Genomic DNA, 57,671 nt, shown 5'->3' with positions numbered 1-57,671 from the left:
ACAATTTCAAGGGAAATCCGTTTAAAAAAATCACTGGAAAACTTAAAAGAGCAATATGATTATATAATAATAGATTGTCCACCATCATTAGGTTTGCTGACAATCAATGCATTAACATCCTCAGATACAGTTTTAATACCTGTTCAGTGTGAGTATTATGCTCTAGAAGGTCTCAGTCAATTATTAAATACCATACGCCTGGTCCAAAAACATTTAAATAAACAATTAATGATTGAGGGCGTATTACTTACAATGCTTGATGCAAGAACGAATTTAGGTATACAAGTAATTGAAGAAGTAAAAAAATACTTTCAAGATAAAGTCTATAAGTCTATTATCCCCAGAAATGTCCGTTTAGGAGAAGCACCAAGTCATGGACAGCCAATAATTACGTATGATCCTAAATCAAGAGGGGCAGAAGTTTATCTTGAATTAGCTAAGGAAGTGATGGCCAATGGCGAAAGGGTTGGGTAAAGGGATAAATGCTTTCTTTCCTGAAATAGATGAGCAGCCTGATGATTCAATTCAGGATATTTCCATTAAGGAATGCAGGCCAAATCCGTATCAGCCAAGAAAAACGTTTCATGCGGATGCAATCGAGGAGTTAAAGGACTCTATTTTGGAATATGGCATAATCCAGCCATTAATTGTACGTAAGAGTATTAAAGGCTATGAAATTGTTGTTGGAGAAAGACGCTTCCGTGCAGCGAAAGAAGCAGGACTTGAAAAGATTCCTGCTGTAGTAAAAGAGCTGTCAGATGAAAAGATGATGGAGCTTGCACTGCTTGAAAACCTGCAGCGTGAGGATTTAACACCAATCGAAGAGGCACATGCCTACGCAAACCTGATGAATGAATTGAAAATAACACAGGAAGAATTATCAAAGCGCTTAGGAAAAAGCCGTTCCCATATCGCAAATCTGGTTCGCTTATTATCTCTTCCGGATCAGGTTATTGCATATATAAGTAATGGAGAGATTTCCATGGGACAGGGAAGAGCATTGTTAGGACTAAAGGATAAAAGTAAACTAATTCCATTTGTTAATAAAATTCGCAGAGAAAAATTAAATGTAAGGCAAGTGGAGCAATTAATTACTCAGTTAAATGAAAAGCCTAAATCTAAAAAAGAAAAACCGAAAAAAGATGTTTTTCTTCTTGAGAGGGAATCTATACTGCGTGACCGCCTTGGAACTGGTGTCAGCATCCAACGCGGAAAACGAAAAGGTAAAATTGAAATTGAATTTTACACAGATGATGACTTGGAGCGAATAATTGAAGTGCTGGAAAAAGAATAGATCACATATGGAAGACTGACGAACAAATATCGTCAGTCTTTTGCTATAATGAAACAAAAGCAACCGACTAATCTAGCACTATATGAGTTTATTATTGATTATAGATAAGGGGGGGTTTTATGATTTATTTTGACCAGGCAGCTTCTTCCTTTCCAAAACCTCCCGAGGTAGGGAAGGAATTAATTAAATTTATAGATGGAAATGGCGCAAATCCCGGAAGAAGCGGACATGCACTAGCAAGAGAGGCTGCTGCAGTTATCAATCAAACGAGAGAAAAAGCTGCTGAATTATTTGGCTGCAGTGATCCGAAACAGGCTCTATTTTACTCCAATGCCACCATTGCATTGAATCAGGCAATCAAAGGATTACCATGGAATCAGGGAGATCATATAATAGCAACATCGTTTGAACATAATTCAATAAGAAGACCCCTGGAATTTTTGAAGAAGAATCATGGAGTAGAAGTTTCCTATATTCCATGGAATGACGACAGTGATCAGTTCGTTCAAATGGTGAAAAATGAAGTCAGGAATGAAACAAAATTATTTGCTGTGACACATGCCTCAAATGTTACTGGTGCAATGATGCCCATCGATAAAATTAGTAAAATAGCGAAAGAAAATAAGATAATCACATTAGTAGACGCTTCACAGACGGCAGGACACCAGTCCATACATATGAAAAAACAAGGGATTGATATGCTGGCTTTCCCAGGACATAAAGGGCTGATGGGCCCACAGGGGACTGGCATGCTGCTTATAGAAGGAGAAATTGAATTAATGCCAATACTCCATGGCGGGACGGGTGGATTTTCAGAGAACCCGGATCAGCCAGACAAGCTTCCTGAAAGACTCGAAAGTGGTACATTAAATACGCCAGGAATTGCAGGTCTTTATGCAGCTTTTAAGGCTTATGAAGATCGGAAAACCGAAATTGTTCCACGTGAAACAATTCTGATTAAAAAGCTGTTAAAAGGACTAAAAGCCATGCCAGACGTAACATGCTATGGTCCGAAAGAGGATCAGCAACGAATGGCAATCGCAGCATTTAATATAAAAAATATAGACTCACAAGAGATAGCAATGGTGCTAGATTCATATTATAATATTGCCGTTCGGGCAGGCTTGCACTGCAGTCCATTGACACATGATACATTACAAACAGCCGAACAGGGCATTGTTAGGGTGAGCTTAGGTATTTATAATACTGAGGAGGAAGTTGAAACATTTTTACATGCAATTGAAGAAATTACAGCAGCTTATAAAGAAATAGAATAATGGAGATGTAGCAATGGTTTTATATGGGACACTCATAAATGGAGCATTAATTGTTATAGGAAGTCTGTTAGGACTATTTTTCACTAAAATACCAGAAAGATATAAAAAAACAGTAATGCACGGAATAAGTCTTGCTGTCATATTAATAGGTTTACAGATGGCGTTCTCTACCGAAACGATTATTGTTGTGCTATTAAGCTTGCTAACTGGTGCAATAATCGGTGAATTTATTCATTTGGAAGAGGGGCTGAATCGATTTGGCGCCTGGGTTGGCAGTAAATTTACAACTTCAAATGAAAACTTCAGTGTAGCCCAGGGGTTTATGACAGCTTCATTGATGTTTGTTATCGGGGCAATGTCCATATTAGGTGCATTAGATAGCGGGATTCGGGGAGATCACGAAATATTAATTACAAAAGCAGTTATTGATGGATTTGTTGCGTTAGTATTAACAACAACATTTGGATTTGGTGTCGTATTGTCTGTTGTTCCGGTTGTGCTCTATCAGGGAACTATTGCTTTACTTGCTACACAAATAGAAAATTGGGTGCCAGAAGCTTTCCTGAATGGGCTTATTGTTGAATTAACAGCAGTAGGGGGGTTGTTAATTCTAGCAATCGGACTTAATATGTTAAAAATAGTGCAGATTCGTATCGGAAATCTGCTGCCATCAATCGTCACAGTAGTTTTGGTTTATTATATCTATCAACTTTTCTAAGAATATAACAGAGGGGAATCATTATGCAACAAATTATGAAAATAGTATATGAGGGAATAATGATTCTTCTTGTTATGCTTACAATTGTTACAATTTGGACGGAAAACACTTATAATTCAGCAATTAATTGGATTGTATGGGCAATATTTTTCATAGATTTTCTGTTTCGTTTTTTTGCTTCAGAGGAAAAGTGGAGTTTTATTAAAAAGAATCCATTTCTTATTATTGCAATTATTCCCCTTGATCAATTCTTCCAGATGGCAAGAATAGTTAGGATCATTTACTTTTTCCGGATTAAAACAATTACGAAATATTATGTAACTCCATATATAGAAGGACTCACATACAAAACGTTAGGGATTATTCTGTCACTGCTATTTTTACTGCTGCTTGGGGCTTCTGCAGTTATTTGGAACGTGGAAGATGGAATTAGCACATATTTTGAGTCAACTCTTGCAGTTTTCAGCCATTTACTGTTTTTTGGCCATCGCATGTTTGGGATGGAAAACTCTATATCAATTTGGATCGTAACAGGAGCCTCCATAGTGGGGATACTACTCCAGGGATTAGCCTTGCAATGGGGATTTACCAAGGCAGAGACTGTCTATAATCGGATAATAGGAAAGAAAACGACTAAAAATGAGATAAAAAGGCAAAATAACTGAAATTGCAGATGAAAATATGTAAAAGAGTAGAATTTCCTTATGAATATTTTTGTTATTGCAATTATTCCACTGACTGTAATTTTGGCAGTATTAATGTATTGATTGAATTGATTCACTGAAAGATGCTTTGAATATGTTTATAGCTAATATAAACATATGTTTTCATTTAATATTGAAGATTCCAAACAGGATTAGAGAATGCTATTTCTCTAATCCTGTTTTATCATACATTGACTGCATGAATCACATACTCTGCTGCTTTTCCTGCTGAATGACAATAGCTGGAGCTGAAAAGTGGTACTTTAAGCGCTGATCTATGATATTCAGCAGTCCTGCTATTTTTTCTGACATATCCATTACGATGGAGAGTCTTGTGTTTTGCAGGACGGAATATTCCATAAATCCGCTAATATTCACTACCCCAGTAATATGTATGTTACCAACAGAAGGTAAGGGCTTATTTAAGGCTGCTCCTGGCTTTAATGGCCCTTTTCCTGTAATAAGATGCCCAACAGAGGTAGTTTGTCCGAGACATGCGTCTACTGCAATAATATAGGGGTTTCTATGTTTTTCTTTAATGAAATTTGTATATTCAACTAAATTCGTAGCATGAACTGGTTCATGCAGAGTCCCGTAAACTGTCATATGCCTTGGTTTCATTTCTGAAAGAAGTGTTCCGGTCAATGGTCCGAGTGCGTCGCCTGTGGAACGATCTGTTCCGATACAGACAACAACATATTCATGAGGAAATTCCGGAAGCCATGAAGTAATCTTTTCACTCATCGATTGAAATAATTCTGGATCGGTGTGGGGCATACGTAATTTTTCATTTGCTTGGCTGAAACGTTTCTTTAGATTCATAGCTTATCCTCCACAAACATATTGGTATAGTATACGGATATTTTCATTGTTCTATACCTGGATTCTAAAAATACTGGAGGAAATGCGATGCTGCGAGCTGGTTTGAAATGGATGTTTCTTATAATTGGGACAACAATTGGGGCGGGGTATGCTTCAGGGAGGGAATTATGGCAATTTTTTGGGCATGAGAGTGGACTAGCTATTGTTCTATTTATGTTATTTTTTTCCATATGCTGTTATGTGATTATGGATTTAAGCTATCAGAAGAAATCAACGCATTATCTTCCTGTTTTACGTGATATTGTTGGCAAAAGACTTACGAAAATTTATGATGTTATGATATTTTTATATCTGTTTACAACTACTGTTGTCATGATTGCCGGAAGCGGTGCAACCGGACAAGCGTTTAACTTCTCCTACTGGTGGGGTATAGTGATTATAGTTATTGCGCTTATTGCTTTATTCATGAGAGACATCAATGGGATTTTATCAATGAATCAGATTGTATTGCCGCTTTTGCTTGGCGGTCTCCTGTTTATTCTGTTTTTATTTACACATGATCAGGAACTTGCATTATTCTCGCATTGGCATGAACAGCGGAACTGGATGGCAGCATTTCCGTTTACTGCATTAAATATACTTCCTTTAATTGCAGTACTTGGGGCAATTGGGAATAAAGTCAGCTCAAAACAGGAAATAGCCATTGCCTGTTTTGGCAGTGGTGCGATTTTAGGTGTTATCTCATATGTTTACAACAACAGTCTAATCCAAATTGCTGATGAGATTCTTTTATACGAAATTCCATTATTTGCCATTTTGAAAGGCTACCCTTTTGAGATGCTTATTTTTATGAGTGTGATGCTTTGGTTTGCCATATTTACAACAGCAGCTGCAGGGGTATTGGGAATTGTAACAAGAATACAGGAGTTTTTAAAAATACCTTTAGTATTGATCGTTGTATTAATCTTAGTTACAATGATCCCTCTGACAACCTTTGGATTCTCTACCCTAATCAGCTATATTTATCCGATTTATGGGGTATTGAATTTATATGTCTTAACAAGGCTGCTTTTGTTTCCGGTTTGGAATTCGATGAAAAAAGCTGAATAAAACCTTCATCTCTTTTAATGGAAAAAGCAATATTGTACACTAAACTATACAAATAAAATTAGCACAGAAAATGTTGGAGGTATTTGAATGGACAAAGTTAATAAAGAGATTAGTGATCTGTGGGAATATCTTACGGGTCCTGAGCTTTGGATTTCGATTGGCAGTGGCCTTGTAAAAATAATTATTATTATTATTCTGGCTCTTACAATCGTAAAGGTTACCAGAAATGTGATTGACCGTGTTTTTAAAAAGAGAGAGACTGGGCCATTAAGAATAACGGAGAGACGTGAAAATACGCTAAAGAAACTGATTAAGAGTGTTATCGCATATGTCGTTTACTTTATTGCGTTTATTATGATTCTTGACAATGTAATGGGCTTCAACGTTGGTGCACTTATTGCAGGTGCTGGTGTTGCAGGCCTGGCGATTGGTTTTGGTGCACAGAATCTGGTTCGGGATATCATTTCAGGATTCTTCATCATCTTTGAGGATCAGTTTTCCGTAGGTGATTATGTACTCGTCTCTGGTGTGGAAGGAACCGTTGAGGAAATCGGCCTTCGAACAACGAAAATTCTCAGCTGGACAGGAGAATTGAATGTACTGCCAAATGGGAATGTAACACAGGTAACAAATTATTCGGTTACAAATGGTTTGTCCGTAGTGGATATCAATATTCCGTATGAAAGTGACATTGCGGATGCTGAGAAGATTATCGAAGAAGTAGTTATCGGTTTACCGGAAAAATATGATTTCTTTATAAGTACGCCAACTATTCACGGAGTGCAAGTTTTAGATGTTTCCCATTACGTAATACGCGTTATTGCGGAAACTCAGCCAGTCTTTCAGTGGGCTGGGGAGCGTGCAATCCGTAAAGAAACACAGGATAAATTATATAAATCAGGGATTGAAATTCCTTCACCACGCCTTGTGATGTATTCAAGTGACCAAAAAGATACACTTTTACAGCGAGGAATAGAGCGTGATCAGTAGATTTTAGGTATAATGGAAGAAAAAAAGGAGAACTCCAAATGGCAGAAAAGGAATTTGGATTGAATGATGTTGTAGAGATGAAAAAGCAGCACCCCTGCGGCGAAAACCGCTGGAAAATTATTCGCATGGGAATGGACATACGGATTAAATGCCAGGGCTGTGGGCACAGTGTAATGATCCCTCGCAGGGAATTCACGAAAAAGATGAAAAGGGTTTTGGAAAAGGCTGAGGAATAAAGAACTGCCACGGAGTTAGGGCTCCGTGGCAATTATATTTTTTATCATTACGCGGATAGCGAATGATAAAAAATATAATTGCCGCTCCAAATAAAGCAACTATTATTATTTTAAATGTATTGGGCTCTCCAATAGTACTTTCTAATATGCCTCCAAGGGAAGGCATTCCAAGCCATCTTAAAATCGGTATAATGACAAACATAGCTGTCAAGATGCCGATCAATAATTGGAAATAGTATCTGCGCTTACTCATACTAGTCTCCTTAATATAAAAATAATTTATTCTGAAAATTATGTATCATTACTATAACATTTATAGGCTTGTTTTGCACTGATAGGAAAGCATAACTTTTTAAGGAGATCAGTATAAGTGCAACTAAGGCTTATCGCCATTAAAGCTTGGCGATAAGCCAAGTTTTCTAATATAATGTGATTTGGAAAAAAATAGTTAAAATTGACTAAAATCAATGTAAAATAGTAAAATAGAAGTGTTAAGACCATAGAAAAAGAGAAAAGTAATAGGGAAAAAAGCAAGAATAGGCACATATTGAGGGCCTATTTTTGTTTTTTACTTTCTTGTTATTTTTTACAGTTGTCTCTATAATTAGGTATGACTTAATTCATATGAATGGAACCCTTAAGGAGTTGAAAGTTGCATGGCTTTGACAGCAGGAATTGTCGGTCTTCCAAACGTAGGCAAATCTACGCTTTTCAATGCAATCACACAAGCGGGTGCAGAAGCAGCAAATTATCCATTTGCTACGATTGATCCGAATGTGGGAATTGTGGAAGTCCCCGATGATCGCTTAAATAAATTAACAGAATTAGTAAATCCGAAAAAAACAGTACCGACAGCATTTGAATTTACAGATATCGCTGGTATTGTGAAAGGTGCAAGTAAAGGGGAAGGACTGGGGAATCAGTTTCTATCCCATATTCGACAGGTTGACGCAATCTGTCAGGTTGTCCGTTGTTTTACCGATGATAACATTACACATGTGTCAGGAAGAATTGATCCACTCGATGATATTGAAATCATCAACCTGGAGCTTATTTTGGCTGACCTGGAAACGGTAAACAAACGGTTCCAGCGTGTTGAAAAGCTGGCAAGACAAAAGGACAAGGATGCAGTTGCAGAATTCGATGTACTTTCCAAAATTAAAAACGGACTTGAGGAAGAAAAGCCGGCAAGAGCGCTTGAATTTACAGATGACCAGCAGAAAATCGTTAAAGGTCTTCATTTATTAACAAGCAAGCCGACATTATATGTTGCAAATGTCAGTGAAGAAGAAGTAGCCGACCCTGATTCGAATAAAAATGTTCAGAAGGTCAGAGATTATGCAGCGAATGAAAATGCAGAAGTGATCGTAGTTTGTGCGAAAATAGAAGAGGAAATAGCAGAGCTTGACCAGGAAGAAAAAGAAATGTTCTTGGATGAGCTGGGCATCAATGAATCCGGCTTGGATAAGCTTATCAAGGCTTCTTACAATCTGCTGGGTCTCGCAACGTATTTTACAGCAGGAGAGCAAGAGGTACGTGCATGGACGTTCCGTAAAGGAATTAAAGCACCACAGGCAGCAGGAATTATTCATACCGATTTTGAAAGAGGGTTTATCCGTGCTGAAACCGTCTCCTATGATGACCTGGTAGAAGCAGGCAACATGGGACATGCACGTGAAAAAGGAAGAGTCCGGCTGGAAGGCAAGGAATATATAGTAAAAGATGGCGATGTTATTCATTTCCGATTTAATGTTTAAGAATAAAAGTGGAAGTCTGTTTAACAAAAAGGCAACAACCTATAACCCACGTTTAGCAAAAATAACGTAAAAAAGGATCTCTCGAAAGCTTGTCATGCGAAAAAAAATTTGGTATAATACACTATTGTGAGTAATGAAAGTATGATTACTCCTTGCTCCTTTCATAGGAAAAGGGGCCGCTAAGACCAAAAGGAGGTGTAACGGATGAGAAAATACGAAATCATGTATATCATCCGCCCAGACATTGAAGAGGAAGCTCAAACAGCTTTAGTTGAGCGCTTCAGCAAAATTTTAACTGATAATGGGGCGGAGATTGAAAAAGTTGATGAAAAAGGCAAGAAACGCCTTGCTTATGAAATCAATGACTATCGTGATGGATATTATGTAATCATTAACTTCAGCGGTGATGAAAACTCAGTAAATGAATTTGATCGCCTTGCTAAGTTCTCTGATGATATTATACGCCATATCGCTATTCGAGAAGAAGATCAATAAGATCTATAATAAGGGGTGGTTCTGATGTTAAATCGTGTCGTACTTGTAGGCAGGTTAACGAAGGATCCTGATTTACGTTATACGCCAAACGGGGTTGCAGTAGCCAACTTTACAATTGCAGTCAATCGGCCTTTTTCAAATCAGCAGGGAAATCGTGATGCTGACTTTATTAACTGTGTCGTATGGCGCAGACCGGCTGAGAACCTTGCTAACTATATGAAAAAAGGCAGCATGATTGGTGTTGATGGACGTCTTCAAACACGTACATTTGAAGGCCAGGATGGCAAGACTGTTTTTGTAACAGAAGTAGTTGCGGACAGTGTGCAATTTTTAGAATCAAAAGGCTCCTCTCAAGGTGGAGGACAGCAGTCATCAGGATTCCAGCAGAATAGAAATCAGAACCAATTTCAAAACCAAAATCAAAATCAATTTCAACCGAATCAAAACCAGAATCAAAATCAAAATCAAGAGGACCCATTTAAGAATAATGGAGAGCCTATCGATATATCAGATGATGATTTACCATTCTAACTAGAATGCTGAATTTTGATAAATTATAAAGGAGGGTTTATTCATGGCAGCTCGTCGCGGACGTGCAAAACGTCGTAAAGTGTGTTACTTCACAGCGAACGGAATTACACACATTGACTATAAAGACGTTGATTTGCTGAGACGTTTCATTTCTGAACGAGGAAAAATTCTTCCACGTCGTGTAACTGGAACTTCTGCAAAATACCAACGTAAACTTACAAGAGCAATCAAACGTGCTCGTACAATGGCATTATTGCCGTATGTAGCAGACTGATAAAACGTCCAGATCCGGAACTGATTCGGATCTGGACGTTTTCTATTTTAATAGTAGTTATAAATGTTTGTTTCTGCCGCTCTTTTTATGTGTAACACGTCCAATTGAAATACTGACTTATCCCCTTATCAGCAATCATCCAGTCAAACATCCAATTGCAGCAACAATTTCCCCGTTCACTATCAATTATTGGTTACGCTTTTTACGCTTTGGATAAACGGAAATAATTAATACGAGCATTACCAGAATATAAATCATGAAGAGCCAGAGAATAGCATCATTCTCATGGACTAACAATGCAGTAATCGTATAAATAATTGCTGGAATGGTTGTTGTATATGCTGTCATTTTCCAAATAATAGAGTAGCGCAATTTTCGCTGCATCAGCCTGGCAATAGCTGATCCAATATATGCAACTGCAGAGAGTACAATTAATACAATAATATTTAAAGGAAGATAATAAAAGATAAAGAAATAAATCAGCAGAAAAAACAGGCCCATATCAGCGCCAGGCCCGCTCGTTGCAGTTAATCTCTCAATTAATGAGGGAATGGATACAAGAAACAGGAGAATAAAAAGGTAAACAATCGTTATATCCATTCCAATGCGATTAAGCTGGAACATTGCTTTTTTATTTGGCAATTTGATACTATGAATAAATGCTTGCAGAAAAATCATTTTTTTCATCCTTACAGAGGGTGTTTAAACACTCATTATTATAATGGTTATTTCCTAATTATAATGGAAAAGTAATAGAAATGGGTAATAATTAATTACAAATTAATAACAAAGCAATTTGTTCTATAACTACTTTTGTGGTTCTTATGTCCAAAACTTACAAAATATTCCCCGGGAAATATTTTTTTCTACTTGTTTCGACAACTATTTCACTAAAAATCATGTTATCATATTATAATGGATAGAAAAATCAGCACGGTACTGATACAGAAATCTTCACTTTACCAGATGAGGTGTGCAATATATGAATCAATCAAGAAATCTGACAGATGGGGCACTTTTAACAGCAATATTTATGGTGCTTTTGTTTGTCAGTATTTACATTCCAATACTTATTATCGTTTTGCCGATACCTTTTATAATATTTGCTTCGAGATACGGTTTGAAGGCATCATTGGTGATGTTGACTATCGTTGTATTATTAACAGCTATTATTACCGGCCCATTATCAATAGCCTTGCCAGTCCTGATGGGGTTAGGCGGATTAATGATCGGCAGTGCCATGTATCAGAAATCATCAGCCTATGAAACCTGGGCAAGGGGAACATTAGGGTTTGTCATTGGCTTATTATTTGTTTTTGTTTTCAGCCAGCTAATGTTTGATATAAACTGGGTAGATGAGTTTGAAAAAGCAGTTACAGATTCGATGGAAATGAGCCAGCGCCTGCTTGAAGATATGGGTGTTGGGGAACAGTCAGAAGAAGTGCAGGAGATGATTGAGGCCCAGATCAGTGCATTTCGTGATTTATTTCCTGCGGGGCTTGCAATCATTTCGCTGATAATGGCATTTATTAGTCAGTGGTTTGGTTACAAGATGATAAATCGCCTGGAAAAAAAGAACTATCGATTTCCGCCATTTCGTACACTTAGATTTCCTACTGCGATTATATGGGTATATTTTCTTGCATTGGTTTTCTCGTTTTTTGACTTGGAATCATCAGGAATTCTATACTCAGGAGTAAATAACCTGCTCGTACTAACTGGCTTTTTGATGGCCATTCAAGGATTTTCATTTATATTCTTTTATGCCCATCATAAAAACATGTCGAAGGTTTTGCCTGTGATTAGTGTCATACTAACATTAATTTTCCCTGCGATGCTACTTTATTTAATACGTATTTTAGGTATAATTGATATAGGGTTTGGGTTAAGAGACCGTCTTGCCAAAAAGGATTAGACAAAGCTGCTCAGGCAGAAGCTAGCGGATAAATTGTTTTAGAGCAGCTTTTCGGGTTGAAATTAAGGTGTTACGTAAACAGGAGCTGAATGTTATGCCAGATTTACAAAGGAAACCTACACTTAGCAGACATGTATGGATCAGTTATTTGCTGTCCATCATTTTGTTAGGCTTTATATGGTATTTTCAATGGAATATAGGACTCGTCATGACATTGTTTTTGGCTGCTTCTTTTTACTACAGTATACGAACAGAAAGAACATTGCTCAATGAAGCCGAGGAATATATATCGACACTCTCGCACCGGGTTAAAAAAGTCGGTGAAGAGGCATTGCTTGAGATGCCTATTGGTATTGTATTATATAGTGATGATTATAAAATTGAATGGGCTAATTCCTATATCAACGAATTGTCAGCAGAGAATGATCCCATAGTTGGGGACTCCCTGGATAACCTTTCAGATAAACTGATTCCGATGATTAAGGAAGATAAAAATGAAGGAATCGTTGAGATTGATGGTTACAAGTTTCAGATTTCATTAAAAAAGGAAGAGCGTTTGCTGTATTTATTTGACCGGACGGCACAAACGGAATTACAGACACGCTTTCATAATGATCAAACAGTACTGGCTATTATCTTTTTAGACAATTATGAGGAAATCACTCAAAATATGGATGATACGGCGAAAAGTCAATTGAATTCCCAAGTAACCTCATTGTTAAATAATTGGTCACATGAAAATGGACTTTATTTAAAGCGAACATCTCAGGAACGTTTTCTTGCAGTTGGGACAAATAAGATTCTAAATCAGCTTGAACAGGTTAAGTTTGATATTCTGGATGAAGTGCGCGAACTGGACAATGAAAAGAATAATCCTGTAACCCTGAGTATTGGTGTTGGGCTAGGTAATGTAGCCCTGCCTCAGCTTGGTGAACTTGCCCAGTCGAGTCTGGACCTTGCCCTTGGACGTGGAGGAGACCAGGTTGCCATTAAGGATGAGGAAGGAAAAGTCCGGTTCTATGGCGGTAAAACCAATCCGATGGAGAAGCGGACCAGAGTCAGGGCACGCGTTATATCTCATGCATTAAAAGAGCTCGTGAAAGTAAGTGATAATGTCATTATTATGGGACATAAATCGCCGGATATGGATTCTCTTGGTGCGGCCATCGGGATTTTAAATATTGCCAGATCAAATAATGTGGAAGGTCACATTGTGTTCGACCCGGATGATGTTGACACAGGTGTCTACCGGCTTGTTGAGGCCATTGAAAATGATGAAGACCTCTGGCAGCATTTTATTGATCCGGAAGAAGCGGAAGCAATAACCGGTGCAAGAAGTTTGGTAGTAGTAGTGGATACCCATCGTCCATCGATGGTTGCGAATCAGAATATATTGAAACAGACGGAGTACAGAGTGGTTATTGACCATCATAGACGCGGAGAAGAATTTATTGAGAACCCGACGCTTGTGTACATGGAACCATATGCCTCGTCAACCGCAGAGCTTGTTACAGAGCTATTGGAATACCAGCCGAAAACATTAAAATTAAAAATGCTGGAAGCAACAGCATTGCTTGCAGGGATTATTGTAGATACAAAAAGCTTTACATTGCGTACAGGATCCCGGACATTTGATGCTGCTTCTTATTTACGTTCCAAGGGTGCAGACACTGTACTAGTTCAGCGGTTTATGAAAGAGGATATTGATCTCTATGTAAAACGAAGCAAGTTAATTGAGCGGGCAAAAGTCTATAGAAAAACTATTGCTATTTCAAAAGCTAATTCGGATGAAACGTATGGCCCAGTGTTAATTGCTCAGGCAGCTGACACATTGCTGACCATGAGTGGAATCACTGCCTCCTTTGTTATTTCTGAACGTGAAGATGGCAGAATTGGAATCAGTGCTCGTTCGCTGGGAGAAGTCAACGTACAGGTGATTATGGAAAAAATGAATGGCGGAGGCCATCTGACAAATGCAGCAACACAAATTGAAGATACTACAATTGATGATGCAGCAGCATTATTAAAAGATATTTTAGATGATTATTATGAGGGGAGAGAAGAAGAATGAAAGTAATTTTCTTGAAAGATGTAAAAGGCAAAGGTAAAAAAGGTGAAGTGAAAAATGTATCTGACGGATATGCACGTAATTATTTGCTGAAAAATAAAATTGCCGAAGAAGCCACTCCCGGAAACATGAAAGCATTGGAAGCACAGAAGAAAAAGAATGATCAGCTGGAGCAGCAGGAAAAAGAAGAAGCAATGAATCTGAAGGATACATTAGCGGATCTCACGGTTGAATTAAAAGCAAAATCAGGTGATGGCGGGCGTTTGTTTGGCTCCATTACCAGCAAGCAGATTGCCGATACACTGCAAAAAGAGCATGGCTATAAAATTGATAAACGCAAGATTGAGCTTGAGCAGCCGATTCGCGCATTAGGATATACAACGGTACCGGTTAAGCTTCATCCAGAAGTTTCCGGCTCAATTAAAGTCCATGTAGCTGAAAAATAATGCGAAGAGCTTTAGATATAGTCCAACAACAACGAATGTCTCTTGATAAAGGAGGGAACCTCAGACAATGAATGATTCTTGGAGTGATCGCAGACCACCACATAATATTGAAGCAGAGCAATCCGTGATCGGTGCTATATTTTTAGAACCAGAGGCATTCTCAACTGCATCTGAATTAATAACGGCAGAAGACTTCTACCGAGCGAGCCACCAGCGTATATTCGCTGCCATGATGAAGCTTGCAGATAAGGGTGAGCCAATTGACGTTGTGACGGTTACTTCCTATCTGCATGATCTGAAACAATTGGAAGAAGCAGGTGGGGTGTCTTATCTCTCTGAATTGGCTGAGAGCGTTCCTACTGCTGCAAATATTGAATATTACAGTAAAATAGTAGATGAAAAATCTTTGCTAAGACGTTTGATACGTTCAGCTACTGATATTGTTACCTCTGGCTTTGAACGTGAAGATGAAGTGGAGGATGTTCTGAACGAAGCAGAGAAAAGTATTCTTGAGGTTTCCGGCCGTAAAAACTCTGGTGCTTTTAAAGCCATCAAAGATGTCCTGATCGATGTATATGATAATATTGAGCAGCTTCATCATCAGGATGCAGACGTTACAGGAGTACCAGCAGGATTCCGCGATTTGGACCGGATCACTTCCGGCTTTCAGCGAAATGATTTAATTATCATAGCAGCCCGTCCATCTGTTGGTAAAACGGCATTTGCATTAAACGTTGCCCAGAATGTTGCCGTTAATACAGACGAAAATGTAGCTATTTTCAGTCTGGAAATGGGAGCAGATCAGCTTGTTCAGCGTATGCTTTGTGCAGAGGGAAATATTGATGCGCAGCGCTTGCGGAATGGTCAGCTTCAAGCAGATGACTGGAGTAAACTGACAATGGCAATGGGAAGCTTATCAAATGCAGGAATTTTCATAGATGATTCACCCGGAATTCGTGTCAGCGAAATCCGCTCCAAATGCCGCCGCCTGAAACAGGAGCATGGCCTTGGAATGATTTTAATCGATTATCTGCAGCTGATTCAGGGAAGTGTTAATTCCCGCGAGAACAGACAGCAGGAAGTTTCAGAAATCTCACGTTCCCTAAAAGGGCTGGCACGGGAGCTTGAGGTTCCGCTCATTGCCCTATCACAGCTTTCACGTGGGGTAGAGTCACGTCAGGATAAACGACCGATGATGTCTGATCTAAGGGAATCTGGAAGTATTGAGCAGGATGCGGATATTGTTGGATTTCTATATCGTGATGATTATTATGATCAGGAATCCGAGAAACAGAATATTATCGAAATCATTATTTCCAAACAGCGTAACGGCCCTGTTGGCACGGTTGAATTAGCTTTTGTGAAAGAATATAATAAATTCGTAGATTTGGACCACCGTTATCAGGAAAGTGATATTCCACCAGTTCCGGTGTAAAAATAAAGAACCAAGCTGTTCCAGAAAGGAGTTTCTTCCTTTTTGGAACAGCTTTTTTTGTTTTGACAGTTTATAAGCCATTGTTTTTAAATAATAGCAGAAAAGTTTATTTATGTTGCTCTGAGCTGCACAGATAAAAGTAGTTTCCGTTATTTCCATAATAAAGTAAAAAAATGTAAGTTATTATACAATTTCATTACAAAGTCTTATAACCTATTCCATCCTCTTATTTACTATGGTAGTTTTGTAGGGGGAATTGCGAAGTGTCTCTAAAATTGCAGAAAAAGAAACTAATTTGACGAAATACTATACAGAATTCGTACATATATAGCATTACAGGAGGAAATTGAAAGAATGAATACAGGGTGGAAAAAACGAGAAAGAAATACGGGTAAAAAGAGTAATCTATTTAAAAATGCTGCTATTACAGCTTGTTTGGGAATGTCCCTTACATTCACAACTGCATATGCTGAAGAAAACAGCAATCTTGAAACAGTTTTTCATGTTTACATAGATGGGGACCATGTTGGTAAAATTGATAATAAAGAAGTTGCTGAGAAAGTGATCGATAAAAAAGTATCAGAGAGCGAGTCTGAGTTTGAAAATCTCTCGCTGACAATTGGAGAAGAAGTGTCTTATGTATCTGAGAAGGTATTTAACCCAGCATTTAATAATTCAAAAGTGAGCAATGTACTGAAAGATGAACTTTCAGTCAAAGCAAATACTGTCGAATTGTCAATTGGCGGTAATTTTGTCGGATATTTTGATAATAAGGAAAAAGCTGGGGAAGTAGTAAAAGCATACAAAGAGAAATATGCGGATGAAAAGACAGTTGGAAAAATAGAAGCAGCAAAGGAAAAAGAGAAAAACAGCGAAGAACCTGTTAAGCGGGAAACGCCTGCAGTCGATGAGACGATAATAACAGATGTTTTCCTTTCTGAAGAGGTATCTTTTGCTGAGAAAAAGTCGGATCCTGCTGACGTATTAACAGTGAAACAGGGAATAAAGCTGCTTGAAAAAGGAACGCTTGAAGAAAACAAACATCAGGTAAAAGAAGGCGAAGTTATCGGAAAGATTGCTGGCAAGTATGATTTATCTTCAAAGAAACTGCTGGAATTAAATCCATCTCTGAACGAGGATTCCGTCCTGCAAATCGGACAGGAAATTAATGTTACCGAATATAGACCTTTTGTGGATGTTATTGTAAAAGAAGAAACAAAGGTTGATGAAACGATTGAATACGAAACTGAAGTAATCGAATCTGATGAAATGTACAAAGGTGATGAGAAGGTTAAACAAGAGGGCAGTGATGGAAAAAAAGTAGTTCATTATGCAATTGAAAAACGTAATGGAAAACAAACGGATAAAGAAATGCTGGATGAAAAAGTTACAAAAGAAGCAGTTAATAAAATTGTGGTAAAAGGTACAAAGGTAGTTTCCTCCCGGGGAACTGGCAATTTTTCCTGGCCGGCAGTTGGTGGTTATATCTCGAGTCATGTTGGAGAGCGCTGGGGCAGAATGCATAAGGGAATAGATATCGCAGGTCCAAGCAACCGGACGATTAAGGCTGCAGATAATGGGGTAGTAGTATCAGCTGGCCGCGATGGAACCTATGGAAATAAAGTGGTGATTAATCATAACAATGGAATGAAAACAATTTATGCTCACCTTTCATCAATTAGCGTAAAAGTTGGACAGACTGTTGAAAAAGGAAGCAAATTAGGGGTTATGGGTTCTACTGGACGCTCAACCGGAATCCATCTGCACTTTGAAGTATATAAAAACGGTGCATTGCAAAACCCAATGGACTATCTGTAAACGTAATTAAAAGACTGACTCTGAGTGAGTTGGTCTTTTTCACTTTGTTGATAGGGTTCATATGAGGCAGCTGAATCTTCCGAGCATGAGTTTCTCATGGCTTTTTGATTAAAAAGCCTATAGAACATTTCTTCCGGCCAGCTAGTATCAAAAATACTGTTAAAAGTCCAATTGAGTGAGTCTATGGACCATACCAAGCAGGAATCGTATAAAAAGGTAACAAAGAGCACGTCTATGTGCCACACCAAGCCAGGAATAGCAAGAAAAGGTAAGATAGAGTGCTTCTATGAGCCCTACCAAGTCAGGAATCATATGAAAAGGTAAAATAGAGCGCCTCTATGTGCCCTACCAATCCAGGAATAGCAATAAAAGGTCTCATAGGTCTTTAACTATGACCACACCCAGCCCAGGAAAAACAAAAACTACTCAGTCCCCCGCCAGATTCCTTTCGACTTAAAATAAGTAAGTTATTTCGTTATAATAAAGGAATAAGCTTGCGAGCCAAGACATTTCATGCAAAGTACGATAAAATAGACAAGAAGCAATTCAACTAACGAAAACAATCAGCTTTAGATATACTATTAATTATGTAAAAAGGATGTGGCAAGGATGAGTCAGAAAATTTTAGTAGTTGATGATGAACAGCCAATCGCAGATATATTACAATTCAACTTAGAAAAAGAAGGGTATCAGGTTGTTATTGCAAATGATGGAGATGAAGCAATCCGTCTTGCTGAAAGTGAAAATCCTGATTTAATTTTATTAGATATTATGCTTCCGAACAAAGATGGAAATGAAGTCTGCCGGGAAATTAGAAAAACACAGACTATGCCTATCATTATGCTTACCGCAAAGGATACGGAGATCGATAAGGTTCTGGGTCTGGAGCTTGGAGCAGACGATTATGTAACAAAACCTTTCAGTAATCGTGAAGTGATTGCCAGAGTGAAGGCCAACCTGCGCAGACAGCAGGTTCCGGATGATACGGTGAAAACGACAAAGGATATCGTTATCGGTTCCTTGGTTATCCATCCAGATGCTTATATTGTTTCGCGTGACGGGGTGCAAATTGAACTGACCCACAGGGAATTTGAATTACTGCATTATCTGGGACGTCATATTGGTCAGGTTATGACACGTGAGCATCTGCTTGAAACCGTATGGGGATATGACTATTTTGGTGATGTACGTACAGTTGATGTAACTGTACGGAGGCTGCGTGAGAAAATTGAGGAGAGTCCAAGTAATCCGATGTGGATCGTAACCCGCCGCGGTGTTGGTTATTATTTGCGCAATCCTGATCAGGAGTAATGGCAATGAATAAAGTTGGTTTTTTTCGTTCGATTCAATTAAAGTTTACGATTATTTTTATCCTGCTGCTGTTATTGGCCATGCAGGTTATCGGGTCGTTTTTTACTGAGAGTCTGGAAAATAATCTTCGGGATAACTTTTTTGAGACAATCGAACAGAATGTCGAGCTGCTTAGCTACAATCTGGAGCAGGCATTTAACAAAGAACGCGAAGAAGATGGACAAGGGCCTAGCCTTCAGCAGGAAGTCCAGGAAATACTGGTTGATATCAGGGCAAACAATATAACGAATATACAAGTTGTTGACAGTCAACGGCGTGTGCTTGCAGCAAGTGACAGCATGCAAGGCAATATTGGAAAAAAAACCTCATTGGATCTGGTGCAGCAGGCCATTTTATTTGATATGAGCCAGGAAAGAACTAGAAGGGATCCTGAGACGAACAACCAAATGTTTGTAAAAGCTGAGCCGGTTTTTGATAACGAAGATCTTGTAGCCGGAGTTATTTATCTGGAAGCCTCGCTGGAAGGTGTAAATGATCAATTGCAGGAGATTAATAATATATTTTTGCAAGGGTCTATTTTAGCTATTGCAATTTCTGCATTTATTGGAATTCTGGTTGCACGTTCCATTACAAGACCGATTATGGAAATGCGCAGACAGGCTCAAACAATGGCTAAAGGTGATTTTACCCAAAAAGTGAATGTCTATGGAAAAGATGAAATCAGTCAGCTTGCGGAAACCTTTAATGACCTGAACAGCCGTCTGAAGCACTCCTATGCAACGATTGAAGAGGAACGCTGGAAGCTCAGTTCTGTGCTTTCCAATATGTCAGATGGTGTGATAGCAACAGATAATGATGGTTTGGTCACATTAATGAATGAAGCGGCTGGAAGATTAATTGGACAAAATCCGGATGATATTATCGGAGAATTTTTGCTGGATGTGCTGCAGCTTGAGGAAAAAAGCGTGGATATCGCGGATCTGCAGGAGAACGGAACGATGATCATTGATTTTAGCGATGAAGAACAGGACTTCTTAATACGGGCAAATTTCTCTACTATTTTGGATGATGAGGATGAAGTGACAGGATTTATTACCGTTATCAGTGATGTTACCGAACAAGAGAGAGTGGAACAGGAGCGCCGTGATTTTGTCTCGAATGTTTCCCATGAATTAAGAACTCCGTTAACAACAATGAAAAGCTATATCGAAGCACTTACAGATGGTGCATGGCAGGATAAGGAAATTGCGCCTAAATTTCTTGGGGTAGCTCAAAATGAAACAGAGCGGATGATTCGAATGGTTAACGACCTGCTGCAGCTGTCGAAAATGGATGCAAACGAGTACCCGCTGCAAAGGGAACGGGTAGAATTTGTCGGTTATTTCCACCAGGTCATTGACCGGTTTGAAATGAATCTGCCGGAACACATTAAGCTATTGCGGGATATGCCTAAAGGGCAATATGAGGTGTGGATGGATAAAGATAAAATGACACAGGTGCTGGATAATATTATTTCAAATGCGATTAAATATTCACCTGAAGGCGGAGAAATCCGATTGAAGGTTGAAAATAGAAGGCATCATCTGCAGGTCAGTATCCAGGATCAGGGAATGGGTATTGCTTATGATAAGCTTGAAAAAGTGTTTGAACGCTTTTACAGGGCTGATAAAGCCAGAACAAGAAAGCTTGGCGGTACGGGACTTGGCCTGGCAATTTCTAAGGAATTGGTAGAGGCACACCATGGACAAATATGGGCAAAAAGCAAAGAAGGTAAAGGAACCACTGTTTTCTTTACACTTCCGCTGATGAATCAGAAGCGGAGGGGAAGATAATGAAACTGGAAACAGCAAAAACACTAGCTTTAATCATTCTAATCGGGATCAGTCTGCTGCTGACATATGGCCTGTGGAGCTATCAGCCAAGTGGTGATACGCTGCAGAACCCGACGTATGAGGCGGAAACAAGTCTTGGCGGAACAAAGGAATCTAAGAAGAGTCTGATCGAACCGGAATCTGTAATTTTTCATGCTGATAACAGTTATTACGGTTTTTCTGACCCATTAAAACAAAGAGAGCTTTATAATGAGATGCAATCATGGGTGTTAAATAATTTTGAAACAGGCCCTCCGAAGGACATACTTGAGCAAAGTCATTTAGTTGAGCTCGTTTTTCCAGATGAACTTCCAATGAATATTTTAAACAGTAACAGTCTATTTAACTTTAATGATAAAGAGACAGTATTTCCAAGCTGGCACTTTAACAGGGTCTATTTTACCTTTGAATCGGAAACGGCATCATTACAGGCCCACTTTGTGTCTGCAAATGGCCAGCAGGAGGCTACTGCATATATCAATGACTCGGCTAATTACGAGCAATTATGGTCATATGTATCAAATATGGATTTTGAAGTCCTTCAAGAATATATGCTGTTTAATGAAGAAAATACGCCGATCTATATCCCTGCAAATCGAATAGAATTGCCCGGATATTCTTTTACCATAGAAAAATTAGATCCGAATTTACTGATTAATGCTTTATTCAGAACCCCATCAGCAGTACGGCCAATCTATAATAATGGTGAAAGGTTGTATACGGATAATCAGCGGCAAATACGCGTTTTTGAGAATGGAAGCAGCATGGAGTTTTATAATCCATATCCGGAAGATTATGAACGGACAGAATCATTAAAATTAATCGATCAAAGTATTTTAAGCATCAACGACCATTTTGGCTGGACACAGGAATATAATTTACTGGATGTAGAGGAAAATACAGTCCGCTATCTAATGTATTATGATGGATATCCTGTTTTTGATAGTTCCCACTTAAATTTAAATATAATTGAGCAGAGGTGGATCAATCAGGACCTGTCCATTTATCAGCGACCACTTTATACACTGGAAACTTCTTTTCCAATTGATTCTGTGGAATTGCCTTCAGGAAGTGATATTATTCATTACCTGGAAAATAATCCAGCCTCCAATTATAATATTGAAAATATAACAGATCTTCAAATTGGCTATCGCCTTAATTTTCAGGGCGAAGATGACTCAATCATACTAGTTCCGGCATGGTATATGAACTATAACGGCAGCTGGCTTGAATTTAAATTCAGTGATTTAAGTATTTCGGAAGGGGGAAGTTGAGGATGCAATGGAGTAAAATAAAAACCCTGTTTATCCTCTGTTTCCTTGTATTAAATATATACTTAATTATTCAGTTTATCCAAAAGCAGGATGCTGCCGATATGGGCTACCTGGAAGAGGGCCAGGAAGCATCCATTGAAGATAAGCTGGAATCGGAAAATATTGAATATGAGGATCCCAATATAGAAATTACGGAGGATTCCTACATTTCTGTGTCCCAAAAAAAATTCACTGATGAAGAACTTGTCCCGTTAACAAACTTTGAGAATCAGACTGCTGCGGTTATTAATGATAATTTTATTCTTTCCAAATTTGAAGAACCCATTACAGTACCTGAAGAGGCTACAAATCAGGAATTGAATCAGCTTATGAAAAATTATATTGTATTCCCCGAAGCTTATCAGTTTTGGGGATGGAATAAGGATATGAATGTGCTTATTTTCTTCCAGCAGAAGGATGACCGACTATTTTATTTTAACGAGAATGGATTGTTGCTTGTTTTTCTGAATGAGGAAAATGAAATGATGTACTATACACAGACGATGCTTGGAAATGTTCAGGTCCAACAAGAAAAGAAATCAATTCAGCAGCCCATTCAGGCAGTTGGTACACTGTATGACCGCAATGACTTATATTATGAAGATGAAATTACCAATATTAAAATGGGATATTATGCACGGATTGTCACAGAAGGGGTACAGGTATTTACACCTACCTGGCGGGTCGAGGTAAATGATGAGAGAAATTATTTTATCAATGCTATTGAGGGACTGGTGTTTGCCAGTGATGACATCAAGTTTATCAACAAGACCATTGAAGAATCATATATAAATAAAATCCGAGATTTAGAGGAAGATAACGAGTTGCGGGAAGAAATTCTGACGGATTTAACTCAAAGGCAAACTGAAACAGGTAATCGGAGTGAGACAGAATGACATTACGTTTTAGTGTATTAGCCTCGGGCAGTACGGGGAATGCATTTTATATTGAATCAGAAAAAGAGAAATTTTTAGTAGATGCAGGATTGAGCGGGAAACAAATGGATAAATTATTTGCCGATGTAAACGTAGATCCATCCCAGCTTAGTGGTATTCTGGTAACACATGAGCACAGTGACCATATTAAGGGACTTGGAATTATTGCCAGGAAATACAACCTGCCTATTTATGCTAATGAAAAGACATGGATGGCAATGGAGAAGTCAATTGGGAAAATTTCATTGGATCAGAAATTTTTATTTGGTATGGAAGAAGCAAAAACATTTGGTGATTTGGATATTGAGTCCTTTGGTGTCTCTCATGATGCTGCGGAGCCAATGTTTTATGTGTTTCGTCATGATGGGAAGAAAGTTGCGTTAGTCACAGATCTTGGCTACGTTTCTGAGCGGATTAAGAAGACAGTGGAGGATGCAGATGCGTATATTTTTGAATCAAATCATGATGTAAGCATGCTGCGAATGGGGCGATATCCATGGAATGTAAAGCGCCGTATTTTAGGCGATTCCGGCCATGTTTCCAATGATGACTGCGGACTGGCCCTTGCCGATATAATCAGTAACCGAACGAAGCGAATCTACCTGGCGCATTTGAGTCTGGATAATAATATGAAGGACCTTGCCCGCATGTCAGTGGATAGTGTACTGCAGGAACGCGGAATCAAGCTGGATTTGTATGATACAGACCCGAAAACTCCAACTGCTTTGTATGATGTAGTTTAACTTTTAAAATAAGCTCATTCAATAAACTGTTTATTTTTTACTGTCTTAAGGGTAATACTATATGCAAAATGGTTTTTAGTTAAGGGGATGGATAGATGGGATATTACGATCAGAATTACCCGCCAAATCCACATCGCAAAAAAAGAAGCAGTTGGCTGGTGCCTGTTCTGTTGGGAGTTATTATTGGCATTTTATTGGTTGCAGTAGCCCTGCCTGCATTTATGAAATCGAATATTACGCTTGGCAGCTGGCCGGATGACAATGAAAGCAATCAATCGGCAACTATCCAGAATGACGGTGATGGCTCAACTGCAACGAATACTACAGTCAATGTTGATGTATCAACACAGATAACCGATGTGGTTGAACAAGTATCCCCAGCGGTTGTTGGTGTGATTAATATCCAAAGTCAGAACAATTTTTGGCAGCAGCAGGAGGGTGAAGAAGCCGGAACTGGGTCTGGTGTCATTTATAAGAATGAAGATGGAACAGCATATGTCGTGACAAATCATCATGTTATTGAAGGTGCGAACACAATTGAAGTTGTGCTGTCAGATGATACAAATGTTGAAGCCCAGCTGATTGGAAGTGATCTGTTTTCAGACTTAGCTGTACTTCGAATGGATGCAGAGCCAGTTAAACAAGTAATTGAACTGGGGTCTTCCGGAAATATCAAAGTCGGAGAACCGGCAATTGCTATCGGTAATCCGCTTGGACTGATGTTTTCAGGCTCGGTGACACAGGGTGTTATCAGTGGAACCGAACGAACGATACCACAGGATTTTAATCAGGATGGACGAGCAGACTGGCAGGCAGAAGTTATTCAGACTGATGCCGCAATCAACCCGGGAAACAGTGGTGGTGCATTAATAAATATTAATGGACAGCTGATTGGAATAAATTCCATGAAGATCAACCAGACAGCTGTGGAAGGAATCGGCTTTGCAATTCCGATTGACTCAGCTTTGCCGATTATTCAGGAGCTTGAAACAACAGGAGAGGTAACAAGGCCATTTATAGGGGTGGAAATTTATTCTCTGGAAGAAGTACCGCAATCTGAATGGAGGAGCACCTTGAATCTGCCTGGTGAGATAGAAGGCGGTGTATATGTCTGGAGTGTTGATCCACTATCGCCGGCCGACCGCGCAGGACTGCAGCGTTTGGATGTTATCACAGAGCTTGATGGTGAACCAGTTATGAATATGATCGATCTAAGAAAAGTACTGTATTACGAAAAAGAAGTGGGTGATGAGGTTGTCATTACTTACTATCGTGATGGAGAGCTAAAAGAAACAACGATTACGCTTGGAACACAGAGCTAATGGAAAAGCTATCATCCCTTTAATCAGGGAAAGATAGCTTTTTTTGATATAAAACTTATCCACTTTTAATTTAAGTTATACACAAACAGTGGATAATATGTTGATGGATTCAATATATGGTAGAGAAAATTTGTTCTGCAACGAAATATCTGCGAACATTTGTGCATATGTGGATAATTTTGTGGATAAGCATGCTGATATTGGTGTGTAAGCTGTTCTGAAAAGTTCTGTGGATATCAAAATGGGAGCTCAGTTGGGTTTGTTCGGTCAATTTTATGATTCTTCCGGTCAAAATCTGATTTTATTCGGTCCAGATTGGGTCTTATTCGTTCGGAATAGTGTATTGACCGATCTGGCCACCAATGTTATCGTTTCCCGCGAATATGCTGCCATATCAGCAATAACAGAATAAGTATCACAATATCGAGTCTTGCTTCAAATGCAAATGATAAAAACCCCTTATTAAACAGTACGGGAAGCTTTGTCAGATAAATAGCACCAAGCATAACTAAGATTAGCGGGGGAACGGCAAGGTTTACATACATTCTTCCGGCAATAAGCATACCGCAGGCAATCTCAATTAATGCAATAACGAGAAGTGTGGCTTCCGGAAAGGGCAGGCCTAAACTGATAAATAATCCTTTAAAATCACTTACAACAAGCTTTAAAATACCTGATGTTATAAAAACATAACCAACTGCATAACAGATCCATCTGGATAAATTCATATTCCATTTTACTCCACTGAATAAACACCTCCCTATTATTTTGCTTATTACATACTTATGCAAGAACACAGACAACCTTGACAAGCTTTGTGAATGACCCCACCTTACCATTTTTCAAATGCTTGAAGATGGGGCTTCCTGTTTCACAGACCAGTGCATCCTGGGGTCTCCAGGTTGTCTTACACAGTCTCCGCAGGCTTTGTTTATACTGATCGGACACAACCTTGCCCTACAGTCGTTCGAGTCATTCGGATGCTATTTTATTACTTGCAACTCGTCCAATTGTTCCAGGCCTCTCCGAAGAATGTTCAAGCTGGCATTGTGATCGCGGTCAAGAATCGTTCCACAGCTTCTGCAAATATGAGTGCGAATCGATAACGACTTTTTGACACGTGTCCCACAATTTGAACAATCCTGGGATGTGAATTCTGGATTGACCTTGATCAGTAATCCGCCATTTCTTTCACATTTATAGGAAAGCATATTGCGGAACATCCCCCAGCCGGCATCAGAAATGGACTTGGATAATCGTTTGTTTGTTACCAATTGTCGAATGTTCAAATCTTCCACGGCAATAATCGAATACGTTTTTGCCAGATTAAAGCTCAATTTATGCAGGGTATCTCTTCTCTGGTTGGATACTTTTTCATGGAGCTTTTGGATTTTGATGACTTGTTTCTTGTAATTGGCAGATCCCCGCTTTTGATGCGAGAGTTTTTGCTGGGCTCTTTTCAATTTCTTTTCTGTTTGACGCAGAAATCTTGGATTTTCATGGCAGCTGCCATCCGACAGAACGGCATATTTATTTAATCCGACGTCAATTCCTACTGCAAGATCTCTGTTGATCGGTGCTGGATATACTTGCCTCTCGACACTGAAAATAGCATACCAGCGAGTTCCCTGCCGTTTGATAATCAGTTGTTTGATCGTTCCGTCTATCGGGCGATGTAAGTGAATTGGAATCTTGCCTAATTTGGAAAGCTGTAAATCCCCATTGGTGGTAAAAGATGCGGCGTAGCGGTTGTGTGAGTTTGGTTTGTGGCCAAATTGCGGGAAGGTCATGCTGTTGTAGTCTTTATATTTCTTTAGCTTCGGGTAGCGTGCTTCTTTGCAGAAGAATTTAATAAATGCATGGTCGAGACGCCGGAAAACTTCCTGCAATGGTTGGGAAGGCATCTTTTTTAGGTAGGTCCAGGACAATTTATCCCGTTTCAGTTGGGTTTGCATTGCAGATCGGCTGTATGGTTCTTTGGAACACTTGTACTTCCGTTGTTTATCCAAAAGAGCTGAATTATAGGTTTGACGGCAATACGAAAGCCAAGTATCTAGGGTTTCCTTCTGTTCGTCTGAAGGAAGAATTTCATATTTTTGATTCAGCAGCATCAGCTTCACCTCTTACTTTCATTATAGAACAAACGTTTGCGGTAATCAAGAAGTTTGCTGCCGCAAATCGAAATTCATCTCCCCCTTACCACTGGGTTACACCCTTCACGTGCTTGAAGAGGGAGACTTCTTTCGAAATGCTATTTAAATTGAGAGCTTTCCTGTTGCTAACCCTTCAGATTAGCCTTATAATTTCCTTTAGACTTTAAAAAAGGCGCCGAATCCATATGGAACCGGCGCTATACAAAAGAAGGAAGTGCAACCTGTGATTCGTCGTTTTTTTTCTTACTATAAACCGCATCGTCGTTTGTTTATTATTGATTTTACCGCAGCTGTAATTGTTGCATTGCTCGAGCTTGCTTTTCCAGTTGCAGTACAATGGTTTATTGATGAACTGCTTCCTGGAAAGGACTGGAACTTAATTATAACAGTTAGTATATTGCTTTTAATGGTTTATATAGTGAGCACACTGCTTCAATATGTGGTGACATACTTGGGTCATAAGCTTGGTGTAAATATTGAAACCGATATGCGCCAGGATTTGTTTTTCCATGTTCAGAAGCAGTCTTTTCGCTTTTTTGATAATACAAAGACAGGCCACATCATGAGTCGTATTACTAATGATTTATTTGATATTGGTGAGCTTGCCCATCATGGGCCGGAGGATTTTTTCATTGCAATAATGACCTTTGTTGGTGCATTTTTAATCATGTTCACCATTAATCTGGAACTTGCTTTAATCATCTTGTTCTCTGCGCCGATTCTGATTTTCCTAATTGCTTTCAGTAATATAAAGATGAACAAGGCCTGGAAGAAGATGTATGAGGATATTGCCGGGGTGAATGCGCGCGTGGAGGATGCCGTATCGGGTGTACGTGTCGTGCAATCATTTACAAATGAAACATTTGAAATGGACCGTTTTACAAAAGATAACTACAGCTTCAGAAAAGCAAAAATCGGAGCATATAAAGTAATGGCATTCGTTCATTCTAATATTTATATGATGATGCGTCTGATCACACTGATTGTGCTAGTTGTCGGAGCATGGTTTACCTTTAATAACAGAATGCAAATGGGTGAACTTGTCTTTTTCGTATTGATGGTGAATGTTCTGATGAATCCAATCCAAAAGATCAGTGCACTGCTTGAATTGTATCCAAAAGGGATGGCAGGCTTTAAGCGATTCACGGAATTAATGGATGTCGATCCGGATGTAAAGGACGGTACCGATGCTAAAACGGTGGAATCTCTAAAAGGAGATATTGCTTTTAACAATGTAACCTTTACCTATGAAAAAACTCAAAAACCTGTGCTGAATTCCCTAAGCTTTGATATCCATAAAGGAGAGACCATTGCATTTGTTGGTCCTTCAGGTGCCGGGAAAACCACCATATGCTCGCTTATTCCAAGATTTTATGATGTTGAGGGCGGAAGCATTACGATTGATAGTATGGATGTACGTGACATGACTAAGGAATCACTGCGTCAGCAAATCGGAATTGTTCAGCAGGATGTATTCCTGTTTACAGGTACATTGAGGGAAAATATTGCCTACGGGAAACTTGATGCAACCAATGAGGAAATTGAGCATGCAGCACGTCAGGCACATATGGAAGAGTTTATTAAAGAACTTCCAAACGGTTATGAGACCCAAGTGGGAGAGCGTGGGCTGAAGCTTTCGGGCGGTCAGAAACAGCGAATTGCTATTGCAAGGATGTTCCTGAAAAATCCGCCAATCCTGATTCTGGATGAAGCAACATCAGCCCTTGATACGGAAACAGAAACTATTATTCAAAAGGCGCTGACCGAGCTCTCGAAAGATCGTACCACCCTGGTGATCGCTCACCGGCTGGCAACCATTAAAAATGCCGATCGCATTATGGTCGTGACGAAAGATGGAATTGAAGAAGAAGGCAGCCATGAAGAGCTGCTGAAGCGTGATGGGATATTTGCACATTTGCATAAGGTGCAGATGCGCTAGATTATTAGGAGGACTTCCTGCTTTTTGGAGCGGGAGGTTCTTTTTTTGATGGTGTAATAGTGGTGTAAGAAGTTGTTTATTGTCGCGAAATACTGAAGTTTACAGTGGATCGGCCAAAGTTTACAAAAAAACTGCCGAAGTTCATAATTCAGCAGTTCTGACTATTCAACGGAAGAGACAAGGCAGTTCACCTTGTCTCCACTATTTGCTACGATGCACTTCTTTTGATTCGGTTCATCCCTACAGGCTTCTTATCCTTCGTTACAATATGTAAAGCCAAACCGGTAAATAAAAAACCACTTATAAAATTTCCGATTGTAACCGGAATCTGGTTCCATAGCCACCAGTCACCAAAGCTGATATCAGCACCAATCATCATCGCAGCTGGAATAACAAACATATTAACAACAGCATGCTCAAACCCCTGAGCAAAGAAAATAAATACAGGAAGCCACATGGCAACGATCTTTCCAATTGTAGCTTGAGAGGTAAATGCCATCACAGCTCCCATTGTAACCATCCAGTTACAAAGCAGTGCCTTTACAAACAAAATTATCATTCCATCAGACCCATAGGCTTGATAATCCAATGTTTTACTCTCTGCTACGGCAATGATTTTTTGAATCATGACAGAATCGTCTACATGACCAAATTTAGTAATATAAATAGCATATAATGCCGCATAGAATAAACTGCCCAATAGATTTCCGATAAAAGCCCAGAAAAAGCTGCGTGCAATAAGTGGAATGGTAGTCTGCTGACGCAATCTCGCGAGCGGCAGCATGGCAAAGGACCCTGTCACGAGTTCAAGATTCAGTAATAAAATTAATACAAATCCAACTGGGAAAATTGCTGCCCCTATAATATCCAGCCCAGTTTGTGTTGAAGCGGTAAATGCCAAGGTTGTAGAATAGCCTAAGAATGCGCCGGACAAAGCTCCTTTAATTAAAATGTGTCCAATGGAAAGTTTAGCTTTGTAAGCACCTGCAGCTGCGACTGAACTAACAACTTTGTTTGGTTTCACGTAATCCACTTATCATCTCCACCTTCTGCCAATGTTATTTTCAACAAGTTTACGTGAACATAAATAAAATCCTTATGATTCGTATCACTTATAATTATTTTTCTGCAGTCAATTATGACAGGTTTGTGTATGATTCCTATACTCATAGTGTTAATAGAATTTTATATTCCGCAATTTGTATTTATCCCCAAAGTTATCCACGGAAAAGGTGGATAACTTTGGGGATATTTGGAAATATGCTTGTGTTGTTTGTTAAACTAAGGGGAATAAAATCAATAGAGGAGGTGCAAATTCAGATGGAACGTTTAACGGAAGAGGAAATCACGAATGGTCTTGAGAAACTACCGGAGTGGAAGCGGCTTGATGAAAAATGGATCGAGCGGAAATACCGTTTCAAGAATTTCCTGGCAGGAGTAAGCTATGTAAACCAAATTGCAGATTATGCAGAAAATGAAAAGCATCACCACCCATTCATTTCAATAGATTATAAAGTAGTTACATTGAAAATATCCTCATGGCAGGCAAAGGGGTTAACAGCTTTGGACTTCGAGATGGCAGGACATTTTGATGAGCTATATGACCAGGCTGAAAAATAACCTTATATCGACAAATTTTCTGGGAAATTTGTCGATATTTCCCGGGAAATAAGGAAATTTGAGTTGAGATATAGGCAGTATAAGTTGAGAAATAACCGTATTGATCCAATATCTTTCAACTTCCATGTACTGTCTCTCAACCTTAGAGCATTATCTCTCAGTATCCATTCAAACGACACCCAATAGAGCAGCTGCTCTATTGGGTGTTTGATATTAAATTATTTTTACACGCTCTTTTACTAAAAAAACTACTGGAATAGTGATAGAATTGCTAGTATATACGTTGTTTTACATAAGAGGGGGAAGTACGGATGAACGATAAGTTTGGCAGGGCGAAGGGCTTTAGTGAAATATTGGATCACACCTTTCAGCTTTTGAAGAGTCATTTTTCAACATTTTTCCTTATATTTTTAATCATATTGGGGCCAGTTTTTCTGCTGGAGGCACTATTTCTATTAGCATCAGGAACCAGCTTCTTCAGACAGGTGGGCAGCGGCAGCAATTGGTTTGAGCAAATTATTTCGGGCTATGATGAAAGTCTGAATAATAGCATGGGATCAGATTTTTTCATAGGGTTTGCAATGCTTGTTTTAACTCCGATTGGCTATGCGGCTGTATTATTTGCTGTAGTGCAAGTGAGAAACGATGAAAAGTTCACAGCTGGAACTGTAATCAAAAGGGCATTTTCCAGGTTTTGGCCATTGCTTGGAAGCAGTGTTATCATTGGAGCAATTTTAATTGGACTCATAATTGCTGTAGCATTTCTTATCATTATTCCTGGAGTAATTACCGGCTTAGGTGATCCATTAATCGGAATTATCCTTAGTATCGGATTACTTTTGGGAATCGGCCTTGTAGTTGCTTTATTGTTTACCCGCTGGTGTTTTTACCTTAGTACTGTTGTATTTGAAGAAGGATTCCCGGGATTTGCAGAAAGCTGGCGTCTAACGAAAAAGCATACCTGGAGAATATTTGGACTGTTTCTCCTCATTATCCTGATTACCACTATTGTTGGGGCAGCCATTGAGGGAGTATTTACATTCATTCTCGGAAACAGTGTCCTCTATGTTATCATCGTTGATTTAATTGCGATGCTGACCTCAATGATTACTGCAGTTGCCTATGCTGTGATCTACTTTGATCTGAAACTCAGACAGGACGGGGATGATCTTAGGGAAATGATTGATGATTATCAAAAAAACTGATCGGGTGGTAATGTATGGAAAATCCAGCTAAGGCAAAAGAAGGTCTGCAGGATATTTTAAATCAGAGAGAATACCAGATTTACTACGAGGATAATCGGAACTTCCTTGAAGTCTGGTGGGATAATATCAAAGCATGGTTCAGAGAACTGCTGTCCGAATGGTTGTCAGGCTTTGAACCATCGAATGGATTTGCAGATACCCTGCTTGTTATTCTAATTGGTGTGGTTATTTTACTGGCATTACTTGGTGTGTTTTTGGGAATGCGTTTGGTCAGAAGAAAACGGGCACTTCAGGACCACCAGCCATTTCAGTCTATGAATGAGATGGAATGGTCGGTGGAGCGGCATTTGAAAGAAGCAGAAAAGCAAGAGAGAACGAGAGATTATTCGCTGGCAACGAGGCACCAGTTTCTGGCAGTACTGCTTTATTTTCATGAACAAGAATGGCTTCAGGCACATGTCTGGAAAACAAACTGGGATTATTTTGCAGAATTACAGCGAAAGGATAAACAAAGAGCTGAAGCTTTTTACGAGCTGGCCCGTATATTTGATGAGGCTGTTTATGGAAAACGCCCAATCGCGGAAAAGGAATATCATAACTACCAGGAGAAAGCACTGAAATGGCTGCATGAAACTGGTGAAAAGGGAATTCAGGAAAATTAAAAGGGGGGTTCGGGACGATTGCAAATTTCACAGACAGGTAAAAAAACATGGATTTGGCTGACCGTCATCCTTCTGCTGTTTGTTATTTTCAGCTATTTCCTTGTTTCCAAACAGCCCCAAGAATATCCTGGCTATGTGTCCGAATCTCCTGCACCAGCAGGTACCAAGGCATTTTATACATATTTGCAGGATGAAAATATAGACACAAAGAAATGGGAGCATGCGCCGGGGCTTTTAACGGGTGAAAACAAACAAGAAATTCTTCTCATGATTGAGCCATTCTATGTACCAGAACGAGCGGAGATGGAGGAATACATCGACTACATGGAAGCGGGAAATACAATTTTGCTGTTTAAAAGTAATCCGGAGGGTATGTTTGATGTGAAAACGAACCCTGTGATGACTGAAGCAGGGGAAAACGTCACTGTATCAGATCAGCAGGATGAGGAATACAAAGCATTAGTCCACTCTATGGTACGGATACAAGAAGAAGAATCGGATGAGGTCTTACTAAAGGATAATGCTGGACCTGTTGCGCTAAAGCGTTCCTTTGGTGATGGCAGCCTGGTTGTGGTGAATTCACCAAACTGGCTGACGAATGATTACATAACCGATGAAGACCATGTGGAGCTAATTTCAGCACTTTTACAGGAAGAGCAACACAACAGTCTATTAGTAGATGAATATATTCATGGTTCCGGGAATAAGCCTTCTACAGCAGCTCTATATCCAAAATGGATGCTTGTCCTGGCGCTGCAACTAGCGATACTGACACTGCTATGGCTAATGTATAAGGGGAAGCGATTTGGACCAATACGTATGCCAAGAGAGGCAACTGTGCGTTTCAGCAATGAGCAGACCACAGCACTTGCAGCCTGGTATCAGCGGGGCCGCAGATATCAGGATTCCCTGAAACTGCAGGCAGATTATTTAAAATTACTGCTGCAGGAAAAGTGGGGCATTCCGTATCGCAGAAGCTGGCAGGAAAGCAGTGAGCTTATCACCAAGAGGGATAAGCAACTGTCAGAAGATGAGGCTCGTACCTTTACAAGAGGCCTTCAGGATCTATTAAATAAGGAATCTGTCAATAAACAGGAATACTTAGCCTGGTCAAAACAATTAGACAGGCTCAGGCGAGAGGTGGAAGAGGAATGAACAGTCAGCTCAAAACGTTAATCAATGGATATGAAGAAAGAATTTTCGGCCAGTCGACGAATCTGAGATTATTATTATCTGCCATTCTATCAGGCGGGCATGTATTGATCGAAGGCGTCCCGGGTACCGGGAAAACACAGATGGTAAGGACATTATCCAATTTAATTGGCGGTAAATTTAGCCGGATTCAATTTACACCGGATCTGCTGCCATCTGACATAACCGGAAGTACCATTTTTAATATGAAGGAAAACACCTTTCAGACAGTGAAAGGGCCAATCTTTGCCAATATTATTTTGGCAGATGAAATTAACCGGACCCCTGCCAAAACACAGGCAGCACTGCTTGAGGCGATGGAAGAAAGACAAGTGACGATACAGGGAGAAACATATCCGCTCCCGGAAGTGTTTTTCGTTGTAGCTACGCAAAACCCAATTGAATTTGAAGGTACCTATCCACTTCCAGAAGCCCAGCAGGATCGATTTTTATTTAAATTAACCATCGATTTCCCGGAGCTTGAAGAAGAGACGAATGTATTAAAACAGGTACTGGATCGCCGATACACTGATGAATCCATTGATGCTATTCTTGATATACCGTCTTTTCAGGAGATTCAAAAGGAAATGGAATCTGTAACAATAAGTGATGATATTTTAAATTATATTATGCAGATGGTAAGAAGAACACGGGAAACGGAGTCAATCCGGTTTGGAGCAAGTACGAGAGCGGCTATATCGATTGCCAAGGCGGCAAAGGCCTGGGCTTATTTATCGGCCCGGGATTACGTCACACCGGATGATATAAAAATAGTTGCAAAGCCAGCACTAAGGCATCGTATTCAAATTTCCCCACAAATGGAATTGGAGGGAGTGAGCCTTGACCAGATCATCGAAGAGCTTGTGGGCGCGATTCCTGTTCCAAGATAGGGGGATTTTACCTTCCCGACGGCTTTTAATCATTTATTTGCTGTTATCCGCAGCATTAATCGTGCTGTCTTTTACGGATATTTCCTGGGTGTATCTTATTTCCGTAAATGTTTTATTTATTCTAGCATCCTTTTTCGATCTGTTTTTCTTACCAAAACGACAGGATATAGAAGCGATACGGGATATAGCGGATGAAATGGAACGAGGGCTTAACTATCAGGTTACTATTGAATTTAAAAATACATCTGCGTGTCCATGTACATTCCGAGTCATCGATGATTTACCTCAGTCCTTTCAGCAGAATTTTCCTGTTCGTGGGCTGGCAAAGGCGAATACCCTCAGCCGTATAGCCTATGAAACAACAGCCACTGTCCGGGGAAAATATGAACTTGAGACGATATACATCCGTTACGCCAGCAGGTTTGGATTTTGGGAAAGACAGACGGCAGTGGAGCAAAGCGATATGATAAAGGTTATCCCCGATTTATCAGAAACAAGGCATTACCTGGAGAATGCCCAGAAGTTTTTATTGTATGAAGGTTCGAAAATTCGCAGACGACAAAGCGGTACAGGGGAATTTTCCCGAATCAGAAATTATGTGGTTGGGGATGATCCCCGGAAAATCAACTGGCGGCAGACGGCAAAAATGCAGGAAGTTATGACAAATGAATATGAACCGGAGCATGGAAAATATATAACAATTTTAATTGATTGTGGAAGAATGATGGGGGCGGAACTTAAAGAGGCAAACCGTCTGGAGAAATCCTTGGAGGCTTCCATAACAGTCGCTGCAGCGGCTCTGAAAAATGGTGATTATGTGGGCGTTCTGGCATTTTCCAATGACATCAAAGTATTTGTGCCACCGGAAAAAGGGATGGATCAATTACAGAAAATCCTGCAGTCCATCTACCATTTGCAAGCAGATGCAAAAGAATCCAATTACGCTGGTGTGATGAATTATTTACAGACCGTTCAGAAAAAAAGAAGTCTGATTTTACTGTTTAGTGATATTCACACATTTTTACATGAGGAAAGTACCTTGCACTACGTAAAACGACTGCGGCAAAAGCATCTATTCCTTATGATAGGTATTGAAGACGATGCACTGGCAAGAGAAACAAGACAAAGTCCGGATACTGTGCACCTGGCCATGAGGAAGTCGATTGCACAGCAGCAGGTGCAGGTGAAGAAACGGGAGAAGGCAAAATGGGAAGCACAGGGGCTAGTCATGATTGAAGCAAAGGAAGAAAAATTAGCAACAGAAGCGGTATCCCAGTATATCCATTGGATGAATCAGGGATTACTGTAAAGCTCGTGAGGAGGAAGTGGGTGGAAAGATGAATATCAGGCAGTTTGTCAAGCAGTATCGGGAGGATTGGAAGCGGCTGGAAGAATATGCAGGCCATCTTCAGAAAAAAGGGAGAAGGGTGACTGGCGGAGACATTTCCAAATTTCATCGGCTCTATCAAAAGGCTGCACAGCATTTATCCTATAGTCAAACTTATTATCCTGATGAAGAGGTGACACGCTATTTAAATGAGCTTGTTTCCAAATCGCATAATCTATTGTATAAAGATCAGGTTTCCAGCTTCCAGCAGGTCCGGTATTTTTTCAGTACGAAATTTATTGGACTGCTGCTCGAGCAATGGAAGTTTATCGTTATAGCAATGCTGCTGTTTCTGTTCGGCGGGCTGGCAGCTTTTCTGTCTGTCGCAAATGACCCGCTTCATTTCTATTCCATTATGCCAGCAGATATGGCAGCAGGAGTAAACCCGGAGCAGCTGGGAGTTGGCCATGACGCTATTGATTCCTCACTTATATCAGCCCAAATAATGACCAATAATATACAAGTAGCCATATTAGCTTTTGCCAGTGGAATTACATTTGGATTGCTAACGGTATTTGTACTTGCATATAATGGCTTGATCGTCGGTGCACTGGCAGCGGTTTTCTGGCATGCCGGCATGTCCTATGAATTCTGGGCATACATTGTGCCACATGGCATGATCGAGCTGACAGCTATTTTTATCGCAGGCGGTGCAGGTCTGTTAATGGGATATAAGCTCTTTGTTCCAGGTCCATACACCAGGGGCTATCAATTAAAGGAGAATGCCAAACGGTCGGTTCAGCTTTTCCTTGGAACAATTCCCTTGTTCATTATTGCAGGGATCATTGAAGGCTTTATTACGCCTTCCACACTTTCTCTGGAAATGAAATATGTTGTGGCACTTGTAACGGTTGTCGGATTACTGGTTTATATTATGTGTGGTAAGCTATTACTGGATAAGAGAAGAACGTATGAAAGTGAAAGTTAGGGGAGAAAGGGCATGACACAGGATCAGATAAATATTAAAACACCTGAATTTGTTTCTCTAAATTTCAGGCTTGCCGGCCTCGGATCCAGGGCGGCGGCAATGATTATTGATCAGGTAATCCTGACTTTTGCAAATATCGCAATTATTTTGCTGGTAGTATTTACGACAAGTGCGGATATGTGGCAGATGATGGAATATGGCTGGATGGTGGCTATTATGATCATCGCACTGTTTGCAGTGAATTGGGGTTATTTTTTTGTTGGAGAATACTTTTTTAATGGAAAAACTGTTGGAAAGAATATAATAGGAATTCGCGTCATTCAGGAAAATGGCCACAGCATCACCCTTCTGTCTGCGATTATCCGCAATCTTTTGCGAATTGTAGATATGCTGCCAACGAGTTATTTCCTGGGAATTATTCTCGTATTTCTTCATTCCAAGCATAAAAGACTCGGCGATATGGCAGCTGGAACAATTGTTGTCCATGAACGGAAAGCAAAGCGTCAGAAGAAAACCCCTTTGGAAAAAGAAATAGAAGAGCGTGGTCTAAATAAGGATACTATATCAATTGGAGCTATGGCATATAACTCACTCGGTACAAAAGAATTTAATTTGCTGAAAACATACAGCTATAAGCTTGTGGAGCTGCGTGATTCTTCAAAATATCAGCTTACAAGAGAGATGGCAGCAATTCTGTTGCCGAAAGTTGGCTTGGATATAGGAGCGAAGACAGAACGGGAACTTGAAAATACACTGCTTGTGCTGTATTTAAAGATGAAGGAAGACTGGGAGTTTGAATTGTAAGGCCTGCTGGAGCTTGAATTCGTGCATTCAAGTGGAATAGCCGCGCGATAAAGCAAGGAATTCGTGCGATAACCCCATGAAGTTGCGCAATAACCTCTTCTTCACGAATATCGCACGACTTTATGGGCCTGCCGCGCGAATTATGGGCAAGGTCGCGCGACTTCTAGCAAATCATTTAAAGGGAAAAAGCAGAAATTATATATTTTTCTAACAGTAAAACACAATTGCAACCGTAAGTTGACAAAGTGCATTTGTCATACGATAGAACTCACAGCAATGTTTTAATACAATTTAGATATTAATAACAAAGGAGTTCATAAATATGACATTTGGAGAAAAACTTTTTAAGATTAGAAAAGAAAAGGGACTTTCCCAGGAAGCTTTGGCGGAGAAATTAAATACATCCAGGCAGGCAATCAGCAAGTGGGAAAATGGGCAAGGGTATCCTGAAACAGAAAAGCTTCTGATGATTGGAAATATCTTTGAGGTCTCAATGGATTATCTGCTGAAGGACAGTGTAGAAATGAACAGTGAAAAGGCAGATGGCTATTACGTAAGCAAAGAGATGGCGGAGGGTTATTTGATTCACGCGCCGGAGATTGCTAAACGTGTTGCTTTAGGAATCAGTCTGTTAATTTTATGCTTCGTGCCGTTTTTAGTTTTTAAACAAGATCCTGCAATTTATACCTTTCTTATCATTATCATTGCCATGCTGGGTATTGTAATGCTAGTTTCAGCAGGAGTGAAAGAAGAAGCTAAATATGAGATACTGCGAAAAGAAATTCTGCTGCTGGATGAGAATTATCTTAAGGAATTAACAACCAGATATGAAAATCTGAAGAAAAAATATGCTTTCGTTATGGGAGTCGGTATTTGTTTTATTATTGCAGGGGCTCTCGCCTTATTACTGGAAAGAAAAGATATCGCTTTAGGGGTTTTAGTTCCATATTTCCCTGTATTTACGGTTTTTATTGCTGTTGGTGCTTATATTTTATTTCGTACTACAATGGTACTGGAAGCATATAAATTACTGGTGAAAAATGAGGAATATGTTAATAGACTGGGATTTAAGCTTAAAAAGAAGGTACACAAAAAAGTGGATGAAATTTAAATGAAAAGGACCACACATTATGATCGATGTGTGGTCCTTTTATTTCACCGTTTTCTTGCAGACACAAATCATTTCCTTGCTGTCATTTGAAATTGGAGCTTCCTTCCAGTTACCGAAAAGATGCAAGATCTGAAATCCATTTGCATTTATTAACCGTTCCATTTCTTGTGGGAAAACATATCGCAAACGGATATTAGTTTTCCTTTCATTCCCATCTTCATATCGTCTTATCGTTGTACAGCCCTGAATCTGATTCAATGCATCATATTCCTCAACCGTATAAACATCCACGTTTTGTCCATCTTCCTTGTAGGATTTCCAATATTCCTCTACAGCAGACTGTAATATCTCTTCCTCAGCAGGAAATCTCGTATTAAATATAAAAACTCCATCATTATCCAGATGCTTGTTTACAGAAGTTAACAGCTGATCCTGTGCTTCATTTGTCAGGAAATGCTGAAACGAGTTCCCGGTCATGAAAATGAAAGGACTTTTGACAGGAAGGTCGAGTCTGCTGCAATCCTGCTCAAACCAGTCGATTTGCAGGTTTTCAGACTTTCTTTTTGCCTGTTCCAGCATTCCTTTATGCAAATCAACACCAATCAGATTGTGCCCCTGTTTGGCTAAAGGTATCGAAGCTCTCCCAGTTCCACAGGCCAAGTCAATAATCGTACCTTTCACCATTTCTGCCCATTTGGCTAAAAAAAAGATGTCTTCTGTATATGGATCATTCTCCTGATCATAGGAAACTGGGTCATCGTATTCCTGCAGGTTATCCAATGTCATTATTTCACTCTCTCTCTCTATAAATGCTCGGTCCGGTTAAAGTCTTTTACATTCCACTTTTTATTTTCAAATTGAATATTACTGATACAGCCATTCATCAGCCTGTTTTCCCCTATACTGACATCATCATCAGCGAAGGCTTTTAAAACCGATTTGATTACAGCACCGTGAGCGACCAGCAAAACCTTTTGATCGGGATAGGATTGATTAATATGTTGAAGTCCTGTCATAATCCGATTGGAAAAGTCTTCCTTACCCTCCTGATTTGGATAGTTTTTGTCGGGAAATGCGAAACTTCTTTCGTCATACGTCATTCCCTCCGCATCTCCAAAATATCTTTCCGCGAAATCATCCATTACAAGAAGAGGAAGGTGCAGCAGCTGATTGATAATTTCTGCTGTTTGCCTGGCACGTTTTAAAGGACTTGTAATTAATACATCATAATGCGAGGATGTCAGGAAAGTACTGCATGCCTCAGCCTGTTTCACCCCTTTTGAATTCAGCGGGATATCCGTCTTTCCCTGAAGTCTTCCGGCAGCATTCCAGTCCGTTTCCCCATGTCGAATTAAGCAAATGGTTGTCACGATGTTTCCCCTCCCTGTAAAATTTCCCCGTTGCCTAAGTTATCAGTTCCTTTTTCGAGTTAATTCATATTGTACATATTATTGGGTTTTGAGTACAGTGAAGAGTGGTGTTGGAGAAAGATTGACAGCATAGCTAAATTAGGAACCTGAAAGTTAAAGAAATTTATGAACTTCAGCATTTTGTTTCGCAAGCCACTTCACTAATCCTGCCTCGTAATCAAGTGCTCTGTATACGCCGGAAGCGCCCGCAACCCTTTCCGCAAAAATGCCGGATATAATTCCACGGTGTCTAACTCCCCGATTGGAAGCCACTTATAAATTAGCCGCTCGCCTTCTTCACCATGAAACGCATCTGATTGAAATAACAAGCTTGATTCGCCCACCACTTCATAATACAATCCAATTTCATGAAACTCGGTTCCTCGATACGAGAAGAAATTTTCAACAATCCAAAGCAATCTGCCGGTTTCTGCTTTAACAGCAAGCTCTTCCTGAAATTCCCGTATTAATGTATTGCGTGAATCCTCGAACATTTCAGCTCTTCCACCTGGTAATGCCCATTTTGTATCATTTACATCTTTATGTATAAGGACATGATCATTCTTAATCCAAATCCCGGCTACCCTGTAATTAAATACTGCTTTTCCTGTTTTAAAAACAAGATCCATTCATTCAATCCTCCTTGAAAATTTACTTTTTATCCATATTTAAAACCAGTGATATGAGCAAACCTTCCCTCACTGTAAAGCTAATGCGTAATCCATTCCCTCGCCAGCATCCCATAGACAATATGATCGACATAATGGTCATATAGCCATTCTGCCTGGCGAATCTTACCTTCTTCTGTGAAGCCAAGTCTTTCGGGGATTCCACGGCTTCTTTCATTTTCATAGGCAGCCCGGATATCCACTTTATTCAGCTTGAGATCGCAGAAAGCATAATCCGTCAATGCTCTGCTAACCTTTGTCATAATCCCCAGTCCCTGGTAATCCTTGGAGAGCCAATAGCCGATATACCCAATTTTATTCGTCCAGTCAAAGCTGTTAAATCCGGCCGTACCGACTAGTTTTCTTTTATAAAAAACACCACAGGTAAGTCCTTTCCTCGTTTCGAAAGATCGTAGTGTATGTTCGATGAATGCACGGGAATCATCAACTGTAGTTGTCGTGTCCACCCAGCCAAGCCATTCACGCAAATATTCCCTGGAGCCATCCGTTAATTGAAACAATGCCTCCGCATCGGAAACATCCAGCAGCCGCAATTCCAGCACTTCATCAATTTCTCTTGAAAACATAAAACCGCCCACCTTTTTTATATGTAGTGATAATAATACCATACAATCACTTCCTGGAAATTAAAAAATTCAAAAAATACTTAAATCACCATATTGATAAGATAATTATGTATGATTGTTTCTCATAATTGGAGGTGCTGTTTTATTTAAAATAGCTATATTTTTTCTATCATTGGATTGTATCTGGAGAAGGTCCAATCATCTCTAGTTACTGTACTATCGATCACAATACCCTCATAAAATACATCTTCATGGGAAATAATAACTACATCCACACATTTTTGAGGAGGATTCGTGATGAATGAAAAGAAAATAAAACTGACATCTGCCGAGATTGCCTCGCTTTGGACAGGGTATATGAATGATAGTATGACAAAATGTGTTTTAGAATTTATGCTTAAGCATATCGAAGATCCGGATATTAAGCCTGTTATACAGTATACTTACGATATTACAACTGATCATTTAAGCCAGCTGCTTGCTATTTTTGAACAGGATAACTATGCCGTACCAAACGGTTTTACCGAACAAGACGTTAACATGAACGCTCCTTGGCTCTATTCTGATGTATTTTGTCTAAGCTATGTGAATCACATGGCGAAGGTCGGGATGATATCCTATAGCGGTTTTGTCTCAATGAGTACCAGAGAGGATATACGCAATTACTTCACAGAGGCTTTATCTAAAACCGCCAGCCTCTTTAATCGCTCGCTTGAAATTGCTCTCCTAAAAGGAATAAATGCCAGACATCCTCATATTGAAGTTCCAAAAGAAACGGATTATGTGGATAATAAGAAGTATTTAAGCGGGATAAATCCTTTCAATGAGAAACGACCATTAAATGCTGTTGAAATTTCCTATTTGTATCAAAATATAGCGACAAATTCAGTAGGCATTAAGTTGTGCCTTTCTTTTGCTCAATCATCGCAAAAAAAAGAGGTGCAAGAATTTATGCTTCGGGGTAAGGAAGTCTCAAAGAAGCATATTAAAATTTTTGTAGATACTCTGTTGAATGATGAGATTGAAGCCCCGCATGTACCAGATGTAGGAGTCAGCAGCTCCACAACCCAAACATTCTCTGACAAATTAATGATGTTCCACATGTCTCTTATTATGACAGCTGGAATAGGGAACTATGCAACAGCTGCAGCTGCCAGCCAACGAAGTGATTTGATGGTTAATTATGAACGGTTATCGCTGGAGGTATCACGACTTGCTAAAAGTGGGGCTGATATTATGATAACGAATAATTGGTTAGAGCAGCCTCCAGGAATAGAAGACCGTGAAAAATTAGCTAGAAAAAAAGAAAAAGGCTGATGCTAAGTTGTCAGCCTTTTTCCTGCAGTGAAATCCTATCTGTCTGAAATTGAGCTATCAATACCCAACTTCAACCGCAGCATTAACAATATACATTAAATCATTCTCATCATCTTTATCCTCTAAAATAATCCCGCTGCTTGTGGCCATTCCGCCATCCGTCACATCAACAGTAACACTGCCATATGGAATGGCTTCCTTTAATTTCTCCGTATCAAGCTTGTCCCGATCCAGCGGCACAGCAACACGTACATTCACCTTCATGTTTTCAAGTCGCTGGTCGGGGAGGCTTTTTTCAATCCCGGGCATCGAGTTATACCAAATGGCATTCTCTACTGCACGGACAGCTGCCTTTGTAATATCCTGACCATGTACATCCATTCCTGTACCTGTTTGAATGAATAAAACCTGATTCATTTTGAAACACTCCTATAGTAAGGTTTTTGGCAAATTTCCCTGACCTTGATTACCTACATTATCCTCGTTCCCAAACGAAAAGGCTATAAAACATGAGCGCTGATCTTATTTTTTGTAAAAAAGTTTCATAACCATTACCCCGCCTCCATAATCATGTATAATTATAAGATACAAAGGAAAATAGAGGATGTGATGATCGAATGAATTCAAAACGGTATATCAAACTTTTCGTTATCCTTTCGCTGCTTGTAGGTGCGGTCTTTTTGTTTTTATTTTTACCTGAAGAGGAAGAGCCATTATTTATCACTGCAACGGACGAAGAGGAAGATGGGTATGTCTCACTGGATGATAAAGTCGATCTCATCCTGGAAAACGAACTGCTTGATGGAGCAGTAACAGGGATCAGTATCCGGAGTGCTGATTCAGGAGACGTCCTTTATTCCAAAAACGGAGATATCCGCCTGCACCCAGCCTCTAATATGAAGCTGTTAACAGGATCGGCCGCATTGGCAACACTTGGGCCGGAATACCGATTCGCAACAGAGGTATGGACGGACGGAAAGGTGCAGGGAAATGTACTTCACGGCAATGTATATTTAAAGGGAAAAGGTGATCCAACATTAATGAAGGTAAACCTGGATCAATTTGCTATAGACTTGCAGAATCAAGGCATCCAGCGAATAAAGGGAAATATCATTGCGGATGACAGCTGGTATGATGATATCCGCCTGTCACAGGATATAAATTGGTCAGATGAGTCAGTTTATACAGGGGCTCAAGTATCGGCATTAACGCTATCACCAAATCAGGACTATGATGCAGGAACCGTGATTGTGGAGGTAAACCCGACAGAGGATATTGGCGGTCAGGCAGAGGTGATGCTCACTCCGGAAACTGATTATGTGACAATTATTAATAAAACTGAAATTGTAGATGGAAAAGAAGATAAGGACATTACGATAGAACGGGAGCATGGAACAAATAATATTATTATTGAAGGCAAAATGCCGATAAATGCTACACCATCCAAATCCTGGGTTGCCGTATGGGAGCCGGCAGGATACGCAGCTGATGTGTTTAAGAAGTCGCTGGAAGAAAAAGGGGTGACCTTTGCCGGCCTGCCGGAAGTAACAACGGGTGCCACACCAGAAAGTGCAACCCTGTTAACTTCCAGAAAGTCAATCCCGCTGGAGGAGCTGTTTGTCCCGTTTATGAAACTGAGCAATAACGGACATTCCGAAGTACTGGTAAAGGAAATGGGCAAAATTTTCAATGGGGAAGGCAGCTGGGAAAAAGGGCTTGAGGTCATGGAACAGACTGCAGGGGATTTAGGAATGAGTACAGATACAATGATGATTCGTGATGGTTCCGGTATGTCTCATAAAAATATGGTTCCGGCAGATGAATGGACCATGTTGCTGTACGGCATTCAGAAGGCAGAATGGTTTAAGGTATTTAAAAATTCCCTGCCAATTGCAGGGGAAGAGGATCGGCTGATTGGGGGCACATTAAGGAATCGAATGATGGAAGACCCCGCAAAAGGAAATGTTATTGCGAAAACAGGCTCAATTACAGGTGTCTCCGGATTATCAGGCTATGTTACGGCAATGGACGGGGAAGAACTGATCTTTTCTATTTTGTTCAATAATTATCTCGGGGACGCGAAGGAAATACGGAAGATAGAAGATGAACTTGCGACAATGCTTGCAGAGCATGAATTTTAATCAAAGGCTGTTTTTCGTTATACTTCACTTTTCGCCTGGATGCTGCTCGTAACTAGGAGAGCAGGGGGCTTAGTTGAGAGATAGTTCTAATTAGTTGAGAGATATTCACCAAAGTTGAGAGACAAGATGAAATAGTTGAGAGAAACCAGCGTTTCCATTCATTATGTTTCAACTTTCATCAAACCTCTCTCAACTTTAGGCGTTTGCCTCTCAACTTTTCGGCAATATCTCTCAACTAAAGCAGGAATACTCAAGCAGTACTACAGCGCATAAAGAAAATGCATATATATTTTCGGGGAGAGTCAGGAAAAGTTGAAAAAACCAAGTAATAAGAAATAAGCAGCTACGTGCGAAGACGGCCGCTTATTTCCAGATTGATTGATATGGTTTTTCTAGATTATCCAGTTTATTAAGCAATGTATCCAATTCCTGAGAAATCTTGATGATATAGTCATAACTTTCATTGGCTTCGTATGCCTTATACATTTTCTTTCTCAGCTGCTCGATCTGGATCTCTAATGATGTACGAGATGCCAAAGTAATCTATTCACCCTATTCTTTATCTATTTGATAGTATATAGCCATTTATTAAATAAAATAAACCTTAAGACTTAAAAAATTTTCTTTTATAGTGAAATGGTTGCGTTTTCAATTACTGATGCCTATAGATATAGTATTTTTAAAGTATACAAATGGAAAATGGATAAAGATATGAAATAAAAAACGTCATGTATTTTTTCATTCTTAAAAAATAGAATCATGAAACAACAAAGGAGAAGATCAAATGCTGATTGCTTCCAGATGGCTTGGTGGAATTGCGGGAATTACCAGTATTGCCCTATGGTTTATTCTTATTTTTTTCAATCCATATAGCGAGGCATTTCAAATGGAACCGTTTCTGAACACATTATTTACACTGTTTCTGCCGGCATGTCTGGCAATTGGAGCAGCTGTTGCGAAAAGAAAATATTTCATGTTAATCGCATTTATCTGGTCAGCGCCGATGAGCACATATATGGCACTAACACCCGGGGTTTTTAAATATTTCTAGCTAACCAGTGCATTATATTTTGTTAGTTTCCTAATCACGAATCTGACTGAAAAGCAAAAGAAAATAAGTCCGGAAAATAACTGAAACGCATTCAGCAGGTAAGCAGGCTATTCGGATGCACGTGGTAAGTGAGGAAAACACCTGAAAAAGGAACTCAGCAAACAAGTTTGTCATGCTGCTGCTGACTTTTGATAGATAAATGACAGAAAACTGATATAAGAGGATGAACATAATGAAAATCAGCGTGATTTCGGTCGGAAAATTAAAAGAAAAATACCTGAAGCAGGGAATCGAAGAGTATCTAAAGCGGCTAAGTGCCTATGCAAAGGTGGATGTGATTGAAGTGGCAGATGAAAAGGCTCCCGAAAACCTGAGTAATGCACAAATGCGGGAGGTTAAACGAAAGGAAGGTGAGCGGATCCTTTCACATATAAACCAAGATACGTATGTAATCACACTGGAAATCAACGGCAAAATGCTCAGCTCCGAACAGCTTGCCGCAAAACTGGATAAGCTTGCAACCTATGGCAAAAGTAAGCTGGCATTTGTGATTGGCGGGTCACTTGGGATTAGTGAAGAAGTGCAGGAGCGGAGTGATTTGGCTCTATCCTTTTCAAGGATGACTTTCCCGCATCAGGTTATGCGGCTGGTTTTGCTGGAGCAGGTTTATCGGGGGTTTCGCATTAATAAGGGAGAACCGTACCACAAATAGAGGCAAAAATTGTTGCAGATAAGGTGGTAATTCTTTATCGGAAGCGGGTATTGAAAATGTGTGTTCATTATCCGTTTCACGATATAGCAAGTGGATAAGAGTAAAGGTCTTGGAAATATTGACCTCTGTAAAATCAAAGTCAAGTTCAATTTCATTGACTGTTCGTGATTTGTCTTTAAGCTGTTTTATCGTTATTTGATTAATTAGGTGTTGGAGTAGTTGTTTTTTATTCTCCCTTGAAGATGATTTATACCCCGAGAGGAAGTGTTCCAGGAGCGTCTCCATTAGCTCTGGTTGTATCACCTTTGAATCAGTAGAACTTAGTTGTAAAGCTATCTCATTTTTCCTTTGTTCCAACTCTTCTTTTTCATTACCCATTTTCTGTAACCTGTCTTGTAGGATTGCCGTTGGTAAGGTGTTCTTTTCAAATGCTTCTAAATAGCGATCTTGTAAGGACTCTATTTCAGATAAACGTTTCTCAATGTCATCTAACTCCTGATTGAGTTGACCATGGGCATTAACGGTATTTGAATTCAAGTCTTGGAGCATTTTCTGTAACCTTTTTTTAGAAAGAATTGCCTCAATTCTCTCAATGACTGAATCCTCAGCTTCATAAGCCTTTATTGAGTTTGCTTTACATGCAGATGATCCTTTATTATGGAAATCACCACAGACATAATAGCGATGCTTTCGTTTTGTCCCGTCTTTAAGTGTATACGTAGTAATAGAGGGAACCATACCTTTGTTACAATCAGGACAGCGTAAAAGACCGCTAAGTAGGAAAGGCTCGTTAGATTGACGCTGTTTAAATGACTTACTTTTCCTTCTTGCTTGAACAATACCCCATAGTTCGTTTGATATAATTGCTTCATGCTTACCATCAACAACAATAGGGTTTGGGTTTTTACCCCTTCTTCGTTTTGTATCCCAGTTTTCTACCTTTAACCAACTTATTTTTCCACTATAAATAACATTGTCTAATATTTGGGCTACACCATTGATAGAAAACTGCCGATTCCGTTTTGTCTTGTAACCTGCCCTATTTAAGTGGTTAGAAATTGCTCTTAGCCCTTTGCCGTCAGCATACATATGATATATTAATTTTACTACTTCTGCTTCCATTTCATTGATAATGAGTTCCTTTTTAACAGTGTCATATCCTAATACTACTCCTCCATTCCAAGCCCCTTCCAATGCTCTTTGTTTCATTCCGAGCTTAACATTCTCTGATAATGTATTCCGTTCCATTTCTGCTATGGAAGCCATGAGCTGAACAACTAAACGCCCAATGGGACTTCCAGTATCGAAGTTTTCAGAGTACGAAATAAACTTAACTCCGTAATCCTCAAATTTGTCTAATAATGTTAGAGTATCCAGCATATTACGTGAAAGTCGTGAAATTTTCCATACAAGAACTGCTTGGAACTTATCATTTTCAACATCTGCAACAAGTTTTCGCATTGCGGGCCGACCTTTGATGTTTTTCCCGCTAATCCCCTCATCAACGTATTCCTCAGCTATATCCCATCCATACAATTGTGTATAATGACGTAAGGTTTGCAGTTGGGCGGTGATACTGTAGCCCTCGGTAGCTTGTTCTTCTGTACTAACTCTGCAATAAATTGCAACACGTTTTATTTCACTCATGTATCTTTCCCCCTTCATATGTAGTTTAATATAAAAATAATAAAAGAGAAAGGATGTTCTCCTCTCTCTTTAGGCACCTTGATTAAGTTCACTTAAATGATCTAAATCAAACTTAAATTTAATTCCTTTAATGGTTCTTTCCTTTGTTGTGTTCCCTTGTTTTACGTAAATACTATCAATAAAAGAGTGAAGAACCTTCTTCTTATCTTCATCAGACATAACTTCGAAAAACTCACCTAACCTCTCGATGGCTATTTCAATAGTTTCACCTATATTAGGTTTGTTTCGATGTGCTAGTTGCCTGTTTAACGTTCTGAGAAATTCGTTAAGCTCTTTTTCCTCCTCTTGAATTTCCTTCATTTGTTGTCTAAAGGTTATTTCGTCAAAAACATTATCGCTTCTCCACGATATAACATTACTTTTTTTCTTTGTTAGGCGTTGTAGATCGTTTTCCATTATTTTTATTTTATCTTCAATGGGTTCCACTTCACTGGATATGGTGGATAATGTAGAGTTTGTGATGGGGATTGTGAGGTTTAATGTTTTAAATGTTTGAAAAAACTGATTGAACACAAATTGTTCTGCGTATTCTTTATTGATGAGGTTGGAAGAACAGGCACTTTTGCCACTATTTTTATTTCTGCTGCATTGGTAGTATTTGTATTTTTTGCTACTGTTACCTTGAACCATCGGCGACCCACATTCTGGACACCTAATAAGTCCGGATAAGGGATATGTTCCTGGATGGAGTTTTTCAGGCATATAGCTTTTTAGTTGAAGAACCCTTTGTGTTTTGTTCCAGAGATTGTCATCAATAATTCTTATGTGATTTCCTTTTGTGTAAGTGTTTTTCCATTTAACCTCCCCGATATATATCCTATTATTTAAAATTGTCTTTACAGCCGTGATAGACCAATACTTCTCATTTTTTGTCTTTATTCCCTGTTCATTTAGATTTGATGCAATTTTACGGTATCCCCATTGATCAATGGCATACTTTTCAAAGATATACTTCACTACTTTTGCCTCTTTTGGATCTACTTTAAGCTGTTTATCTTCAGTGTAGTACCCATATACTTTACCTCCATTAAAATTTCCCCTTGCTGCGTTTTTTTCCATTCCTGATGAAGTGCGAAATTTAATTGTCTCCCTCTCAAGCTCTGCTACTAATGACATAAATTGATATAGCAGTTTTGCATTATTGTCTCGGGTGTCGATATTGTCTGCAATACAGATTAAGTGTTTCTTAGATTCCGTCAGTCGTTTGTATATATACAGGGCATCAAGGTTGTCCCTGGAAATACGATCAGACTTAAACGCCACGACGTAATCAATGTTCTCATCCTTATCAAAGGCATGCTGGTACATAAGTTTAAATTGCTTTCTATCTCTGATATTTTCAGCGGAATGGGCTCCTTCATCATAAATATGAACAAGGGTCAACTGATTCCTTTTACAATATTTTTTGATTTCCTCCTTTTGTTTTGCAATAGAAGTATTGTCTAATTGTTTATCTGTACTTACACGGACATATCCAATAGCTCTCGGCATGGATAATCTCCTCCTTAGATTGTTATAATTACTTCTCTAATTTCGGCCTCGTATTTGAGGAACATTTCGGACATCAAGTTTATAAAGGATTTTGCCCTTACCTTGTCAAATTCCTCTTCCGTCAATAATTGTTGTTCAAATTCTTCATTGTAGTCAAATGAGGGGATTTTTTTCACGATGATCGTCCTTTCAAGATGTGATAGTCTAGCGTGGATTTTTTATTGTAGGAGTTTTGAAGAAGGATATCTTATTTATAAATGAATTAAAATGATATCCTTTACTTCAAAGCTGCACCAGTTATTTGGATATTACCATTGGATTTAAAGGATTGCATAGTTCAGATAATTTGTGTTCATGTAGAGTTTAGGGGTTTAATCAAAAGGGAAGTTTTTGTGTGGATTATTTGATAAGGTTAAATGAGGCTGTGATAAACTCCTCGATCTTTTCGAGTTCATTTTCACTTAATGTCTGATCTTTTGCGAGTTCCCGATGGATGTAGGGATGGGTTCTCTTACATTTATCGCAGTAAGACCATTCAGTAACGGAATAAAACTTTTGCAAAGTCCCATTGTCTGTTAGGTAAACATCTTTACTGAAAGTCAGCTTTTTTTCCGTTTTCTTTTCAATATGGTTTACTGTGGTAAGGACACTATAACCTCTCAAGTATGTTCCATCCCCTTTTCTAAAATAATTGCATTCTGATGCATGCATAAATCCATCGTAACCTTCTTTGGCAATTGAATGGAGTTGATATAGCTTCAGTGCGAAATCAATAGTTTCATCTAAATATCGACCATACTGTTTTTTCATTTTCAATTCTCCTTTGGCTATTTTTATTTTTGTATACTCCTATTTTAGTAGGGTATTTTGCCCAAATCCAATCTGCAAGGTTTGAGGGTGTTCGAGGGGGCAGCAAAAAGTAGAGTCATTCATTTCTTTTCAATAAATCCATCTCCTTTTCAATAAAATATCCCAGCATGATTCCATCAAAGTCAGCACTTTTAAGGAAATCGGAGATATTTGGTTTGAGGTTGTTTATGAAGTGGGGGTATGAAGTTTCTGGTATTTCCTTAATCATTTTGTTTCCTCCTGTTGTGATTTTTTATTTTTGATAATGATTTGGTGAAAGTTGAGGGGGGAATTGATTCATTTGCAACAAACGTATCACTTCCTTTCTATGAGTTTATTAACCTTATATATCTATCATAATTAGGATACTTTTATAAATCAAAGTTATTAGGTTCGAGGCCAATTTATTTTAAATTCATGTACTAAATGTGACATTTTTACATTGGTTATAATTACACTTAATGGTTTTATTATACAAGTTTGAACAAAACCGCATTTTATAAGGGTTTTTCAACCTTTACTTTACCATTGACTATAAACAATTGTTTGAAAAATTTGATAATGGGTGATAACCTAATGAATGTTGATTTCAAAATCTAAGTTTTATTATATTCATATAGAAGGAGTAAGAAGATGAAAGAAGAATTAAAGTCAGTTACTATTGATGCTGATTTAAAAGAATTTATGATTAATAACAAGAAGATACTCATGGGCTTTGTTTCAGGTAAGGCATTACGGGAAAAGACGAATGAGATTCCAAATAAGCCGAACACAAGGGATTTCATGGGAGACGGAAATAAGTATGTACCAGAAATGAGGAAGACGCTTCGAAATAAACCCGAGTCATTTGTCTACATGAATAATGGGATTCATATAATAGCCGAATCATCTATAAGAAATGAAGATGGAACTAGAACAGTTTTTTTTAAAGGGCAACAGGGCATCTTTAATGGCATACACACTGAAAATGTGCAAGAAACATACGGTAAAACTAACAGTTATGTGATTTTAGTAATATATTTTGACATACCAGAAGAGGAATTGGTTGACATTATTATTGCTAAAAATGCAAGTACACCAACTAAAGAAATAAGCCGGGGGGAAAAATTAGAACGTTATGAATGGATCAAAGAGCTTTTACCCAATTACCCCATAAAATATAAAGAAAGTGACAACAATGATTTGGATATAGCAACAATTTTGCATATAGCAGGTATTTTTCAGGTAAATGAATGTACACATCTCTTTACCAATAAGGATTACAGGAAGTTCCAAAGTTATCTACGTAATAAAGGTGATGTTGTGAAAAAGCACAACAATGGTAAACTCGATTTAAAAAGAACTCGTTATATATTGAAGGATCTTATCAATCTATATCTTTATATTCGTTCAGATGAAGAATGTATTGTGAGTATAAAACGGAATTTGAAAAAAATAGGCTGGATCCGTAAAGGGGTCATTACTGATTCTTTAATGTTCAACATTCTTAATGCCTTGAATTTTGCGGTTTATATTCCAAATACACTCTATCCGTGTTTTAAAAAGAATTATGATAGTGAACATTTGATTGGTTTAACAAAGAGCGTTTTTCCCCAAATTGTAAAACAATTACAAATTTATGAAGAAGAGGGTTTAAAGGTATCTGAAATTTCGAGGGAAAAGAACATTTACCAAGAGATTCAAAATATCATGTTGACAGCAGATTTGGAACAAAATTTAATCCAAGTTTGATAAATGTTTGAAAAACCCCTGTGAAAGGCCAGTTGGGATACAATGTATCAAACTCTGTTGACCCTAACAGCGACGAGAATATTGAAATTTACTTGTTTATAAAAATTAGATTATCAGGTAAAGAAGATTAAAGGACGAAGAGACAAAAAGGGCCGACACAGTTGAATAACAATAAACTAGACCGTAAAGCAATTAGCCTTTACGGTTTTTCTTTTAATCTATTCTTGAATTAATAAAGTACAGGACCTTTACCTTTATGAACACATTGTAATGCTATTGAACTATTTTTTGAGGCTTGATGGAATATTACTATTACAACTACAGTAGCATGCAATACTTACTATCACATTGACTCGATTTAATGTGTTAGGGAGTCATATAAATTAGTTTGGGATGGGAAAAGTTACCCCCTTTTAAACAGGTGATGATAAAGGGATTGCTTATTCCCCTTAATAAATAAAAGGAGATGGTTTCATTGATTCACACGTTCGAATTGCTTATACCGGTAATATCCGAAGACTTGCAACACCTATTTTCCTTATACGGTGTTAAGCTAAACAAATACCGTTACAACCGTGCAGCAGTTAAAAAGCTAAATAGTAAAATGAAGAAAGTTTATCCTGCTTATGCCATAGTTCGTACTTGGGAGCATGTAGATGGTGTATGGTATGTACAAATGAAGGTTGATGCTGTAAAGATGTTGAACAGAGGAACAATAACAGAAGGAGATTACGTTTTGGTAGAGTTTGATATTCGTAAATTTCTTAACCGACATTTTGGGGATTCAGATTACTTTGATTTCCACACGCTCACTAGAATTGACTATAAAATGGACGCAAGGCTACTGGAACCAAGAGACCGGGAGCTGTTGTTCAAGTTACTGGAGAAATATACAGCGAGGTTTGCATACAAAAAGAAAATTAAATGGGGAAAAGATGAAAATGGTGATCCCCTAAAATATGAAACATCCCAATATCACAAATGTAAGAGTACGGAATTGATAATCTATGACAAAGAAGAAGAACGGATCTCAAATGGTGAAGAAATCCAACCATACGATATTGGGCGACTCAGATACGAGTTGAGATTGAAAAACAGCCACTTGAATAGTATGAAAAGGGAAGACAAAGGAGGAAAAGGTAGACCAAAGAAATTGAAAACATACCTTTCAAAAAAACTATGGAAAGAATACATGGAAAAGCACGTAATACCTATTGTCCATACTGGTGATTATTATAAAATCACCGAGGCTGAAAAAATAATTTCAAATAGTTCCTTCTCGCAAAGAAAAAAAGAAAGCCTTCGAAAATTCCTGGTTATGATCTCCAAAGGTAACGTTGATACCCCTCTTAAAAAGTCAAAGGAAGAGGGGGGCATATCTAAACCCACCCATCGACAATATCTACGAGACCTTGCTAATCTCGGGATAAATCCAATTCTTATCCCCAAAAACATCTCCACTGAAAACTACTCTTCTTTTCCAAGTTTCCTAGAAAACCCATTCAAAATCTAAGAAGTAAATGAAAATTACACTGAAGGGCCAAAAATGTGTTGTACCTAACATTATAGACACCTTTCTTCTGCTGGAGAATTTATACATGAAAGAACGAGAGCTGTTTATTGCTCCCGTTCGTTCTCTGGCTTATATCGGATCATTGCGTCAATTAATGCTTGTGCAATAAGATCTTGGGTTTTTAGATGAGGGTAGAAATCCTCGCAAAATCCAGTGAATTGCTTGTAAACATCATTGTTCATGCGGATGCTTTTATTGATAAACTTAGCATCCTTACTGTAGATGCGTTTATCAAGCAGTAAAAGCCCTTGTTCTTCAAACTGCTTAATAACCTTTTTCAGTGTATCTACATTTCGTTCGATAAAAGCTATTTCATCGTTGTCTCGGCTAAGTGATTTTTTTACTCTTCCCTCTTCGGAACGGATGAAAGGATAGTATTTCTTGTCTGCTTTGTGATAAATATAATCTCCCTCTCTCATGATTTTACTGAAACTACTTGATGGTATTTTGACGAGATTACTGATTTCCTTTAGATCATGATTCTGTAGTAGTTTATTGACCACTTGTACTCTTTCCTCTGGTGACATTCCAATGAATTTTTCTTTGTTCATCATAAGCACAACCCCTTCCTATTTATAAAGCTAATGTATTATATACGGCTAGGCGAAAATTATTCTACTAAACATATAGGTGTGATAGTTATTTTTAGGAGATTCAAGTCTACTATAATAGTGGTAGAAAAAACTGGGACCAGGAAAAGCTGGTTATATTAGGAGGATGTACAATGAGAGCAGGAGTAGGAATTGAAATGGATCAACAAATATTAGAGAGAATTAGGAAAGCGGTCGAAGATTTTGGTAGTGTGATAAAAGATTATCGTGAGCAGGAAGCCTTGACACTTGAATCTTTAGCGAGCAGGATAAATTGTAGTGCGTCGTATATATTCAGAGCTGAGAGAGGGTCAAAGATAGTCCCAATCCATATGAGAGTTCGGATTCTTGAAAAGGGTTTAAATTGGAAGGCTAGTGAAATTGAATGCTTTTTGGTTGAAACAGTTAAGAGATATGAACAGAAACAGAGATAAAAGTGATGAAGCTATTGCAGAGTTGTATTTGCGATAGCTTTACTTTTGTTATAAGTACCAGCCTGCAAACAAGGATGTAGTAATATTTGTTTATATGGTTTTGCAAATTGACTTGTTCATTTATTTGTTGGAAATGTATTAAGGACTATAAGATACAGTGAAGTGGCGATAAGAAAGTTATCTATCTTTCTGTTAGTTTGTTTACAAAAAAAGGATTGACTACATAATATATATGTCATATACTTGATTTAACAATTGTTAAATTTAATATTTAACAATGTGAAAGGAGGTACCCGATGCAACTTAGAGAAATAGCTGTTGTAAAGACAGGGCTAGTGTTAAGTAGAAAAAAGGTAGAGTTTGAACATGAAACAATGTCTACATATAAGCTCATTACACTTAGGAATATAACAAATGATGGTACGATAGATTTAACAACATATGATGAATTTAAAAGTAATGATGTGCTGGACAGTCACTACTTTACACAAGAAGGGGATGTCCTAATTCGTCTAAGTCATCCAAATACAGCAGTATATATTGATAAAGAGGCAAGTGGTTTGTTAATACCGTCTTATTTTGCGATTATTAAGGTAGATAAAAGCAAATTTCTACCAGAGTTCTTAGCTTGGTATCTAAATTCAAAAGAGGTTAAGAAGGAATTCGAACGATTTCAATCAGGTACTCGAATCCCAAGTACCAATCAAAATGTCATAAAAACCCTTCCTGTTTCAGTAACAACAATTGAAAAACAACAGATACTCATTGATATTTATAGGCTCCACCTAAAAGAAAAGGAGCTTTACAGAATGTTAATAGAAGAAAAGGAGAAGTGGCTTGCAGGATTATCAAAACAAATACTACATAAATCGGAGGATAACCATGGTTGAAAAAGTAACGCAACAACAAATTAATTCAGTATTATGGCAAGCAGCAGATACATTTAGAGGGAAAATTGATTCAAGTACATATAAAGACTACATCTTAACAACACTATTCATAAAGTATTTAAGTGATTCATACAAAGAGAACTTGGAAGAATACACAAAACGATACAATGGTAATGAAGAACGTATTCAACGTGCTTTATCGAGAGAACGCTTTGTGTTGGATGAGTATTCAACATTTGATTACTTATATAGTAAGCGTAATGACCCAGAAATTGGAGAAATCATTAATAAAGCATTAGAACGAATTGAAAATGAAAACACTGGAAAACTTCGAGGGGTATTCCGTAACATTGACTTTAATAGTGAAGCAATTCTTGGAAGAGCACAAGAACGGAATGCTATGTTACGGTCTTTGTTAGAGGACTTTAACCAACTATCTCTAAGACCATCACAGTTAGGTAATGAGGATATTGTTGGAAATGCCTATCAGTATATGATTGGGCTATTTGCTTCTGATGCAGGTAAAAAAGGTGGAGAATTCTATACACCAGCAGAAGTATCTGAGGTATTAGCACAGTTAGTTAAACCACAGGAAAATGATCGTATTTATGACCCTACATGTGGTTCTGGTTCGTTGTTAATAAAAGTTGCTAAACAAGTTCCAAATGGTAAAGTTGCGATTTACGGTCAGGAACGTAACGGTGCAACACATTCATTGGCTTTAATGAATATGTACTTGCACGGGATTGATGATGCTAAGATTGAATGGGGAGATACTTTAGCAAACCCAATGCACTTAGAAGATGGAAAACTTATGAAGTTCCAAGCAATCGTTGCTAACCCTCCTTTTTCACTGGATAAATGGGCAATGGGGTTTGCTGGTGAAGGAACAAATGATAAGAAGTTTAAAATGGATGCTAGTTTGGATCCGCATAGAAGGTTTGAGTGGGGTGTACCACCAAGTTCAAAGGGTGATTATGCCTTTGTTCAACATATGCTTTATTCTTTAGCTGAAAATGGGCGTATGGCTACTATTCTTCCGCATGGGGTGTTGTTCCGTGGTTCAAGTGAAGGAAAAATACGTAAGCAAATTATAGACATGAACCTTTTAGAAGCAGTAATAGGATTGCCAGAAAGTTTATTTTTCGGGACAGGTATTCCTGCATGTATTATGGTATTAAAAAAGGACCGTAAACGTAATGATATTTTATTCATTGATGCTTCTGGAGAAGGAAATTATGAAAAA

Annotated in this window: 58 protein-coding genes (2 of these 58 running past the window's edge); 42 read left to right on the top strand and 16 right to left on the bottom strand. The window is 38.7% G+C overall.

The genetic code is table 11. The features are described from left to right. The 5 genes from CIL03_RS07065 to CIL03_RS07045 all read left to right on the top strand — a co-directional run. Positions 1-474: the 3' portion of a ParA family protein gene (locus tag CIL03_RS07065; RefSeq protein ID WP_094885063.1), read on the top strand. It extends 300 nt beyond the left edge of the window; 474 of the gene's 774 nt are visible here — the last part of the coding sequence; the start codon falls outside the window, past its left edge; it ends in the stop codon at positions 472-474. Beyond that, positions 455-1,294 carry a ParB/RepB/Spo0J family partition protein gene (locus CIL03_RS07060; protein ID WP_094885061.1) on the top strand — a complete coding sequence of 280 codons (840 nt, stop codon included), beginning with the start codon at positions 455-457 and terminating at the stop codon, positions 1,292-1,294. The genes CIL03_RS07065 and CIL03_RS07060 overlap by 20 nt, the downstream gene beginning before the upstream one ends. A gap of 119 nt (positions 1,295-1,413) precedes the next feature. Then, positions 1,414-2,571, top strand: coding sequence for an aminotransferase class V-fold PLP-dependent enzyme (locus CIL03_RS07055; protein WP_094885059.1), 1,158 nt, complete (start codon positions 1,414-1,416; stop codon positions 2,569-2,571). A gap of 13 nt (positions 2,572-2,584) precedes the next feature. Next, entirely contained in the window at positions 2,585-3,289 is a 705-nt protein-coding gene (locus tag CIL03_RS07050; protein ID WP_094885057.1) for a DUF554 domain-containing protein, read from the top strand. 23 nt (positions 3,290-3,312) lie between these two features. Further along, positions 3,313-3,954 carry a transporter gene (locus tag CIL03_RS07045; protein WP_094885055.1) on the top strand — a complete coding sequence of 214 codons (642 nt, stop codon included), beginning with the start codon at positions 3,313-3,315 and terminating at the stop codon, positions 3,952-3,954. A 243-nt stretch (positions 3,955-4,197) separates the two neighbouring features. Here CIL03_RS07045 and yyaC read toward each other — a convergent pair whose 3' ends face one another. Next, complete coding sequence (gene yyaC / locus CIL03_RS07040) at positions 4,198-4,815, bottom strand: spore protease YyaC (RefSeq protein WP_094885053.1); 618 nt, start codon at positions 4,813-4,815, stop codon at positions 4,198-4,200. An 87-nt stretch (positions 4,816-4,902) separates the two neighbouring features. On the opposite strand from yyaC, the gene CIL03_RS07035 reads away from it, so the two are divergent. The 7 genes from CIL03_RS07035 to rpsR all read left to right on the top strand — a co-directional run bounded on the left by CIL03_RS07035 (position 4,903) and on the right by rpsR (position 10,208). Continuing rightward, complete coding sequence (locus CIL03_RS07035; RefSeq protein WP_094885051.1) at positions 4,903-5,925, top strand: YkvI family membrane protein; 1,023 nt, start codon at positions 4,903-4,905, stop codon at positions 5,923-5,925. A gap of 87 nt (positions 5,926-6,012) precedes the next feature. Beyond that, positions 6,013-6,915 (top strand): mechanosensitive ion channel family protein, encoded by a 903-nt coding sequence (locus tag CIL03_RS07030; RefSeq protein WP_094885049.1) that lies wholly within the window; start codon positions 6,013-6,015, stop codon positions 6,913-6,915. 38 nt (positions 6,916-6,953) lie between these two features. Next, positions 6,954-7,151: a DUF951 domain-containing protein gene (locus CIL03_RS07025; protein WP_094885047.1), complete on the top strand. Its 198-nt coding sequence runs from the start codon at positions 6,954-6,956 to the stop codon at positions 7,149-7,151. Between the two features lie 656 nt (positions 7,152-7,807). Next, on the top strand, positions 7,808-8,908 hold the full coding sequence (gene ychF / locus CIL03_RS07020; protein ID WP_094885044.1) for a redox-regulated ATPase YchF: 1,101 nt from the start codon (positions 7,808-7,810) through the stop codon (positions 8,906-8,908). A gap of 204 nt (positions 8,909-9,112) precedes the next feature. Then, positions 9,113-9,403, top strand: coding sequence for a 30S ribosomal protein S6 (gene rpsF / locus CIL03_RS07015; RefSeq protein WP_094885042.1), 291 nt, complete (start codon positions 9,113-9,115; stop codon positions 9,401-9,403). Between the two features lie 24 nt (positions 9,404-9,427). Beyond that, positions 9,428-9,934, top strand: coding sequence for a single-stranded DNA-binding protein (gene ssb, locus CIL03_RS07010; protein ID WP_094885039.1), 507 nt, complete (start codon positions 9,428-9,430; stop codon positions 9,932-9,934). Positions 9,935-9,977: 43 nt separating this feature from the next. Further along, positions 9,978-10,208 (top strand): 30S ribosomal protein S18, encoded by a 231-nt coding sequence (gene rpsR / locus CIL03_RS07005; protein WP_094885036.1) that lies wholly within the window; start codon positions 9,978-9,980, stop codon positions 10,206-10,208. A 186-nt stretch (positions 10,209-10,394) separates the two neighbouring features. Here the strand turns inward: rpsR and CIL03_RS07000 are convergent, their stop codons facing one another. Beyond that, positions 10,395-10,886 (bottom strand): DUF1189 family protein, encoded by a 492-nt coding sequence (locus CIL03_RS07000; protein ID WP_094885033.1) that lies wholly within the window; start codon positions 10,884-10,886, stop codon positions 10,395-10,397. Positions 10,887-11,190: 304 nt separating this feature from the next. Here CIL03_RS07000 and CIL03_RS06995 point away from each other — a divergent pair, with 304 nt between their 5' ends. The 11 genes from CIL03_RS06995 to CIL03_RS06945 all read left to right on the top strand — a co-directional run bounded on the left by CIL03_RS06995 (position 11,191) and on the right by CIL03_RS06945 (position 25,385). Next, entirely contained in the window at positions 11,191-12,123 is a 933-nt protein-coding gene (locus CIL03_RS06995; protein ID WP_094885030.1) for a YybS family protein, read from the top strand. Positions 12,124-12,217: 94 nt separating this feature from the next. After that, on the top strand, positions 12,218-14,194 hold the full coding sequence (locus tag CIL03_RS06990) for a DHH family phosphoesterase (RefSeq protein WP_094885028.1): 1,977 nt from the start codon (positions 12,218-12,220) through the stop codon (positions 14,192-14,194). Next, positions 14,191-14,637 (top strand): 50S ribosomal protein L9, encoded by a 447-nt coding sequence (gene rplI, locus CIL03_RS06985; RefSeq protein WP_094885025.1) that lies wholly within the window; start codon positions 14,191-14,193, stop codon positions 14,635-14,637. The genes CIL03_RS06990 and rplI overlap by 4 nt, the downstream gene beginning before the upstream one ends. 67 nt (positions 14,638-14,704) lie before the next feature. After that, positions 14,705-16,072 carry a replicative DNA helicase gene (dnaB, locus tag CIL03_RS06980; protein ID WP_094885022.1) on the top strand — a complete coding sequence of 456 codons (1,368 nt, stop codon included), beginning with the start codon at positions 14,705-14,707 and terminating at the stop codon, positions 16,070-16,072. 354 nt (positions 16,073-16,426) lie between these two features. Further along, entirely contained in the window at positions 16,427-17,890 is a 1,464-nt protein-coding gene (locus tag CIL03_RS06975; RefSeq protein WP_094885019.1) for a M23 family metallopeptidase, read from the top strand. 609 nt (positions 17,891-18,499) lie between these two features. After that, positions 18,500-19,201 (top strand): response regulator YycF, encoded by a 702-nt coding sequence (yycF, locus tag CIL03_RS06970; protein ID WP_094885016.1) that lies wholly within the window; start codon positions 18,500-18,502, stop codon positions 19,199-19,201. A 5-nt stretch (positions 19,202-19,206) separates the two neighbouring features. Continuing rightward, positions 19,207-21,033 (top strand): cell wall metabolism sensor histidine kinase WalK, encoded by a 1,827-nt coding sequence (gene walK, locus CIL03_RS06965; protein ID WP_094885013.1) that lies wholly within the window; start codon positions 19,207-19,209, stop codon positions 21,031-21,033. Then, the gene (locus CIL03_RS06960; protein ID WP_094885010.1) at positions 21,033-22,346 is read left to right on the top strand and encodes a YycH family regulatory protein; all 1,314 of its coding nucleotides are present in this window, start codon (positions 21,033-21,035) and stop codon (positions 22,344-22,346) included. The genes walK and CIL03_RS06960 overlap by 1 nt, the downstream gene beginning before the upstream one ends. Before the next feature lie 2 nt (positions 22,347-22,348). Then, the gene (locus tag CIL03_RS06955) at positions 22,349-23,281 is read left to right on the top strand and encodes a two-component system regulatory protein YycI (protein WP_094885007.1); all 933 of its coding nucleotides are present in this window, start codon (positions 22,349-22,351) and stop codon (positions 23,279-23,281) included. Beyond that, positions 23,278-24,063 carry an MBL fold metallo-hydrolase gene (locus CIL03_RS06950; protein ID WP_094885005.1) on the top strand — a complete coding sequence of 262 codons (786 nt, stop codon included), beginning with the start codon at positions 23,278-23,280 and terminating at the stop codon, positions 24,061-24,063. Before CIL03_RS06955 ends, CIL03_RS06950 begins: the two co-directional genes overlap by 4 nt. Before the next feature lie 95 nt (positions 24,064-24,158). Next, positions 24,159-25,385 (top strand): S1C family serine protease, encoded by a 1,227-nt coding sequence (locus CIL03_RS06945; RefSeq protein ID WP_094885001.1) that lies wholly within the window; start codon positions 24,159-24,161, stop codon positions 25,383-25,385. Between the two features lie 365 nt (positions 25,386-25,750). Here CIL03_RS06945 and CIL03_RS06940 read toward each other — a convergent pair whose 3' ends face one another. Next, positions 25,751-26,113, bottom strand: coding sequence for a DoxX family protein (locus CIL03_RS06940; protein ID WP_094884998.1), 363 nt, complete (start codon positions 26,111-26,113; stop codon positions 25,751-25,753). 255 nt (positions 26,114-26,368) lie between these two features. Continuing rightward, positions 26,369-27,496, bottom strand: a complete 1,128-nt coding sequence (locus CIL03_RS06935; protein WP_094884995.1) for an RNA-guided endonuclease InsQ/TnpB family protein — start codon at positions 27,494-27,496, stop codon at positions 26,369-26,371. A gap of 265 nt (positions 27,497-27,761) precedes the next feature. Between CIL03_RS06935 and CIL03_RS06930 the strand changes: the two genes are divergently transcribed. After that, on the top strand, positions 27,762-29,477 hold the full coding sequence (locus tag CIL03_RS06930) for an ABC transporter ATP-binding protein (RefSeq protein ID WP_094884992.1): 1,716 nt from the start codon (positions 27,762-27,764) through the stop codon (positions 29,475-29,477). Between the two features lie 208 nt (positions 29,478-29,685). On the opposite strand, the gene CIL03_RS06925 is transcribed toward CIL03_RS06930, so the two are convergent. Then, positions 29,686-30,510: a formate/nitrite transporter family protein gene (locus CIL03_RS06925; RefSeq protein ID WP_094884989.1), complete on the bottom strand. Its 825-nt coding sequence runs from the start codon at positions 30,508-30,510 to the stop codon at positions 29,686-29,688. Positions 30,511-30,797: 287 nt separating this feature from the next. Here CIL03_RS06925 and CIL03_RS06920 point away from each other — a divergent pair, with 287 nt between their 5' ends. From CIL03_RS06920 to CIL03_RS06880, 9 genes are all read left to right on the top strand, one after another. Further along, positions 30,798-31,097 (top strand): 4a-hydroxytetrahydrobiopterin dehydratase, encoded by a 300-nt coding sequence (locus CIL03_RS06920; RefSeq protein ID WP_094885224.1) that lies wholly within the window; start codon positions 30,798-30,800, stop codon positions 31,095-31,097. A gap of 311 nt (positions 31,098-31,408) precedes the next feature. Next, positions 31,409-32,302 carry a hypothetical protein gene (locus CIL03_RS06915; RefSeq protein ID WP_094884986.1) on the top strand — a complete coding sequence of 298 codons (894 nt, stop codon included), beginning with the start codon at positions 31,409-31,411 and terminating at the stop codon, positions 32,300-32,302. Positions 32,303-32,316: 14 nt separating this feature from the next. Then, complete coding sequence (locus tag CIL03_RS06910; protein ID WP_094884983.1) at positions 32,317-32,964, top strand: DUF4129 domain-containing protein; 648 nt, start codon at positions 32,317-32,319, stop codon at positions 32,962-32,964. 18 nt (positions 32,965-32,982) lie between these two features. Continuing rightward, on the top strand, positions 32,983-34,119 hold the full coding sequence (locus CIL03_RS06905) for a DUF4350 domain-containing protein (protein ID WP_094884980.1): 1,137 nt from the start codon (positions 32,983-32,985) through the stop codon (positions 34,117-34,119). Beyond that, a complete protein-coding gene (locus CIL03_RS06900) occupies positions 34,116-35,045 on the top strand; it encodes an AAA family ATPase (RefSeq protein ID WP_094884977.1) in 930 nt (309 codons plus the stop codon). Before CIL03_RS06905 ends, CIL03_RS06900 begins: the two co-directional genes overlap by 4 nt. Beyond that, positions 34,996-36,354: a DUF58 domain-containing protein gene (locus CIL03_RS06895; protein ID WP_094884974.1), complete on the top strand. Its 1,359-nt coding sequence runs from the start codon at positions 34,996-34,998 to the stop codon at positions 36,352-36,354. The genes CIL03_RS06900 and CIL03_RS06895 overlap by 50 nt, the downstream gene beginning before the upstream one ends. Positions 36,355-36,382: 28 nt before the next feature. Then, positions 36,383-37,360: a stage II sporulation protein M gene (locus tag CIL03_RS06890; protein ID WP_094884971.1), complete on the top strand. Its 978-nt coding sequence runs from the start codon at positions 36,383-36,385 to the stop codon at positions 37,358-37,360. 12 nt (positions 37,361-37,372) lie between these two features. Next, the gene (locus CIL03_RS06885) at positions 37,373-38,164 is read left to right on the top strand and encodes an RDD family protein (protein ID WP_094884968.1); all 792 of its coding nucleotides are present in this window, start codon (positions 37,373-37,375) and stop codon (positions 38,162-38,164) included. Positions 38,165-38,486: 322 nt separating this feature from the next. After that, positions 38,487-39,275, top strand: a complete 789-nt coding sequence (locus tag CIL03_RS06880) for a helix-turn-helix domain-containing protein (RefSeq protein ID WP_094884966.1) — start codon at positions 38,487-38,489, stop codon at positions 39,273-39,275. Positions 39,276-39,314: 39 nt separating this feature from the next. Here CIL03_RS06880 and CIL03_RS06875 read toward each other — a convergent pair whose 3' ends face one another. From CIL03_RS06875 to CIL03_RS06860, 4 genes are all read right to left on the bottom strand, one after another. Next, entirely contained in the window at positions 39,315-40,061 is a 747-nt protein-coding gene (locus CIL03_RS06875; protein WP_206207676.1) for a class I SAM-dependent DNA methyltransferase, read from the bottom strand. Between the two features lie 17 nt (positions 40,062-40,078). Continuing rightward, on the bottom strand, positions 40,079-40,645 hold the full coding sequence (locus CIL03_RS06870; protein WP_094884964.1) for a histidine phosphatase family protein: 567 nt from the start codon (positions 40,643-40,645) through the stop codon (positions 40,079-40,081). A gap of 200 nt (positions 40,646-40,845) precedes the next feature. Then, a complete protein-coding gene (locus CIL03_RS06865; protein ID WP_094884962.1) occupies positions 40,846-41,313 on the bottom strand; it encodes an NUDIX hydrolase in 468 nt (155 codons plus the stop codon). 80 nt (positions 41,314-41,393) lie between these two features. Next, positions 41,394-41,939, bottom strand: coding sequence for a GNAT family N-acetyltransferase (locus CIL03_RS06860; RefSeq protein WP_094885222.1), 546 nt, complete (start codon positions 41,937-41,939; stop codon positions 41,394-41,396). Between the two features lie 297 nt (positions 41,940-42,236). Between CIL03_RS06860 and CIL03_RS06855 the strand changes: the two genes are divergently transcribed. Beyond that, a complete protein-coding gene (locus CIL03_RS06855; RefSeq protein ID WP_094884960.1) occupies positions 42,237-43,256 on the top strand; it encodes a DUF3231 family protein in 1,020 nt (339 codons plus the stop codon). Positions 43,257-43,313: 57 nt separating this feature from the next. On the opposite strand, the gene CIL03_RS06850 is transcribed toward CIL03_RS06855, so the two are convergent. Continuing rightward, positions 43,314-43,673, bottom strand: coding sequence for a Lin0512 family protein (locus tag CIL03_RS06850; protein WP_094884958.1), 360 nt, complete (start codon positions 43,671-43,673; stop codon positions 43,314-43,316). A 200-nt stretch (positions 43,674-43,873) separates the two neighbouring features. Between CIL03_RS06850 and dacB the strand changes: the two genes are divergently transcribed. Beyond that, positions 43,874-45,397, top strand: coding sequence for a D-alanyl-D-alanine carboxypeptidase/D-alanyl-D-alanine endopeptidase (gene dacB / locus CIL03_RS06845; protein WP_094884956.1), 1,524 nt, complete (start codon positions 43,874-43,876; stop codon positions 45,395-45,397). A gap of 363 nt (positions 45,398-45,760) precedes the next feature. Here the strand turns inward: dacB and CIL03_RS06840 are convergent, their stop codons facing one another. Continuing rightward, the gene (locus CIL03_RS06840) at positions 45,761-45,934 is read right to left on the bottom strand and encodes an aspartyl-phosphate phosphatase Spo0E family protein (protein ID WP_094884954.1); all 174 of its coding nucleotides are present in this window, start codon (positions 45,932-45,934) and stop codon (positions 45,761-45,763) included. Between the two features lie 247 nt (positions 45,935-46,181). Between CIL03_RS06840 and CIL03_RS06835 the strand changes: the two genes are divergently transcribed. Both CIL03_RS06835 and rlmH read left to right on the top strand, forming a co-directional pair. After that, complete coding sequence (locus CIL03_RS06835) at positions 46,182-46,448, top strand: hypothetical protein (protein ID WP_094884952.1); 267 nt, start codon at positions 46,182-46,184, stop codon at positions 46,446-46,448. A 232-nt stretch (positions 46,449-46,680) separates the two neighbouring features. Continuing rightward, positions 46,681-47,160, top strand: a complete 480-nt coding sequence (gene rlmH / locus CIL03_RS06830; RefSeq protein WP_094884950.1) for a 23S rRNA (pseudouridine(1915)-N(3))-methyltransferase RlmH — start codon at positions 46,681-46,683, stop codon at positions 47,158-47,160. On the opposite strand, the gene CIL03_RS06825 is transcribed toward rlmH, so the two are convergent. From CIL03_RS06825 to CIL03_RS19800, 4 genes are all read right to left on the bottom strand, one after another. After that, positions 47,062-48,807, bottom strand: a complete 1,746-nt coding sequence (locus tag CIL03_RS06825) for a recombinase family protein (protein WP_206207675.1) — start codon at positions 48,805-48,807, stop codon at positions 47,062-47,064. The genes rlmH and CIL03_RS06825 overlap by 99 nt on opposite strands. A 69-nt stretch (positions 48,808-48,876) precedes the next feature. Then, complete coding sequence (locus CIL03_RS06820; protein ID WP_094884948.1) at positions 48,877-50,358, bottom strand: recombinase family protein; 1,482 nt, start codon at positions 50,356-50,358, stop codon at positions 48,877-48,879. A gap of 399 nt (positions 50,359-50,757) precedes the next feature. Then, positions 50,758-51,168: a hypothetical protein gene (locus tag CIL03_RS06815; RefSeq protein ID WP_094884946.1), complete on the bottom strand. Its 411-nt coding sequence runs from the start codon at positions 51,166-51,168 to the stop codon at positions 50,758-50,760. 115 nt (positions 51,169-51,283) lie between these two features. Further along, complete coding sequence (locus tag CIL03_RS19800) at positions 51,284-51,436, bottom strand: hypothetical protein (protein WP_165767911.1); 153 nt, start codon at positions 51,434-51,436, stop codon at positions 51,284-51,286. Positions 51,437-51,840: 404 nt separating this feature from the next. Here CIL03_RS19800 and CIL03_RS06810 point away from each other — a divergent pair, with 404 nt between their 5' ends. Both CIL03_RS06810 and CIL03_RS06805 read left to right on the top strand, forming a co-directional pair. Further along, positions 51,841-52,938, top strand: a complete 1,098-nt coding sequence (locus CIL03_RS06810; RefSeq protein ID WP_094884944.1) for an AIPR family protein — start codon at positions 51,841-51,843, stop codon at positions 52,936-52,938. Between the two features lie 475 nt (positions 52,939-53,413). Then, positions 53,414-54,451, top strand: coding sequence for a hypothetical protein (locus tag CIL03_RS06805; protein ID WP_094884942.1), 1,038 nt, complete (start codon positions 53,414-53,416; stop codon positions 54,449-54,451). Positions 54,452-54,555: 104 nt separating this feature from the next. On the opposite strand, the gene CIL03_RS06800 is transcribed toward CIL03_RS06805, so the two are convergent. After that, positions 54,556-55,065 (bottom strand): hypothetical protein, encoded by a 510-nt coding sequence (locus tag CIL03_RS06800; protein WP_240508017.1) that lies wholly within the window; start codon positions 55,063-55,065, stop codon positions 54,556-54,558. A gap of 170 nt (positions 55,066-55,235) precedes the next feature. On the opposite strand from CIL03_RS06800, the gene CIL03_RS06795 reads away from it, so the two are divergent. The 3 genes from CIL03_RS06795 to CIL03_RS06785 all read left to right on the top strand — a co-directional run. Then, positions 55,236-55,535, top strand: a complete 300-nt coding sequence (locus CIL03_RS06795; RefSeq protein WP_094884940.1) for a helix-turn-helix domain-containing protein — start codon at positions 55,236-55,238, stop codon at positions 55,533-55,535. Between the two features lie 296 nt (positions 55,536-55,831). After that, positions 55,832-56,425, top strand: a complete 594-nt coding sequence (locus tag CIL03_RS06790) for a restriction endonuclease subunit S (RefSeq protein WP_094884938.1) — start codon at positions 55,832-55,834, stop codon at positions 56,423-56,425. Next, on the top strand, positions 56,418-57,671 hold the 5' portion of the coding sequence (locus CIL03_RS06785; RefSeq protein WP_094884936.1) for a type I restriction-modification system subunit M. It continues 276 nt past the right edge of the window; only the first 1,254 of its 1,530 coding nucleotides appear in the window; the start codon lies at positions 56,418-56,420; the stop codon falls past the right edge of the window. The genes CIL03_RS06790 and CIL03_RS06785 overlap by 8 nt, the downstream gene beginning before the upstream one ends.

The sequence above is a fragment of the Virgibacillus indicus genome, assembly GCF_002266285.1.
Taxonomy (GTDB): domain Bacteria; phylum Bacillota; class Bacilli; order Bacillales; family Amphibacillaceae; genus Virgibacillus_K; species Virgibacillus_K indicus.
Note: the sequence above shows the minus strand (reverse complement) of the source record. Positions and strands in the feature narration are given on the sequence as shown.

Excerpts from the sequence above, each read along its gene's own strand:
- CIL03_RS06960 (WP_094885010.1), top strand. The coding sequence starts at position 21,033 with ATGAAACTGGAAACAGCAAAAACACTAGCTTTAATCATTCTAATCGGG.
- CIL03_RS06915 (WP_094884986.1), top strand. The coding sequence starts at position 31,409 with ATGAACGATAAGTTTGGCAGGGCGAAGGGCTTTAGTGAAATATTGGAT.
- CIL03_RS06890 (WP_094884971.1), top strand. The coding sequence starts at position 36,383 with ATGAATATCAGGCAGTTTGTCAAGCAGTATCGGGAGGATTGGAAGCGG.
- rplI (WP_094885025.1), top strand. The coding sequence starts at position 14,191 with ATGAAAGTAATTTTCTTGAAAGATGTAAAAGGCAAAGGTAAAAAAGGT.
- dnaB (WP_094885022.1), top strand. The coding sequence starts at position 14,705 with ATGAATGATTCTTGGAGTGATCGCAGACCACCACATAATATTGAAGCA.
- CIL03_RS06815 (WP_094884946.1), bottom strand. The coding sequence starts at position 51,168 with ATGAAAAAACAGTATGGTCGATATTTAGATGAAACTATTGATTTCGCA.
- CIL03_RS06825 (WP_206207675.1), bottom strand. The coding sequence starts at position 48,807 with ATGAGTGAAATAAAACGTGTTGCAATTTATTGCAGAGTTAGTACAGAA.
- CIL03_RS06875 (WP_206207676.1), bottom strand. The coding sequence starts at position 40,061 with ATGACATTGGATAACCTGCAGGAATACGATGACCCAGTTTCCTATGAT.
- CIL03_RS06940 (WP_094884998.1), bottom strand. The coding sequence starts at position 26,113 with ATGAATTTATCCAGATGGATCTGTTATGCAGTTGGTTATGTTTTTATA.
- CIL03_RS06835 (WP_094884952.1), top strand. The coding sequence starts at position 46,182 with ATGCTGATTGCTTCCAGATGGCTTGGTGGAATTGCGGGAATTACCAGT.
- CIL03_RS06850 (WP_094884958.1), bottom strand. The coding sequence starts at position 43,673 with ATGAATCAGGTTTTATTCATTCAAACAGGTACAGGAATGGATGTACAT.
- CIL03_RS06810 (WP_094884944.1), top strand. The coding sequence starts at position 51,841 with ATGAAAGAAGAATTAAAGTCAGTTACTATTGATGCTGATTTAAAAGAA.
- CIL03_RS06950 (WP_094885005.1), top strand. The coding sequence starts at position 23,278 with ATGACATTACGTTTTAGTGTATTAGCCTCGGGCAGTACGGGGAATGCA.
- CIL03_RS07025 (WP_094885047.1), top strand. The coding sequence starts at position 6,954 with ATGGCAGAAAAGGAATTTGGATTGAATGATGTTGTAGAGATGAAAAAG.
- CIL03_RS07000 (WP_094885033.1), bottom strand. The coding sequence starts at position 10,886 with ATGATTTTTCTGCAAGCATTTATTCATAGTATCAAATTGCCAAATAAA.
- yyaC (WP_094885053.1), bottom strand. The coding sequence starts at position 4,815 with ATGAATCTAAAGAAACGTTTCAGCCAAGCAAATGAAAAATTACGTATG.
- CIL03_RS06880 (WP_094884966.1), top strand. The coding sequence starts at position 38,487 with ATGACATTTGGAGAAAAACTTTTTAAGATTAGAAAAGAAAAGGGACTT.
- CIL03_RS19800 (WP_165767911.1), bottom strand. The coding sequence starts at position 51,436 with ATGATTAAGGAAATACCAGAAACTTCATACCCCCACTTCATAAACAAC.
- CIL03_RS06935 (WP_094884995.1), bottom strand. The coding sequence starts at position 27,496 with ATGCTGCTGAATCAAAAATATGAAATTCTTCCTTCAGACGAACAGAAG.
- CIL03_RS07030 (WP_094885049.1), top strand. The coding sequence starts at position 6,013 with ATGGACAAAGTTAATAAAGAGATTAGTGATCTGTGGGAATATCTTACG.
- CIL03_RS07045 (WP_094885055.1), top strand. The coding sequence starts at position 3,313 with ATGCAACAAATTATGAAAATAGTATATGAGGGAATAATGATTCTTCTT.
- yycF (WP_094885016.1), top strand. The coding sequence starts at position 18,500 with ATGAGTCAGAAAATTTTAGTAGTTGATGATGAACAGCCAATCGCAGAT.
- CIL03_RS06800 (WP_240508017.1), bottom strand. The coding sequence starts at position 55,065 with ATGATGAACAAAGAAAAATTCATTGGAATGTCACCAGAGGAAAGAGTA.
- CIL03_RS06795 (WP_094884940.1), top strand. The coding sequence starts at position 55,236 with ATGAGAGCAGGAGTAGGAATTGAAATGGATCAACAAATATTAGAGAGA.
- CIL03_RS07055 (WP_094885059.1), top strand. The coding sequence starts at position 1,414 with ATGATTTATTTTGACCAGGCAGCTTCTTCCTTTCCAAAACCTCCCGAG.
- CIL03_RS06975 (WP_094885019.1), top strand. The coding sequence starts at position 16,427 with ATGAATACAGGGTGGAAAAAACGAGAAAGAAATACGGGTAAAAAGAGT.
- CIL03_RS07060 (WP_094885061.1), top strand. The coding sequence starts at position 455 with ATGGCGAAAGGGTTGGGTAAAGGGATAAATGCTTTCTTTCCTGAAATA.
- walK (WP_094885013.1), top strand. The coding sequence starts at position 19,207 with ATGAATAAAGTTGGTTTTTTTCGTTCGATTCAATTAAAGTTTACGATT.
- ssb (WP_094885039.1), top strand. The coding sequence starts at position 9,428 with ATGTTAAATCGTGTCGTACTTGTAGGCAGGTTAACGAAGGATCCTGAT.
- CIL03_RS07050 (WP_094885057.1), top strand. The coding sequence starts at position 2,585 with ATGGTTTTATATGGGACACTCATAAATGGAGCATTAATTGTTATAGGA.
- CIL03_RS06885 (WP_094884968.1), top strand. The coding sequence starts at position 37,373 with ATGACACAGGATCAGATAAATATTAAAACACCTGAATTTGTTTCTCTA.
- CIL03_RS06995 (WP_094885030.1), top strand. The coding sequence starts at position 11,191 with ATGAATCAATCAAGAAATCTGACAGATGGGGCACTTTTAACAGCAATA.
- rlmH (WP_094884950.1), top strand. The coding sequence starts at position 46,681 with ATGAAAATCAGCGTGATTTCGGTCGGAAAATTAAAAGAAAAATACCTG.
- CIL03_RS06820 (WP_094884948.1), bottom strand. The coding sequence starts at position 50,358 with ATGCCGAGAGCTATTGGATATGTCCGTGTAAGTACAGATAAACAATTA.
- dacB (WP_094884956.1), top strand. The coding sequence starts at position 43,874 with ATGAATTCAAAACGGTATATCAAACTTTTCGTTATCCTTTCGCTGCTT.
- CIL03_RS06855 (WP_094884960.1), top strand. The coding sequence starts at position 42,237 with ATGAATGAAAAGAAAATAAAACTGACATCTGCCGAGATTGCCTCGCTT.
- ychF (WP_094885044.1), top strand. The coding sequence starts at position 7,808 with ATGGCTTTGACAGCAGGAATTGTCGGTCTTCCAAACGTAGGCAAATCT.
- CIL03_RS07035 (WP_094885051.1), top strand. The coding sequence starts at position 4,903 with ATGCTGCGAGCTGGTTTGAAATGGATGTTTCTTATAATTGGGACAACA.
- CIL03_RS06910 (WP_094884983.1), top strand. The coding sequence starts at position 32,317 with ATGGAAAATCCAGCTAAGGCAAAAGAAGGTCTGCAGGATATTTTAAAT.
- CIL03_RS06990 (WP_094885028.1), top strand. The coding sequence starts at position 12,218 with ATGCCAGATTTACAAAGGAAACCTACACTTAGCAGACATGTATGGATC.
- CIL03_RS06945 (WP_094885001.1), top strand. The coding sequence starts at position 24,159 with ATGGGATATTACGATCAGAATTACCCGCCAAATCCACATCGCAAAAAA.
- CIL03_RS06790 (WP_094884938.1), top strand. The coding sequence starts at position 55,832 with ATGCAACTTAGAGAAATAGCTGTTGTAAAGACAGGGCTAGTGTTAAGT.
- CIL03_RS06865 (WP_094884962.1), bottom strand. The coding sequence starts at position 41,313 with ATGGATCTTGTTTTTAAAACAGGAAAAGCAGTATTTAATTACAGGGTA.
- rpsR (WP_094885036.1), top strand. The coding sequence starts at position 9,978 with ATGGCAGCTCGTCGCGGACGTGCAAAACGTCGTAAAGTGTGTTACTTC.
- CIL03_RS06900 (WP_094884977.1), top strand. The coding sequence starts at position 34,116 with ATGAACAGTCAGCTCAAAACGTTAATCAATGGATATGAAGAAAGAATT.
- CIL03_RS06920 (WP_094885224.1), top strand. The coding sequence starts at position 30,798 with ATGGAACGTTTAACGGAAGAGGAAATCACGAATGGTCTTGAGAAACTA.
- rpsF (WP_094885042.1), top strand. The coding sequence starts at position 9,113 with ATGAGAAAATACGAAATCATGTATATCATCCGCCCAGACATTGAAGAG.
- CIL03_RS06955 (WP_094885007.1), top strand. The coding sequence starts at position 22,349 with ATGCAATGGAGTAAAATAAAAACCCTGTTTATCCTCTGTTTCCTTGTA.
- CIL03_RS06860 (WP_094885222.1), bottom strand. The coding sequence starts at position 41,939 with ATGTTTTCAAGAGAAATTGATGAAGTGCTGGAATTGCGGCTGCTGGAT.